The 55,439-nt window shown below is 52.4% G+C and carries 62 protein-coding genes, 2 tRNA genes, 1 rRNA gene, 1 pseudogene and 1 riboswitch (1 of these 67 running past the window's edge); of the genes and pseudogenes, 24 read left to right on the top strand and 42 right to left on the bottom strand.

From position 1 onward, the window contains the following. From ACFO9Q_RS19360 to ACFO9Q_RS19350, 3 genes and pseudogenes are all read left to right on the top strand, one after another. Positions 1-358, top strand: the end of a protein-coding gene (locus tag ACFO9Q_RS19360; protein WP_379185172.1) for an esterase-like activity of phytase family protein. It extends 1,130 nt beyond the left edge of the window; the window shows 358 of its 1,488 coding nt (coding positions 1,131-1,488); its start codon lies beyond the left edge, outside the window; it ends in the stop codon at positions 356-358. 363 nt (positions 359-721) lie between these two features. Beyond that, positions 722-883, top strand: a pseudogene (locus ACFO9Q_RS19355) (transposase); the annotation flags it as partial. A gap of 36 nt (positions 884-919) precedes the next feature. Next, positions 920-1,633 (top strand): DDE transposase, encoded by a 714-nt coding sequence (locus ACFO9Q_RS19350; RefSeq protein ID WP_379185247.1) that lies wholly within the window; start codon positions 920-922, stop codon positions 1,631-1,633. Positions 1,634-1,957: 324 nt separating this feature from the next. On the opposite strand, the gene ACFO9Q_RS19345 is transcribed toward ACFO9Q_RS19350, so the two are convergent. The 4 genes from ACFO9Q_RS19345 to ACFO9Q_RS19330 are packed head-to-tail and all read right to left on the bottom strand — an operon-like array spanning position 1,958 to position 5,162. Beyond that, positions 1,958-2,593, bottom strand: a complete 636-nt coding sequence (locus tag ACFO9Q_RS19345) for a hypothetical protein (RefSeq protein WP_379185170.1) — start codon at positions 2,591-2,593, stop codon at positions 1,958-1,960. After that, a complete protein-coding gene (locus ACFO9Q_RS19340; protein WP_379185168.1) occupies positions 2,590-3,786 on the bottom strand; it encodes a hypothetical protein in 1,197 nt (398 codons plus the stop codon). Before ACFO9Q_RS19340 ends, ACFO9Q_RS19345 begins: the two co-directional genes overlap by 4 nt. Before the next feature lie 33 nt (positions 3,787-3,819). Next, a complete protein-coding gene (locus tag ACFO9Q_RS19335; protein WP_379185166.1) occupies positions 3,820-4,572 on the bottom strand; it encodes a zf-HC2 domain-containing protein in 753 nt (250 codons plus the stop codon). Continuing rightward, the gene (locus ACFO9Q_RS19330; protein ID WP_379185164.1) at positions 4,569-5,162 is read right to left on the bottom strand and encodes an RNA polymerase sigma factor; all 594 of its coding nucleotides are present in this window, start codon (positions 5,160-5,162) and stop codon (positions 4,569-4,571) included. The genes ACFO9Q_RS19335 and ACFO9Q_RS19330 overlap by 4 nt, the downstream gene beginning before the upstream one ends. A gap of 169 nt (positions 5,163-5,331) precedes the next feature. Here ACFO9Q_RS19330 and ACFO9Q_RS19325 point away from each other — a divergent pair, with 169 nt between their 5' ends. Further along, positions 5,332-6,006, top strand: a complete 675-nt coding sequence (locus tag ACFO9Q_RS19325) for an HAD family hydrolase (protein WP_379185162.1) — start codon at positions 5,332-5,334, stop codon at positions 6,004-6,006. After that, the gene (locus ACFO9Q_RS19320; RefSeq protein WP_379185160.1) at positions 5,999-6,253 is read left to right on the top strand and encodes a DUF3986 family protein; all 255 of its coding nucleotides are present in this window, start codon (positions 5,999-6,001) and stop codon (positions 6,251-6,253) included. The genes ACFO9Q_RS19325 and ACFO9Q_RS19320 overlap by 8 nt, the downstream gene beginning before the upstream one ends. On the opposite strand, the gene ACFO9Q_RS19315 is transcribed toward ACFO9Q_RS19320, so the two are convergent. Continuing rightward, entirely contained in the window at positions 6,240-6,455 is a 216-nt protein-coding gene (locus ACFO9Q_RS19315) for a hypothetical protein (protein WP_379185158.1), read from the bottom strand. The two genes, ACFO9Q_RS19320 and ACFO9Q_RS19315, sit on opposite strands and share 14 nt — an antisense overlap. Positions 6,456-6,944: 489 nt before the next feature. On the opposite strand from ACFO9Q_RS19315, the gene ACFO9Q_RS19310 reads away from it, so the two are divergent. Beyond that, the gene (locus tag ACFO9Q_RS19310; protein ID WP_379185156.1) at positions 6,945-8,108 is read left to right on the top strand and encodes an epoxide hydrolase family protein; all 1,164 of its coding nucleotides are present in this window, start codon (positions 6,945-6,947) and stop codon (positions 8,106-8,108) included. Between the two features lie 56 nt (positions 8,109-8,164). After that, positions 8,165-9,094, top strand: a complete 930-nt coding sequence (locus ACFO9Q_RS19305; RefSeq protein ID WP_379185154.1) for a helix-turn-helix transcriptional regulator — start codon at positions 8,165-8,167, stop codon at positions 9,092-9,094. Between the two features lie 37 nt (positions 9,095-9,131). Here the strand turns inward: ACFO9Q_RS19305 and ACFO9Q_RS19300 are convergent, their stop codons facing one another. The 6 genes from ACFO9Q_RS19300 to ACFO9Q_RS19275 are packed head-to-tail and all read right to left on the bottom strand — an operon-like array spanning position 9,132 to position 13,082. Further along, positions 9,132-9,623, bottom strand: coding sequence for a hypothetical protein (locus ACFO9Q_RS19300; RefSeq protein ID WP_379185152.1), 492 nt, complete (start codon positions 9,621-9,623; stop codon positions 9,132-9,134). Between the two features lie 25 nt (positions 9,624-9,648). Continuing rightward, positions 9,649-10,632 (bottom strand): phosphotransferase enzyme family protein, encoded by a 984-nt coding sequence (locus tag ACFO9Q_RS19295; RefSeq protein ID WP_379185150.1) that lies wholly within the window; start codon positions 10,630-10,632, stop codon positions 9,649-9,651. Next, positions 10,629-11,135 (bottom strand): GNAT family N-acetyltransferase, encoded by a 507-nt coding sequence (locus tag ACFO9Q_RS19290; RefSeq protein WP_379185148.1) that lies wholly within the window; start codon positions 11,133-11,135, stop codon positions 10,629-10,631. The genes ACFO9Q_RS19295 and ACFO9Q_RS19290 overlap by 4 nt, the downstream gene beginning before the upstream one ends. Before the next feature lie 3 nt (positions 11,136-11,138). Next, positions 11,139-11,414 (bottom strand): hypothetical protein, encoded by a 276-nt coding sequence (locus ACFO9Q_RS19285; RefSeq protein WP_379185146.1) that lies wholly within the window; start codon positions 11,412-11,414, stop codon positions 11,139-11,141. A gap of 31 nt (positions 11,415-11,445) precedes the next feature. After that, positions 11,446-12,447, bottom strand: a complete 1,002-nt coding sequence (locus ACFO9Q_RS19280; RefSeq protein ID WP_379185144.1) for a phosphotransferase enzyme family protein — start codon at positions 12,445-12,447, stop codon at positions 11,446-11,448. A 20-nt stretch (positions 12,448-12,467) separates the two neighbouring features. Beyond that, entirely contained in the window at positions 12,468-13,082 is a 615-nt protein-coding gene (locus ACFO9Q_RS19275) for a hypothetical protein (RefSeq protein ID WP_379185142.1), read from the bottom strand. Positions 13,083-13,353: 271 nt separating this feature from the next. Between ACFO9Q_RS19275 and ACFO9Q_RS19270 the strand changes: the two genes are divergently transcribed. Together ACFO9Q_RS19270 and ACFO9Q_RS19265 are read left to right on the top strand one after the other, a co-directional pair. After that, positions 13,354-13,599, top strand: coding sequence for a hypothetical protein (locus ACFO9Q_RS19270; protein WP_379185140.1), 246 nt, complete (start codon positions 13,354-13,356; stop codon positions 13,597-13,599). Between the two features lie 144 nt (positions 13,600-13,743). Further along, positions 13,744-14,205: a GNAT family N-acetyltransferase gene (locus ACFO9Q_RS19265; protein ID WP_379185137.1), complete on the top strand. Its 462-nt coding sequence runs from the start codon at positions 13,744-13,746 to the stop codon at positions 14,203-14,205. Positions 14,206-14,341: 136 nt separating this feature from the next. On the opposite strand, the gene ACFO9Q_RS19260 is transcribed toward ACFO9Q_RS19265, so the two are convergent. From ACFO9Q_RS19260 to ACFO9Q_RS19240, 5 genes are all read right to left on the bottom strand, one after another. Beyond that, positions 14,342-14,725 carry a DoxX family protein gene (locus ACFO9Q_RS19260; protein ID WP_379185135.1) on the bottom strand — a complete coding sequence of 128 codons (384 nt, stop codon included), beginning with the start codon at positions 14,723-14,725 and terminating at the stop codon, positions 14,342-14,344. 54 nt (positions 14,726-14,779) lie between these two features. Beyond that, positions 14,780-15,121: a DUF1801 domain-containing protein gene (locus ACFO9Q_RS19255; RefSeq protein WP_379185133.1), complete on the bottom strand. Its 342-nt coding sequence runs from the start codon at positions 15,119-15,121 to the stop codon at positions 14,780-14,782. 106 nt (positions 15,122-15,227) lie between these two features. Beyond that, positions 15,228-15,674 (bottom strand): YciI family protein, encoded by a 447-nt coding sequence (locus ACFO9Q_RS19250; RefSeq protein ID WP_379185131.1) that lies wholly within the window; start codon positions 15,672-15,674, stop codon positions 15,228-15,230. Positions 15,675-15,895: 221 nt separating this feature from the next. Continuing rightward, the gene (locus tag ACFO9Q_RS19245; protein ID WP_379185129.1) at positions 15,896-17,152 is read right to left on the bottom strand and encodes an RNA polymerase sigma factor; all 1,257 of its coding nucleotides are present in this window, start codon (positions 17,150-17,152) and stop codon (positions 15,896-15,898) included. After that, positions 17,149-17,583 (bottom strand): YciI family protein, encoded by a 435-nt coding sequence (locus tag ACFO9Q_RS19240; protein WP_379185127.1) that lies wholly within the window; start codon positions 17,581-17,583, stop codon positions 17,149-17,151. Before ACFO9Q_RS19240 ends, ACFO9Q_RS19245 begins: the two co-directional genes overlap by 4 nt. Before the next feature lie 237 nt (positions 17,584-17,820). Here ACFO9Q_RS19240 and ACFO9Q_RS19235 point away from each other — a divergent pair, with 237 nt between their 5' ends. After that, positions 17,821-18,621 (top strand): alpha/beta fold hydrolase, encoded by an 801-nt coding sequence (locus ACFO9Q_RS19235; RefSeq protein ID WP_379185125.1) that lies wholly within the window; start codon positions 17,821-17,823, stop codon positions 18,619-18,621. 156 nt (positions 18,622-18,777) lie between these two features. Here ACFO9Q_RS19235 and ACFO9Q_RS19230 read toward each other — a convergent pair whose 3' ends face one another. Next, positions 18,778-19,617: a sugar phosphate isomerase/epimerase family protein gene (locus ACFO9Q_RS19230; protein WP_379185123.1), complete on the bottom strand. Its 840-nt coding sequence runs from the start codon at positions 19,615-19,617 to the stop codon at positions 18,778-18,780. A 13-nt stretch (positions 19,618-19,630) separates the two neighbouring features. Then, positions 19,631-20,683, bottom strand: a complete 1,053-nt coding sequence (locus tag ACFO9Q_RS19225; RefSeq protein WP_379185121.1) for an oxidoreductase — start codon at positions 20,681-20,683, stop codon at positions 19,631-19,633. Between the two features lie 348 nt (positions 20,684-21,031). Between ACFO9Q_RS19225 and ACFO9Q_RS19220 the strand changes: the two genes are divergently transcribed. The 3 genes from ACFO9Q_RS19220 to ACFO9Q_RS19210 all read left to right on the top strand — a co-directional run bounded on the left by ACFO9Q_RS19220 (position 21,032) and on the right by ACFO9Q_RS19210 (position 23,782). Further along, the gene (locus ACFO9Q_RS19220) at positions 21,032-22,078 is read left to right on the top strand and encodes a Gfo/Idh/MocA family protein (protein ID WP_379185119.1); all 1,047 of its coding nucleotides are present in this window, start codon (positions 21,032-21,034) and stop codon (positions 22,076-22,078) included. Further along, on the top strand, positions 22,075-22,836 hold the full coding sequence (locus tag ACFO9Q_RS19215) for a sugar phosphate isomerase/epimerase family protein (protein ID WP_379185117.1): 762 nt from the start codon (positions 22,075-22,077) through the stop codon (positions 22,834-22,836). Before ACFO9Q_RS19220 ends, ACFO9Q_RS19215 begins: the two co-directional genes overlap by 4 nt. A gap of 124 nt (positions 22,837-22,960) precedes the next feature. Further along, positions 22,961-23,782: a glycoside hydrolase family 16 protein gene (locus ACFO9Q_RS19210; protein ID WP_379185115.1), complete on the top strand. Its 822-nt coding sequence runs from the start codon at positions 22,961-22,963 to the stop codon at positions 23,780-23,782. A 15-nt stretch (positions 23,783-23,797) separates the two neighbouring features. Here ACFO9Q_RS19210 and ACFO9Q_RS19205 read toward each other — a convergent pair whose 3' ends face one another. Beyond that, a complete protein-coding gene (locus ACFO9Q_RS19205; RefSeq protein WP_379185113.1) occupies positions 23,798-24,736 on the bottom strand; it encodes a helix-turn-helix domain-containing protein in 939 nt (312 codons plus the stop codon). 247 nt (positions 24,737-24,983) lie between these two features. Continuing rightward, positions 24,984-25,511: a YwhD family protein gene (locus ACFO9Q_RS19200; RefSeq protein ID WP_379185111.1), complete on the bottom strand. Its 528-nt coding sequence runs from the start codon at positions 25,509-25,511 to the stop codon at positions 24,984-24,986. 211 nt (positions 25,512-25,722) lie between these two features. Here ACFO9Q_RS19200 and ACFO9Q_RS19195 point away from each other — a divergent pair, with 211 nt between their 5' ends. The 4 genes from ACFO9Q_RS19195 to ACFO9Q_RS19180 all read left to right on the top strand — a co-directional run bounded on the left by ACFO9Q_RS19195 (position 25,723) and on the right by ACFO9Q_RS19180 (position 31,682). Further along, complete coding sequence (locus ACFO9Q_RS19195) at positions 25,723-27,732, top strand: M1 family metallopeptidase (protein WP_379185109.1); 2,010 nt, start codon at positions 25,723-25,725, stop codon at positions 27,730-27,732. Positions 27,733-27,766: 34 nt separating this feature from the next. Then, complete coding sequence (locus ACFO9Q_RS19190; protein WP_379185106.1) at positions 27,767-28,588, top strand: hypothetical protein; 822 nt, start codon at positions 27,767-27,769, stop codon at positions 28,586-28,588. Between the two features lie 919 nt (positions 28,589-29,507). Beyond that, a riboswitch (cyclic di-AMP (ydaO/yuaA leader) is annotated at positions 29,508-29,670 on the top strand. Between the two features lie 3 nt (positions 29,671-29,673). After that, complete coding sequence (locus tag ACFO9Q_RS19185) at positions 29,674-30,138, top strand: C40 family peptidase (RefSeq protein WP_379185104.1); 465 nt, start codon at positions 29,674-29,676, stop codon at positions 30,136-30,138. Between the two features lie 182 nt (positions 30,139-30,320). Beyond that, positions 30,321-31,682, top strand: coding sequence for an FAD-binding domain-containing protein (locus ACFO9Q_RS19180; protein ID WP_379185102.1), 1,362 nt, complete (start codon positions 30,321-30,323; stop codon positions 31,680-31,682). A 126-nt stretch (positions 31,683-31,808) separates the two neighbouring features. Here ACFO9Q_RS19180 and ACFO9Q_RS19175 read toward each other — a convergent pair whose 3' ends face one another. Together ACFO9Q_RS19175 and ACFO9Q_RS19170 are read right to left on the bottom strand one after the other, a co-directional pair. Then, positions 31,809-32,033: a hypothetical protein gene (locus ACFO9Q_RS19175; protein WP_379185100.1), complete on the bottom strand. Its 225-nt coding sequence runs from the start codon at positions 32,031-32,033 to the stop codon at positions 31,809-31,811. 186 nt (positions 32,034-32,219) lie between these two features. Beyond that, positions 32,220-33,419 (bottom strand): MFS transporter, encoded by a 1,200-nt coding sequence (locus tag ACFO9Q_RS19170; protein WP_379185098.1) that lies wholly within the window; start codon positions 33,417-33,419, stop codon positions 32,220-32,222. Positions 33,420-33,530: 111 nt separating this feature from the next. On the opposite strand from ACFO9Q_RS19170, the gene ACFO9Q_RS19165 reads away from it, so the two are divergent. Next, positions 33,531-34,067 (top strand): GNAT family N-acetyltransferase, encoded by a 537-nt coding sequence (locus tag ACFO9Q_RS19165; protein WP_379185096.1) that lies wholly within the window; start codon positions 33,531-33,533, stop codon positions 34,065-34,067. Positions 34,068-34,080: 13 nt separating this feature from the next. Here ACFO9Q_RS19165 and ACFO9Q_RS19160 read toward each other — a convergent pair whose 3' ends face one another. Beyond that, entirely contained in the window at positions 34,081-35,331 is a 1,251-nt protein-coding gene (locus tag ACFO9Q_RS19160) for an EAL domain-containing protein (protein WP_379185095.1), read from the bottom strand. A gap of 151 nt (positions 35,332-35,482) precedes the next feature. Next, positions 35,483-35,776, bottom strand: a complete 294-nt coding sequence (locus tag ACFO9Q_RS19155) for a hypothetical protein (protein ID WP_379185093.1) — start codon at positions 35,774-35,776, stop codon at positions 35,483-35,485. A 247-nt stretch (positions 35,777-36,023) separates the two neighbouring features. Between ACFO9Q_RS19155 and motA the strand changes: the two genes are divergently transcribed. Then, positions 36,024-36,818 carry a flagellar motor stator protein MotA gene (gene motA, locus ACFO9Q_RS19150; protein WP_379185091.1) on the top strand — a complete coding sequence of 265 codons (795 nt, stop codon included), beginning with the start codon at positions 36,024-36,026 and terminating at the stop codon, positions 36,816-36,818. Beyond that, the gene (locus ACFO9Q_RS19145; RefSeq protein WP_379185089.1) at positions 36,808-37,647 is read left to right on the top strand and encodes a flagellar motor protein MotB; all 840 of its coding nucleotides are present in this window, start codon (positions 36,808-36,810) and stop codon (positions 37,645-37,647) included. Before motA ends, ACFO9Q_RS19145 begins: the two co-directional genes overlap by 11 nt. 86 nt (positions 37,648-37,733) lie before the next feature. Here ACFO9Q_RS19145 and rluF read toward each other — a convergent pair whose 3' ends face one another. From rluF to ACFO9Q_RS19130, 3 genes are read right to left on the bottom strand one after another with little or no spacing between them, the layout of a single operon-like run. Then, a complete protein-coding gene (rluF, locus tag ACFO9Q_RS19140) occupies positions 37,734-38,441 on the bottom strand; it encodes a 23S rRNA pseudouridine(2604) synthase RluF (RefSeq protein WP_379185087.1) in 708 nt (235 codons plus the stop codon). A gap of 6 nt (positions 38,442-38,447) precedes the next feature. Beyond that, positions 38,448-39,134, bottom strand: coding sequence for an NAD-dependent epimerase/dehydratase family protein (locus ACFO9Q_RS19135; protein ID WP_379185085.1), 687 nt, complete (start codon positions 39,132-39,134; stop codon positions 38,448-38,450). Positions 39,135-39,190: 56 nt separating this feature from the next. Further along, positions 39,191-41,038: an ATP-binding protein gene (locus ACFO9Q_RS19130; protein ID WP_379185083.1), complete on the bottom strand. Its 1,848-nt coding sequence runs from the start codon at positions 41,036-41,038 to the stop codon at positions 39,191-39,193. 311 nt (positions 41,039-41,349) lie between these two features. Here ACFO9Q_RS19130 and tadA point away from each other — a divergent pair, with 311 nt between their 5' ends. Continuing rightward, positions 41,350-41,826, top strand: a complete 477-nt coding sequence (tadA, locus tag ACFO9Q_RS19125) for a tRNA adenosine(34) deaminase TadA (RefSeq protein ID WP_379185080.1) — start codon at positions 41,350-41,352, stop codon at positions 41,824-41,826. Here the strand turns inward: tadA and ACFO9Q_RS19120 are convergent. Next, complete coding sequence (locus ACFO9Q_RS19120) at positions 41,823-42,017, bottom strand: Spo0E family sporulation regulatory protein-aspartic acid phosphatase (protein ID WP_379185078.1); 195 nt, start codon at positions 42,015-42,017, stop codon at positions 41,823-41,825. The two genes, tadA and ACFO9Q_RS19120, sit on opposite strands and share 4 nt — an antisense overlap. Before the next feature lie 418 nt (positions 42,018-42,435). Here ACFO9Q_RS19120 and ACFO9Q_RS19115 point away from each other — a divergent pair, with 418 nt between their 5' ends. Together ACFO9Q_RS19115 and ACFO9Q_RS19110 are read left to right on the top strand one after the other, a co-directional pair. Continuing rightward, the gene (locus ACFO9Q_RS19115; RefSeq protein WP_379185076.1) at positions 42,436-43,011 is read left to right on the top strand and encodes an RNA polymerase sigma factor; all 576 of its coding nucleotides are present in this window, start codon (positions 42,436-42,438) and stop codon (positions 43,009-43,011) included. Further along, a complete protein-coding gene (locus ACFO9Q_RS19110; protein WP_379185074.1) occupies positions 43,008-43,826 on the top strand; it encodes a DUF4367 domain-containing protein in 819 nt (272 codons plus the stop codon). Before ACFO9Q_RS19115 ends, ACFO9Q_RS19110 begins: the two co-directional genes overlap by 4 nt. Before the next feature lie 22 nt (positions 43,827-43,848). On the opposite strand, the gene ACFO9Q_RS19105 is transcribed toward ACFO9Q_RS19110, so the two are convergent. Together ACFO9Q_RS19105 and ACFO9Q_RS19100 are read right to left on the bottom strand one after the other, a co-directional pair. Then, a complete protein-coding gene (locus ACFO9Q_RS19105; protein WP_379185072.1) occupies positions 43,849-44,325 on the bottom strand; it encodes a DUF6147 family protein in 477 nt (158 codons plus the stop codon). A 128-nt stretch (positions 44,326-44,453) separates the two neighbouring features. Continuing rightward, positions 44,454-45,362, bottom strand: a complete 909-nt coding sequence (locus ACFO9Q_RS19100; RefSeq protein ID WP_379185070.1) for a LacI family DNA-binding transcriptional regulator — start codon at positions 45,360-45,362, stop codon at positions 44,454-44,456. Positions 45,363-45,493: 131 nt separating this feature from the next. Here ACFO9Q_RS19100 and ACFO9Q_RS19095 point away from each other — a divergent pair. Next, positions 45,494-45,568 (top strand) — tRNA-Arg (locus ACFO9Q_RS19095). Between the two features lie 114 nt (positions 45,569-45,682). On the opposite strand, the gene ACFO9Q_RS19090 is transcribed toward ACFO9Q_RS19095, so the two are convergent. The 12 genes from ACFO9Q_RS19090 to rrf form a co-directional block, all read right to left on the bottom strand. Continuing rightward, positions 45,683-46,771 carry a hypothetical protein gene (locus ACFO9Q_RS19090; protein ID WP_379185068.1) on the bottom strand — a complete coding sequence of 363 codons (1,089 nt, stop codon included), beginning with the start codon at positions 46,769-46,771 and terminating at the stop codon, positions 45,683-45,685. A gap of 134 nt (positions 46,772-46,905) precedes the next feature. Then, positions 46,906-47,067: a small acid-soluble spore protein P gene (locus tag ACFO9Q_RS19085; RefSeq protein WP_379185066.1), complete on the bottom strand. Its 162-nt coding sequence runs from the start codon at positions 47,065-47,067 to the stop codon at positions 46,906-46,908. Positions 47,068-47,079: 12 nt separating this feature from the next. Further along, positions 47,080-47,271 carry a hypothetical protein gene (locus tag ACFO9Q_RS19080; RefSeq protein ID WP_379185064.1) on the bottom strand — a complete coding sequence of 64 codons (192 nt, stop codon included), beginning with the start codon at positions 47,269-47,271 and terminating at the stop codon, positions 47,080-47,082. A 50-nt stretch (positions 47,272-47,321) separates the two neighbouring features. Continuing rightward, entirely contained in the window at positions 47,322-47,669 is a 348-nt protein-coding gene (locus ACFO9Q_RS19075) for a hypothetical protein (RefSeq protein ID WP_379185062.1), read from the bottom strand. 99 nt (positions 47,670-47,768) lie between these two features. Then, a tRNA-Ser gene (locus tag ACFO9Q_RS19070) sits at positions 47,769-47,857 on the bottom strand. An 82-nt stretch (positions 47,858-47,939) separates the two neighbouring features. Then, the gene (gene serS / locus ACFO9Q_RS19065; RefSeq protein WP_379185060.1) at positions 47,940-49,220 is read right to left on the bottom strand and encodes a serine--tRNA ligase; all 1,281 of its coding nucleotides are present in this window, start codon (positions 49,218-49,220) and stop codon (positions 47,940-47,942) included. Between the two features lie 6 nt (positions 49,221-49,226). Then, positions 49,227-49,799 carry a pyridoxal 5'-phosphate synthase glutaminase subunit PdxT gene (gene pdxT, locus ACFO9Q_RS19060; RefSeq protein ID WP_379185058.1) on the bottom strand — a complete coding sequence of 191 codons (573 nt, stop codon included), beginning with the start codon at positions 49,797-49,799 and terminating at the stop codon, positions 49,227-49,229. Between the two features lie 54 nt (positions 49,800-49,853). After that, positions 49,854-50,735, bottom strand: coding sequence for a pyridoxal 5'-phosphate synthase lyase subunit PdxS (gene pdxS / locus ACFO9Q_RS19055; protein ID WP_379185056.1), 882 nt, complete (start codon positions 50,733-50,735; stop codon positions 49,854-49,856). 136 nt (positions 50,736-50,871) lie between these two features. Then, the gene (locus ACFO9Q_RS19050; RefSeq protein WP_379185243.1) at positions 50,872-52,149 is read right to left on the bottom strand and encodes a D-alanyl-D-alanine carboxypeptidase family protein; all 1,278 of its coding nucleotides are present in this window, start codon (positions 52,147-52,149) and stop codon (positions 50,872-50,874) included. A 150-nt stretch (positions 52,150-52,299) separates the two neighbouring features. After that, on the bottom strand, positions 52,300-53,757 hold the full coding sequence (guaB, locus tag ACFO9Q_RS19045; RefSeq protein WP_379185054.1) for an IMP dehydrogenase: 1,458 nt from the start codon (positions 53,755-53,757) through the stop codon (positions 52,300-52,302). A gap of 180 nt (positions 53,758-53,937) precedes the next feature. Then, the gene (locus tag ACFO9Q_RS19040) at positions 53,938-55,125 is read right to left on the bottom strand and encodes a GNAT family N-acetyltransferase (protein ID WP_379185051.1); all 1,188 of its coding nucleotides are present in this window, start codon (positions 55,123-55,125) and stop codon (positions 53,938-53,940) included. Between the two features lie 98 nt (positions 55,126-55,223). Further along, a 5S ribosomal RNA gene (gene rrf / locus ACFO9Q_RS19035) occupies positions 55,224-55,340 on the bottom strand. Between the last annotated feature and the right edge of the window lie 99 nt (positions 55,341-55,439).

Genomic DNA, 55,439 nt, shown 5'->3' with positions numbered 1-55,439 from the left:
TGAGCGTGACAAGCTGGAAGGCTCAGCCGCGCAGATTAAGAGAGTCTACAAGATCGACTTATCTAAGGCAACGAACATTCTTGGCACGAAGACCAGCGAAGCACTGGAGGGCTTGAATACTGCTGCCCTTGCTGAGTCGAAGATCGTTGCTGCTTCGAAGTCGCTTATCCTTGACCTCGTGAAGCTGGATTACCCGTATGAGAAGTTCGAAGGCTTAACGGTCGTAGATAAGCGTACCATCGCCATTACGAACGACAATGACTTCGGCATTGCAGATTATGATGACAAGGGCAACTTGAAGTTTACGGGCAAGCAGTCCCAAGTATGGACGATTGTCGTTGGGGAAGATCTATACTAAGGTCAAGTCATAGAGGCTGTATCCTTCTCTTGCCATTGTGGGTAAGGAGGATACAGCTTTTTTTTGTTATAAAATTGGTAGCTATCCCTGCCAGCTATATGCAGAAGCACTTAGTTCCCTATGGTAACTCTCAGCTCTTTTCAGGAGCGGTACAGCTTTCTCGCTCCTTTTCAACACTATCCCCTTCGCTCAGGAGTTGCTGCCCTGCTCATCCCCCCCCTCTTTTCAACACTATCCCCCTCACTCAGAAACTGTTTTATTACATTTTTTTCTTGTAACACGAACGTATGTTTGATATAATTTAACTAGAACAAGTGTTCCCAATTGGGAGGTTGAGAGGCATTGGACATTCATTTTGAGAAGATGAGCTTTGATTCATTTTGTGAGTTTTTTCATAATGAAGAGGTCTGCAGGACTTGGGTATTTCAACAGAAATGGCCTAATGGCTTCAAGTGCTCTAAGTGCTGCCACTCTCATGCCTACACCATTCTCACTCGACGTCTGCCCTTATTCGAATGCGCCTCTTGCGGCTATCAGAATTCTCTGACCGCAGGAACAGTCATGCATAATTCCCGCACACCGCTTATGAAGTGGATCCTTACGATGTATCTCGTGTCTCAGCAGGACAGCATTAACGCAGTACGTCTCGCTGATGTTATTCAGGTTACTTACAAGACGGCTTGGCTCATGCTGCATAAGCTTCGTGACGCTATGTCCCAGGTAGAGGAGGAGGAGCTTCTCTCGGGTGAGGTGCAGATTCATACTCACGTCTACGGCCTGCAGAGGTGCAAGCCTACCTTCAACCGTCTCGCTCATGAGCACCCCATTCTAATTGGCTCAAGTCATCATGTAGGTGAAGAGAACAGTCTCACGCATCTTAAGCTTCATCAGCTGACTACCCCCGATCTAGATGGCAATCTTCTCACCAAGTATGGTGCAGCTCAGTTCAGTGAACGACATGTAGAGCAATCCGCAACCATAACTTCTATTGTTCAGCACTACGGAAGGACCAGACGAATCCCCATCTTACACCACTATGTTACGGACACAATTTCATGGATGAATTGGAAATTCAACGGCATTGGAGGCAAGCACCTTCAAGCTTATCTTCATGAATATTGCTACAGGTTCAACAGAGTGGTTAGACATCAATCTGCCTTCAATACCTTAGTTCTTACTTCTATGCTTCGCAGATACCCCACTTACAAGGACCTTGTTGCTAGAGACTATAGGAGACGGTATGAGTTTAATAGTCATGGCCTTCAGGCCGCCTGATTACATTTGTTCGCTAATTATAGCTATATTTGATTTGGAGATTTTAATTGATGTGATATCGAGAGTACTTGCACGAAGGGGATAGTACGCCGCTGTAGAGAATCTCAATTGAATTATTCGTTCCAGGACACCGTTCCTGAGCGAAGGGGATAGTGAGCAAAAGGAGAAAACAGAGCTGTCGAGCGTACAAAAGACCTTAAGGTTGTAAAGAAAAAATCACCATGAAAATTGAATTAAGCTTGCTAAAACATAAAAAGACTGCATTCTTCCCTCACCTGTTGGCATGAGGAAGAGTGCAGCCCACTTCATATATCTCAGAAGCAGCTAGAATCCTCGCTGCTCCACCTTCACGCCGGCAGGAACGACCAGCGTCAGCTGTGGATTCACGTACTCGGAACCGAACACCCCTTCACTAACGTCGTAGCCGTCAACGATGACGTATAGAGTGGTGCCAACGGTGTTCGTATGAAGCACTTGCTTCTCTTGCTTAATTGGCTCTACGGATCGGTAACGCACTTGCCCTAGCAGCTGCACATCCCTTGCTTCCGAGGTATCGATGACGAGCGAATGCTGCGCTTGGACCACAATCTTCTTAATTGCAGCCGGTACGGCTGCCGCTTCCGTCTGAATGACGGTGGAACGATCCTTCAGATCCATCGCCTGCTGGAATTCCTCCAGCAATCCACTCGAAGCCAGCAGAGCTAGCAGCAAGCTCGCTGCCCCCACGACGCCTACGAAGAATAGGCTCATCCAGTCATAGCGGACGATCGTCCGCTCGCTGCCGGATGCCACCTTCAGGTACACGAGCAGCTCTGCGCCCAGCAGGATGAATACGAATGGTGCGGCCCACAGCAGCGCATTGTAGGCATCCTTGCCCTGCCATAGAGAGAGGGCTAGTGTCACACCAATTAATAATAGGGTAACCCCCATTGATAATGTACCTACACGCCATGACTTCATGAGCGCTCCTCCTCTCTCTGGGGTATGATTGCCGGTGCTGGTGTTGGTGCTGGTGTTGATGCTGGTGGTTGCACGGAAGCACCAGCAGCCTTGCGGCCGAACACGAGCCGAAAGCCTAGCGCAATCATAATGAAGGAGACGACTGCTGTCGGAAGCTTGTAGCGGATATTTATATACTCTTGGTAGATTCCCGGCCAGCTCTCACTAATATAGTCTGCAACGACTCGGTCTCCTAAGTAATAGATACCAAGTACGAGCAGTCCCAGACCGATCCACCGTTGGTAGGGAGCGAACTGAGCCACGATAGGCGCATCGCTCATTGCCGTCTCCCGCTCGTAACGAGACATCTGCTGCAAGGCGTCGAAGAAGGCGTAGAACCAGAACAGAGGCAGCAGGAACAGGAACAGCGACAGCCGGAGTGAATCCATCAGGTAGATCGCCAGGAGGAAGCCTCCCATCAGTTGAAGGCCGCGCATCTGTAAGCCCAGGTACAAGTGTCCCGCCCCAGGGAAAATTGACAAGGCAATCGCAAGCACCTTGTTCTTGCGTCCAGAGGCGACATGCTCCTCGAGATCCTCGAACATTGCACGGTCATTCATCTCCTCTCCGCGCTGCTTGCGATGCACCTGCTGAATCGCATCGAACATGCTGTAGATCCAGACCACAGGCAGAATGAACAGGAAGATTAAAAACACTTCCGTATGCGTAATGCTGGCCACGAACACGATAATGGCAAATAATCCGATGAAGGTGATGAGGAACGTCAGCCCTCGCTGCATGAGACCAAGTGCCATGTGGCCAAGCCCTGGAATGATGGAGAGCAGAATGGTCTGGCTCTTCTCCCGCTGATGTTCATACTGAACGTGGTGAAGATGCTGTGCGCCAGGCAACGGCTCTCCCGTTGTCGGGTCAATGACTGGGACAGTCATTATTGGATAAGGTGACTGTCTCTTGTGCACGCCGTTCGCTAAGGAAATAATCATGTCCAGGCCGTTGACAGCCCAGATTGAGAAGGCAAGGAAAATGGCGACCTCATCACCCTCACCGCCGTTCTCAGCCATAAAGAATGAGATGAAGATTAAGAATAGAAAGCCTCCTCCATAGATAATCGTGCGTATTGGTCTTCCTAGATACCCGTGCCCTACGCCGGGTATAACCGATAATAACAGGGCAGCAATCGCGTTCTTATGCACCTGATGAACCCTTCCTCTCAATTAATATATTCTCTACTTGAATCGAACCGATTCAATCTCATCGAACCAAGTAATCGTACGGTCTACCATCTTGTCTGACCACGTCTCAGTCTTCTCGTCATCCTTAGTGTTACTTGGCATTACCACTGTCGGAGTAGGCGCCTTCGCGTTCTCCATTGCCGACACCTGATCTGAGAAGCTGTTGAATGTTCCGCTGGTGAGCAGGAACAGTGTAATAACCGCGGCCGCGCCATAATGAATGGCGGGATGCTGGAACCACGCTCGACGTACCGGCATCGGAACGACTAATGGCTCAGTTGAAGTGGTAGGCTTGGCATCGTCTGCTCCCGTAATCCTACTGGCTTCAGCCGCAGGCGTCGGGTCAACCACTGCCGATATCTTGTGAGCTCCGGCTGTTCGCACAGCATCAGCATTCGCCGCTCCTCTGCTGACCGCTGCGGCGGCATCCAACTCGGCATCCGCTGCTCCGGCACCATGTAGAACCATTGCGGCATTAGCCAATTGTCCAGACTTAGTGTAATGCTGATCTTCCGCATGAATGTGAGCTGCTAACTTAGTTCCCATCTGTCCCATATCCGGCACATGCAGGTCGAGGCCGATGTCTGGCTCATGCTCCTCCACCGCTGCCATGAAGCTCTCCAGACAGACTTCGCAATGAAGCATATGCTGTTCCATCTGTTCCCGGTCTAGCTCGTCCAGCTCATCCCTGACATAACTCAGCCAGACCTGTGCAGCTGGGTGTCCACCTGCGTTATCTATCCTCATTCGAAGTCCTCCTTCCGCCAGTGGCGCTTCATCCAGCTTCGTGCCCTATACAATCTTGACTCTACACTCTTGCGCTCCAGCCCATATTGTGTGGCTATCTCTTCATATGACTTGTGCTCCATATAATAAGCCGTTACGACTTCACGATAATTGTCAGGCAGCTGGGCCACTTGCTCACGCACCAGCCGCTGTTCTTCCCGCTCCAGCACTTGCTCATCTACAGCCGGAGCCCCCGCGGAGGACTTGGCTATATCGACCTGCTGAACAGGTTCATCCATCAGCTCTTCCGGCCTGCGTGCCCGGCTTCGCTTGAAGTCAATCGCTCGATTAACTGCAATCCGGGTCATCCACGTCTTGAAGCCGTCGAGCCGGCAATCGGGAAGAGAGCGATAGATCTTGAGCAGCACTTCCTGCGTTATATCTTCGGCATCATGTGGCGATCGAAGCACCGCGTAGACGGTTCGATAGATATAAGCTCCGTAGGTCTGCACTAATAATTCGAATTGTTCAGGCCCGCCCTCGCGAATGGCTTGGACCCATGCTTCACTCTGAATCTCGCTCTCCTCCCTTCCTGCTCTAATAGACGACACTCGTTGATGCTTACCCTGCACTTTTTTAGTGCACAATCAAAAAATATTCAGAGCCTCATTATAGCCCACCACCTAAAATTCTGATACCGAGAAGCAAAATGTGGAACCTTAGCAAGATGCGTTATGTTACGATTAGAGAAATGATGACAGTGAGGGGGCTAGTCAGCAAATGATCTGGAGAGATGCCGATTGGATGTTCTTCGACGTGGGTGAGACGCTTGTCGATGAATCGCCTCCACTGGAGGATATCTTCCACCAGCTTGTGCAGCAAGCTGAGCTGCGCCGGGTAAGGCTGGCGGTGGATGACATTCGCCAGCTGTTCATACAGGCTCATACCTCCTTCGACCCCTCGCCTATGAGTTATGTAATGAAGGCATTGATTCCATCAGAGGAGCTGCGAGGGCTCATTCGAGCAGGGATGAAGTATAACAAGCGGCTGGAGCAGCCGTTCCCTGACGCGAAGCGGTTGCTTGATGCGGCAGCTCCTTACGTGAGGATCGGCATCATTGCCAACCAGAGTGAAGGTACCGCAGCGCGGCTGAAGGAGTATGGCTTGGACGAGCATATTGAAGCCGTTATCTCCTCTGCGGAGGAAGGGCTGTCGAAGCCAGACCTTGGGCTGTACCAGCTTGCACTGGATCGCACAGGCTGCCGGGCAGCTCGCGCCATTATGGTCGGCGACCGCATCGACAATGACATCATCCCTGCCAAGAAGATTGGGATGAAGGCCATCTGGGTGCGACAAGGCTTCGCATGCAATCAGCGTGCGCGCTGCAAGGAAGAAGAACCAGATCTTGTTGTGAATATGATTAGGGAGCTGTATGAGCTTGTACGATATGGATAGACATTGGCATGTTGGGTATTATGAAGATGACCATGATGTGGAAGCTGTGGCCTTCAGAAGACTGGAGGACGGCCTATGGGATATTTACTTCGCAGACTGGCTATCTAACCAGGAGCGTGATGAGCTAGGGAGAGTCGGCGACGCTGACCCGATTTTTGGCGACATTATTCTGCATACGAGGGAAGAAGATGTGGAGCAGCAGTTCACGGACTGGGTCAAGAAGGTGCTGCTCCCTAGTCGGCGTTGATTGAATTAACAAGCTTCATCTCACCGGCTTGATACACTAGGATCTGAACTAGACGGCTATTGCTGTCTTGAGCTTGGAACCGATTATTCTCATCCAACAGAACAGAGTCTGCTCCAAGCGCTTCGTTCACAGACGAGACGGAGAACGCTTCGCCCTCCCAGCGATATAGGTAGGAGACACCTGGCGTGCCGTGCGTAGACACAATCTCAGCGATACCGTCATCATCAAGGTCAACTTCAGTCGCATGACCCGTATCTACCCGTAAGAACGGAAGGATACCTCCATCCTCTATTGAGTAATAATTCTGTACAGGTGCATTCGCTTCGTAACAACCTTATGCTCCCCTAGCCCGCTAACCTTCTCTATATTCTGTACGTCCGGGATGGGTTGAAAAGCTAGCGCGAACCCTTCCGCTATGTCCGCTCCCACAGCAGCAGGCGCAGGGGAACTATCTAGGTTAATTCCCTCCGGCTCCTCGTTGGGTGATTTTCATCAGATTACCTATGCACTCGTGTTGGTCACATTCGAGATGTGGGCGGATTATGAGGCGGTTCGCTTAACTATATCTATGCCAAAAAAAAATGATCAAGCTCACGAACCCTGACAATAAGCTGTCAGGGTTCGTGCTCTACTATAAGCATATAAAGAAGAACGCAAACACAAGTAACCCTAAATTCGAGGAGGCTATACCATGACAAACTATTCAGTGAGTACCAATGAAGCAAGCACGGAAATGGTTCCATATCACATCGCCATTCCACAATCTGACTTGGATGATCTGAAGTACCGGTTGGCTCATACTCGCTGGCCTGATGCCGTGCGAGGTGCTGGCTGGAAGTATGGGGTGTCACTGCCTTATGTACAGGAGCTGGCCGCCTATTGGCAGAATGAATATGACTGGCGCAAGCATGAAGCTCGACTGAACGAATACCCGCAGTTCCTCACCACGATAGATGGAGCTGAGGTGCACTTCCTGCATGTCCGCTCTCCTGAGCCTGATGCCATGCCGCTAATCCTGACGCATGCTTGGCCGAGCTCCATAGTGGAGTTCCTCGAGCTCATCGAACCGCTGACGAATCCTAGGGCGCATGGCGGAGATCCTGCGAATGCCTTCCATCTCGTCATTCCTTCCGTGCCCGGCTTCGGCTTCTCGGGCCCGAGCCTCGAGGAGGGCTGGGATATTGCTCGCATCGCCAGAGCTTGGGCCGTGCTGATGAACCGTCTAGGCTACGACACCTACGGCGCTCACGGCAGTGACTGCGGAGCGCTCGTCTCCCGAGAGATGGCCCTGCAGAAGCCTGACGGTCTGCTTGCTATCCATGTGCTGCAGCTGTTCTCCTTCCCTTCCGGCGATCCAGAGGAGATGGTGGATCTGTCTGAGGATGATCAAGCACGCTTGCAGTTCCTGGCGAACTTCCACGAGCGGGCAGGCTACAATGCCATTCAGCAGACCCGGCCACAGACACTTACTTATGGACTGACGGATTCTCCTACAGGCCAGCTTGCCTGGATTGCAGAGCTGTTCAATGGATTCGGCGACCATGTCGACTTCATTAATCGCGATGCGCTGCTAACGAACGTCATGCTGTATTGGCTGACCAAGACGGCCGAATCATCCACTCGCTTGTATTATGAGAATGCGCACAATGGCCAGCAGCATGAGCAACCGAATACGACTCCGACAGGTATCGCTGTGTTCGGGAATGACTTCAAGTCGATGAAGCGGTTCGCCGAGCGGGATAATACGAACATCGTGCATTGGTCGGAATTCGAACGTGGTACCCACTTCGCCGCCTTGGATGAACCGAAGCTGCTGACAACTGACTTACAGACGTTCTTCCGCCAGTTCAGATAAGAGAGTAGAATGGATGTTGCAGGGATAAGACATATGCCCGAGAGGAGGAGCCTCTAGTGAAGCTGGATCGTCTGCTTGCTATAACTATGACCTTATTGAATAAGACTCGAGTCAACGCGACCGAGCTGGCTGAACGATTCGAGGTCTCTCCCCGCACCATCTACCGGTATATGGAATCCATCAATCAAGCAGGCATTCCTATCGTATCCTTCCCCGGTTCGGATGGCGGGTTCGAGATTATGTCCGGCTATCGGCTGGATAAGCAGATCCTGTCTCTTGATGATTTCTCCTCCATCTGTTCCGCCCTGCGCGGCGCACGATCGGCCACAGATAATTCGAGCCTTGATCGATTGCTGGAGAGGATTGGCGCGCTGATGCCAGGTCAACACGGTATGGGTGACACCTATTCCTTAGATATGGACTTCACTCCGACACCCAATGATAGAGACAAGATTGCCCCCCTCCAGCAAGCCATTAAGGAGCTGCAGCTTGTTCAGTTCGCCTATCTGGATCAGAAGGGTGCGGAGACGAGCCGAACGATTGAGCCTATGGGGCTCTTCCTGAAGGGATACGTCTGGTATCTCTATGGGTACTGCCTCACTAGAGAGGATATTCGGGTATTCCGGCTCACCCGTATGAATCAGCTTCAGACGCTGAATAAGTCGTTCGTGAGGCGTGGCTATACCTTGCAGGATGTGGAGCAGCAGTTCATGGGCAAGGCCGACTTTGCGAAGATTAGAGCGTTGCTTCGCTTCAGTCCTGAGGTGGTGACGAGGGTGAGAGATGAGTTCGGCTATGACAAGATTATCGCGAATTCCGATGGTTCACTATCGGTGAACGCAAGCTACTCCTCCATGGAACGGGCTGTTAAGAGCATTCTCAGCTACAGTTATTATGTGACGGTGGCTGAGCCTACTGAATTATTGGAGGAGCTGCAGCGACAGGTTGCGGATATGGCTCGGCATTATGGGGTGGGGCAGGAGTAGGTGCTGCAACAAGTAGGCCAACCGGCAAGCCAGCCCATTAAGGTCCATACTTCTCCTTCCAATGATCCGTCCACTCTTCGTAGCTCAGTCCTGTTACCTCCTCTTGTGTCTTACCATTCAAGGAATATACAGCTCCGTTAAGCCGTTCAATATCGGGGAAGGAGTAGCCTCCAATTACTTGGCCTTGGGAGATCATGATGTACACCTTGGTCCGTGCCTTGTATGGCTTCTCCAGAGGATGACCGGAGACGGTGAACCCATAGATGCTTATTTCTTTGTCCAAATATGCGTCGGGTGCTGTCTTTTGCACGCCCCAGATTTGTTGAAGTGGCGTGGAATCCGGCTTCTTGGCTAGTTTGCTTTTCTCAAAAGTATAGCTAGTCACTTCATGCATGGAAGATTCTATAGCATACCCTTGTGCTCTCACGTGCTTCTCAGCTAGCTCTTCATTAGCAGGTACTTCTTCACTGCATCCTACGAGCAACATCACCAGCATGCTTATAAGTAGAAGTGGGTATAGCGGTCTCATCTATCTTCTCACCACCCTTCATCCTTCATAGCTCATCCAGCTCCAATAGGGTTGACCAATGGTCTTGAATCCAATGTATCTCTTCTACGAATCGGCCAAGCAGACTGCGCAGCTCGCTCTCCTCGCGAATCTCCGTCCGCAGCCACCAGATTGACTCGAAGAAGTACAGCATCCGAATTGCCCGAGACAGGGTGCCGTGCGGCAACTCCTGCTGGGTACGGTATCCATCCACGAAGGACTTAGCTGTCTCAAGCTGCAGGTGACCATCTCTCAGAGAGCCGGACAAGATTGCTCGCGCCACATCCATCTCTGGATACCCCACCGTCATGCGGTCGAAGTCCACAATGCCCGCTACTCTCTGCTCATTCAGCAGCAGATTGTCCACCCATAGATCCCAGTGAAGCCATCCAATCGGACTTCTGTCGTGAATGTGGAAATCAGCAGACACCGCAATGTCATGTGACCGCCTAAGCCACTCCATAACCGTGTCATCACCCGCCGCAGCAGCCTTGTCCCAATTCGTCTGCCAATCTCTCAAGTAAGCTGCCTTATCTGGCTTCCATACTGGCTTATCCAGCAGGGGTACCGCTTGAAGCCACTTATGCATTCGACCAGTCACTCTGCCTAAGTCGTACATCTGATCAGAGGTCATGAATCCTGCCATGGCATTGTAGCCGTCTACCCAATCCATCATAGCGTAATGCCTTCCCGAAGGAGTAGCCTGCAGGTACTGTCCATAGTCAGCAAGCACGTAAGGAGCCGGAACACCGGCTTCACTCATCCCGTCCTGAAGCTGCAGCGTCTTCTCGATGGCGATTCGACGGTCGGGATGAAGATGAAGCTTGTACCGCTCTGGATGATACAACTTGAGGAAGCATGGTCCTTCATTCGTCATGACCTTCCACTTGACATTAAGCCAGCCCTTGTCGATAGGTGACGCTTCTATTATGTGGACTCGGAATCGCCTCTTCACATCGTCCGCAATCTCATCTAGTCCTAACTCCATCATAAGAGCCTCAGCACCATGAAGTCCTCGTCATTATATTGACCGTCATACTTCAGAGCGTGACGCTCCACCCCATATACCTCGAACCCTAGAGATCCATACAGTCGCTTCGCTGGTTCATTGTCCGATACAACCGTTAAGTTAAGCTGTTCCACGCCACTGTATTCTTGGGCTAACTCAATGAGCTTCATCATAAGCAGCCTGCCTATTCCCTTGCCCTGGGCTTCTTCTGCCACATACATGCCGTAGATGTTCGCCTTGTGAGCGGTCTTCATGCCGGTCTCACGAACGAAGGAGACTATGCCCAGTAACGTCATTTTGTCATCGAATGCGCCAAGAACGAACTTGGCTGGAGTTGGCTTCACACGCTCAGCAACCGTCTCCATACAGAATGCCGCTTCCCTCTCATAAGTCGATCCGAACGCTTCCGGACTGTTCTGCAAGGCACTGAGCCGCAGCTGCTGATAGCTCGCCGCATCCGACTCTTGTAATATTCTTATGTTCATTGGCTAGTTCCCCTTCTTCTTCCTTTTCAACCGGTCCCACGTGTAGGTGAGAACCATACCCACTACCATTAAGCCACTAATCTCCATCGCTGTTCGCATCGGGCTGGTCGGGCTTACTCCGAAGGATACCTTATGCTGCACATAGTCGTGAGAGTCATAGGCCTCCAATAGGTCAGGGGTATAGGTCATCGTTAGAATCATTCCTTGTACGATGTGGAATCCATAATAGCCAACAACCAAGACTATTCCTAGTAAAAGTGCTCGAATGAACTTTTTCATCGTTACGTTACCTCCAATTATCTTCATCAACTTAGGATAAATAAGCGTATAATAGCTGACTTAGTCTCGTTTGGTGCTCATCCAACCAGTCATTAGTAGATATGAGTTGATTCAATATGTACAGAAAGTTCTGTTCGATCTCTTGCCCTGCTTGATGTTGGCCTATGTAAATATGGAGCACAGCAAGATGGTAGACCTGAGTTAGTAATTGCAGCTGCCTCAGTTCGTCGAGAGAATGGTTGCGCCAATGCGAATATCCTCTAACGAAATTCTCGATCATTTCCCAAGAACCGCTTGTACGCTGTTGAATATGAATGAGTGAGATGGCGAACTCCATGAAGCCCACATCCATGGAAGTGAAGTCATAATCTAAAACGCCTTGAATTTCCCCATCTCTAGACAAAAGGTTATAAATGAGCACATCATGATGCACCCATTGACTTGGTAAGCTTGCCAGTACATGTATATTTTTTCCAACTTCTTCAGCAGCCTTATTGTAGTTAGTAATCATAATTGGTGAGATGGGGAATGGCGGCTGCTTAAGAAAATCCCTAACAGTCAAACGATTAGCCAGAGGATGTAAATCGTATAGATTAGTGAAAGGGATCCCAACGTAGGTGTGATCCTCAGGTTGATACTTACTTAGAGCAGAACTTAGCTCACCTAGGACAGAACCAAAGTTCTCTGCGTGCTGCATAGTGGACAACTCCGGGACTGTACCTTCTATAAAAGATACCATTGCCCCCAATGTTCCGTCCGACAGCTCCACAAAGGGTCTTCCTCTTTCTCGGCTCTGTATAAACAAAGGAACTTTAAAGGAGAGTACCTGTTCACTTAAGAATGCGGTTAGCCCTGCTTCAAATGATACACTTTCAGCATTCTTCGTATGCGGGTTATAAATACGAAGCACATACTTCTCACCTTCAAGCTCTATTATTCTAGTTAGATTCGTAAGGCCGAACGGAACCGTTTTTATCTCATAGTTTTCATCCTGAAAATAAAGACGTATTACCTCACTAATTCGGTCTGCCATCCTGTCCCCCCCCATATCATCTATCTCTTGGTCCATACATTTTTGTATAGGTTAGAGAGAGTAACCTGAACGACACCTGTCTCATTTAATGTGACTCCACCTGACTCATAAGCTTCTGATGGGAAGATGTAAAAGGAAAAGTCATCCCCGTCCTTATAATTTAGTCCACTAGTTCCGTATGTCGAGCTATTATAGATTACCGATCGATATTGTGCCGTCATTTTCGCCGACATCTCAGAGGTAAATGAATGATGATCTAACGTTATATGCTTCACTCCGGACACTAGCGTAGCGCCATCTCGTGAGTATTTTCCAGAAGACCTGAATCCAATATTGTAACCACCTGTATTAATACTTTCTGAAGTGTTTACCCACGCCACATAGATTTTGTAATTACCGTCATTGTATATCTCTTTCCCAATATTACTCTCTAGGTCTGCTAAGTTAATGGCGATGGAGTAGTCACCTTGAACGTCGTGGCCATTGTCATTACTATACTCTGTCGTTCGGTCGGCAATATAACCGATTCCTTCTGTCCATATTCCGAGCATCCCTATTCGCCACAATAAGCCAAGCACGATGATTAGACTTAACAGCAGTGATAGGGCTATGCGCTTTTGCCTGATTGTTTGCACCCTTAATCCCCCCCCTCATAACGGTTAGGTACTACAGAACTTAGAACTGCATGATCCATTCATTGAAGGCTATACTGCAGGTACCGATGTATGTCAGGAGGTATCTATGTATACTCGAATATGGCTAATCATTCTCTCGATCTATGTCTCGTCAACCATTAGTGCTTGGGTTATATCCATTCTCTATTTAGAAGGAACGTTTTTAGGCTTTTGCTACGCAGCCATTATATGCTCCATTGGGACAGCCATTTTTGGAGTTCCTATATCTTTAGTGATTCAGAGGCTAATTTCTCAGGGGACTGCAATAGGCTTCTTAGCGAAGCTGCTTCTGCACCCTGCCGCTGGAGCATCCGTAGTCATTGTCTATTATGTAAGCCTAGGACTGAGCTTAAGAGATATTTTCAATGAGGACGAGAGGCTCCTGTTCATTCAATCCGCTTCTATTCAAGCTCTGCTCTACTTCCTTGTCTATGTTGTATGGTGCCGAATATTCAATAGATGGTCGGAGACTGGCTAACTATATTTCCTATTACTTACAAGACGCACTTCGGACAGATTAGTTGCACGCTGCACTCCGATGTGTATCACTTCATATAGTTGAGCCTTGCATGTAGGAGCCTTATACTACTATGTATACATTCATGCGCTTGGAGTGATTGCATTGGAGATAAGACGAGATGATCTAACCGGACCTGAGATTATTGCATTAATTGGGGAGCATCTGCAAGGGATGGCCTCTCTATCCCCGCCCGAGAGTACACATGCACTTAATCTAGATGGGCTCAAAAAGCCGGAAGTATCCTTCTGGAGTGTGTGGGAGCAAGGTGAGCTTCTCGGATGCGGGGCAGTTAAGGAGCTGGACCCTACCCATGCCGAAGTCAAATCTATGCGAACCGCTTCGCAGCATCTTCGAAAAGGGGTCGCAAGGCGAGTGTTGGAGCATATTATCGAAGAAGCTAAGCGGAGGGGTTATAAGCGGTTGAGCTTAGAGACAGGCTCTATGGAGGCTTTTGAACCTGCTCGTAAGCTCTATGAGAGCTATGGCTTCCAGTATGGCGAGCCATTCGCTGATTACATCCTTGATCCCTATAGTGTGTTCATGACGAAGGAGTTGACCGATTAGAGGTCTTTGGGGACCTCTAATTCACTCCGGTCAAGCTACTTTGACTAAATAGAGGTAGTTTTTACCTCTATTTTGCTCCGTAATCTTTACCTCTACTTCGCCCTGCTCCGCTCCACCAGCTAGTCTGCCAGCTAGATTACCCCAGCTGCAACCTCCGGCTAGCTGGGCGCAGCAGATAGGAGGCAATGGTCAGTGCCAGGAACACGAGTGGCTGCGCAATAGCAGTGAAGCCATCGCCGGCAAGTGCATGAGCGGCGGCCGCACCTGACAGGTGGAAGAAGAACCCCGCGTAGGCCCATTCCTTCAGCAGCGGAGTGCGAGGGAGCAGCACGGCGATGGCGCCGAGCAGCTTCCACACCCCTAGAATGTTAAGCAAGTACAGCGGAAGCCCCAGATGCTTCATCTGCTCCACCGGCTGCTCCGCTCCCATGAGGAACAGCGTCCCCCCAATGACGAAGCTGGCTGGCCCCAAGATGGTTGTTACCCAATATGCGATTGTTCTCCAGCGTGATTGATTCATATGCTCAACATCCCTCTCCATCGTTAGTTGTCGCACTTCTTCCGTAACTGGTGGCTACAGCGTCTCCGCCGCTTGCCTAAGCAAGGACGTAAGCAGCTCGGCATCTGCCGCCTGCCCCTTCTTCAGCTTAATTGTCTTCCGCTCCGGCGGACCGTCGAACAGGCCATTCGGCAGCTCCAGCCCGCTCGCGCCGAAGATGGTGAAGCTTACCGCATCCTTCGATGTACTAATAACCGCCGCGTACTTCCCGTTCTTCAGATAATGAGGCTTCTTATATTGCATACGCTCCTGAGCATCTGGAATAGCCGCATACGCAACCTCGCGCAGCTTCACGCATAATTCGGCCTGCCATTGCTGCTGCACCGCAGCTATGAATTCTGTCACTTCTTGGTTCATCTCGTATCTCTCCTCAGCTTCTTATATAGTTGTCATTGCCCGCTCTCTATGAAGACAACGAATGACCATTCCCTTAATCGACAGCCTCGTATATGAAAAAAAATAATTACTCCAGCCTCTGCAGCATCGCCCTCTGCTCAAGCAGATACGTCTCAACCCCATGAATCCTGGGGTCAACATGAGGTTCCTCTTGCTCTTGCTCTTGCTTACGCTCATCCAACCGCCGGAGCTCAACTCCTCCGCCATACGGATCGGGCATCCTAAGCGCCCACTGAATGGCCTCTGCCTCCGAGCTCACTTCAATCAACGTGAATCCGGCAAGGAGTGAGCCGTCACTCTCGAATGGACCAACCTTAACGCACGGCTCGCCTCCCCCACCCGGATAGGAGATGCGAATTCCGCTGGAGCTCGGCAGCAATCTATCTGCAGCAAGCAATACACCTGCCCTCTCTAGCGATGCATGGAACACATTCATTGCCTCACTCACCTCAAGGCTAAGCTTCACTCCTGCTTCGGACTGCTTGCTTCCACTAACCAACAACATATACCTCATCCTCTGTCCCTCCCGCTGTTCGTATCGTAGAACCAGTTAACATGCTCTGCTATCCTGGCCTCTATCTGAACAACGAATGGGGCGGGCCATTATCGACATTCTTGGCTGTATGATCACAAAAAAAACCTTCTCATCCTCGCATACGCTCACTCACAAACAGCTTGCTTGCATTACGCTCACTCGCAATGAGCCCACTCACAATCTGCTTGCTCGCCATATCCTCACTCGCACTCCGCCGCCCGCTTCAGCAGCAGCTCCTGCTCCCGCTCGTTGTGAGTGAGCATTGCCGCTCGCTCGAACTCCTCGCGAGCTTCTCCGAGCCGCCCCAGCTTAACAAGCAGGTCACCGCGCACGCTTGGCAGCAGATGATACTCCTTCAGCGATGGCTCCTTCCTCAGCTCATCTACGAGCTGCAGACCGAATGCTGGACCGAACGCCATGGCTATAGCTACCGCCCGATTCAACTCAACAACCGGGGAAGGCATCACTCTTGATAATGCTTCATAGAGGGCAGCAATGCGTGCCCAATCGGTCTCCTCTGCGCTGCGGGCCTGAGCATGACAAGCAGCAATAGAGGCCTGAAGCGCATAGGGACCGAGTGGTCGGCCGAGCGACCGTGCACGTTCGAGCGCAGTTAGTCCGCGTCGAACGAGCAGCTGGTCCCATAGTGCGCGATTCTGGTCCATGAGCAGGATAGGCTCTCCCCGAGAGCCTATCCTGGATCGGAAGCGCGAGGCTTGAATCTCCATGAGCGCGACGAGGCCATGAACCTCCGGCTCCTCCACTGCCGCCGCAGCAAGTATTCTGCCGATACGCAGAGCCTCCTGGCTGAGCAGCGGACGGATCCAGCTTCCTCCCGACGTAGCCGCATATCCTTCATTGAACATGAGATAGATGACTTCCAGCACAGCGTCCAGACGTTCCCGGAACTCACGGCCAGATGGCGCATCGAACGATTCCCGATTCGCACTCAGCGTCTTCTTCGCCCTCACGATACGCTGTGCAATCGTAGATTCCGCGACTAGGAAGGCACGAGCAATCTCGCCCGTCGTAAGCCCGCCCAGCAATCGGAGTGTCAATGCCACCCGTGCATCTTGGGACAGGCATGGGTGACAGGTCGTGAAGATCAGCCGCAGCAGATCATCCCGTATCTCCCCATCCACCGCCTCTTCTACATCCTGCTCCGTATACAGCATGCTGCTGCGGCCTACCTCGGCATACTTCTCGTCGCGCAGCTTATGTCTGCGAAGATAGTCAATGGCCCGCCTCTTCGCTGTCGTCATGAGCCAGGCGCCAGGGTTGTCCGGAATGCCTGCCGCCGGCCACTTCTCCAGGGCAATGACCAGCGCATCCTGGGCCAAGTCCTCCGCGAGAGCAACATCGCGAACGATTCGCATTAATCCCCCGATGATCTTAGCTGATTCTATCCGCCAGATCGCTTCGATTCGCTGAGCAGCCCCAGCAGCGGCGGTGCTCATGACCCCTTCGCTCTGCCCATCTGCTCGCGCAGCTCTGCTTCCTTGGCCAGCGTCTGCGGATCTTGGCTCAGATCTGTCATATCGATGACCTGCCGCAGCTCAATCTGCCCTTCTCCATAGCCATGCGGGTCCGGCATGCGCAGCGCCCACTCTATCGCCTCTTCCCTGGACTTCACCTCTATGAGCGTATACCCTGCAATAATCTCCTTCGCCTCGCTGAAGGGTCCGTCTGTCACCTTGGCCTTGCCTCCCGGCTCTGGGTAGGAGATACGAATGCCGCCGGAGCTCGCATGCAAGCCGTCTGCTGCCAGCAGTACGCCTGCCCGGACGAGCTCCTCATTGTATCGCTGCATGGCCTCAACCAGCTCTTGGCTTGGCATGACGCCCGCTTCTGAATCCTTGGTCCCCTTCACAATCATCATGAATCTCATTGGTATTCCCTCCTGTGAGTCGTTATAGAGACAGCCTTCATGTCCGCCTCTTATCCTGACAACGAATGTAACCCTTCCCAATCGACATGGTATAAAATATATTAAAAATCGTAACATACAAATTATGCCTAAGGATATCTTGTCTTTGTGCCCAATTATTTTTTATACCGGCCGGTCGATTATGCCCCCTGCCATTCGTCGTACTACTATCCGAATATAAAAGGAGACTAACCAACCATGAACATGGTCCATTCCGCAGACGGCACCAAGATCGCGTATGACAAGGCAGGTCAAGGCCCATCTCTTATCCTCGTAACGGGGGCATTCAGCTACCGGAAGTTCCCGGGGCTAGTGAAGCTGGCGGAGCTATTGTCCGAGCACTTCACCGTCTACAGCTATGATCGCCGCGGACGCGGCGACAGCGGGAATACGCTACCCTATTCCGTAGACAAGGAGATTCAGGATCTTAACGCCCTCATCCAGACAGCCGGCGGCTCCGCCTATGTATGGGGCTTGTCCTCCGGTGCCGTGCTGGCTCTCCAAGCGGCAGTCAGCGGAGCGAACATTACGAAGCTCGCTCTGCATGAGCCTCCATTCGTCGTGGATGCAGGAGATCCGAAGCCGCCTGCAGACTTCCTGCAGCACTTGAACGAGCTCATCCATACGAATCAACGGGCGCAGGCCATTAAGTACTTCATGACGAAGGGAATGGGGGCACCCTCCTTCATCGTCACCCTCATGCGAATCCTGCCAGGGGTATGGTCTAACCTGATGGCAGTGGCCCATACGCTCCCTTACGATGCGGCGCTGCTGGCGGGTTATACGGAAGGCAAGGCGCTGCCTGCCGAGCAATGGACGAGCGTCACCATACCGACGCTGGTGCTCGAGGGAACCGAGAGTCCCGCTTCCCTGCGGCATGCATCGCAGGCGCTGGCCCAGGCACTTCCGAGCGCTAGGCTGGTCAGCCGCAAGGGTCTCGGCCATACGAAGAAGCTGCCGGCGGCACAGACTGCTGAGGAGCTTGCCGCTTTTTTCTGACAACAAGCAATCGGCTTGGCGGAACAGCTTGGTCATACAGAGACATACTGCAGGTTGTCTATCGCTCGTGAGTTATAGCAAGGCAAAAAAAGGAACGAACTTCTTCGTCATCCAAGATGACTATGAAGTCGTTCCTTCGCTATTACCCACTCCACACTATGTGCTTAAGGAAGAGATGCTGTAGGTCGTATGCAAGGAGGCCAGTCCTCTCTTCGCCACATCCAAGGCGGTTAGCGGGCCGTAGTTCGGAATGAACAGCTCCAGGGAGAGGTACCCTCTGTAACCGATGGCATACAGTGTCTGTGCCAGGAGCTGACTACGCGCGATTCCTTCGCCGGGGAAGACTCGGTCGCTGTCCTGTATAGCTTCGCGGGCAGGTGAAGTGGGATAATCATTCGCATGGACGATTCCGATGGCGGTCCCGCTCAGCATCCCCAGCCCTTCCAGCGTGCTGCCGCCCGTGTACATATGGTACGGATCAACCAGCAGCTTCGCTCCCTCCATCCTGCTCTCTTGCGCTACATACACCGCCTCGCTCAGCCGTGACAGACGCTTAGACCTGCCCCAGAATTCCAAGTACGGCTCCACGCCTAGCTTGCGGCCTTCCTGAATCAGCCGGGCATATTCGCCAGCCATGTCGTCCAGCGATACAGCCTCCACCTGTCCGTAAGGGGGCGCGGCGGCCGCGAGGCAGTCGATCTCGGCCAGCATGGCCATCTCCCGCTTCGCCTGCTCCAGCCCCTCCGCCCGTCTGCCCGCATCCTCATCTGCCCATGTCCAGAATGCGATTGCATTCGCAACGGTAATGCCTGTATCCCGAACGAAAGCTCGAAGCTCGCTCAGCGTCCCTCCGCTCTCTAGGTATGCGTCAATATCCTTAACCCACAGCTCTATTCCTTCATAGCCTGCTGCCGCGGCAACCTCAATCTGCTCCTTCACCCCAAGCTGGAATGGAGCCAGCGTGGAAGCGTTAAGCGCTGTCTGGAATGGGAACATGTTGTCTTCCTCCTTAGTAATCAATCTCAATCATACGGCGTTCAGCTGCACTCTGAAGCGCCAGCTCGACGAGCCGGATCGTCATCCTCGCTTGCTGGGGCTTAACCGCCAGCTCCGCACCATTCCTAATATGCTCGTAGATATTCTGATAATAAGCAGCATAAGAGCCTGGCAGAGTCGCGACACGTCCTTCTACTCGCAGCTCCCCGATGTGAGTATGCAGCTTGCCCCATGCCTCTTCCCGTTCGATGCCATAGCCCGGCGTACTCGGAGTGTGCCCGCTCTTCAGCGCGTCCTCCTGAGGGTCCAGGCCGTACTTAACGAATGAGCCTCTCGTTCCGTGGAGGACGTATCTCGGATACGGCTCTCGCACTTGCTTGGAAGACTTCATCACTACCTTAAGCTGTCCCTTGTAGCGAAGGGTCAGATCGAAGTAATCATGAGCCTGTCCGCCCTCTCGCTGTATACGCACATCCGCTTCAATAGCCTCCGGCTTCCCGAACAGCCCCATAGCCTGGTCAAGGAAGTGTACCCCTAGGTCATAGAGAATACCGGCTCCGGGAAGCGCCTGCTCCCGCCAATTGCCCTGCCGAGCGTGCGGGCTGAAGTAGTCCCAGTGGAATTCGGCCTCCACCACCTCGCCAAGCAGTCCTTCCTTCAGCAGCTCCTGAATCGTCAGATAATCGCCATCCCACCGCCGGTTATGATAGACACTAAGCATCAGTCCCAGGCTGGAAGCCAGCTCAATTAATTCATCCGCTTCCGCAGACGTGACGGTGAACGGCTTCTCCACGACGACATGCTTGCCAGAGAGCAGCGCATCCCGTATGAAGGTGTAGTGGTCGGTGCTTGGTGTTGTTACGATAATGAGGCCAAGCGAATCGTCCCGATACAGGCTCTGAACATCACTCACTACTTCAATATGGGGATACCTCTCCTTAGAGCGAGACGTGCTGCGCTCCACTACCTTCACCAGCTCAATACCGGGTACCGCAGTCAGGACTGGTGCATGGAAGGTACTGCCTGCAAATCCATATCCAATCATTCCAGCACGAAGGTTGTCCATCCTTCTCATCCTCCTCTACTAGCTGTTAATTTTCAGCAAAATATTACTCAACTCACTGCCTCTGCAGATTCTCCTCCTTATTATTCGGGATATCCACTCCTGCCACAATGGAGGGCAGAGCATGAGAACTGGACAGACTTGATCAATTGTACAGCTAGGCTAATTAATCAGGCTTCCCTCTTCCGGAACACGGTGATCAAGTTCCTCCAGTAAATATACCCTCCCCTCTATTGGCGAGAGGGAAGCGAGCCGCGATAATAGGTACTAGTTCCACCTATTCATCTATTCATCTATTCATCTATTCAACTAACCGCCTTCCCACATCCCGTACTCAAGGAGTGTTGTACAATGAGCAACCGTTACCGAGTAGCCTTCATAGGCTGCGGCCAACGAGCGCATGAGCATGCTATCGGCATTCAGGCAGACCCGCGCTGCCAAGTTGTAGCCCTATCTGATATTCAAGCCGCATCAGCCGTCCGTCTGGCAGACACCTTCGGATTCAGCGATGCGGCCGTCTATACGGATCACAAGGAGATGCTGGCACAGGAGAAGCCGGATGTTGTGGTCACCTGTCTGTGGACCCACCTCCACCTGCCGGTATTCCGGGATTGTGCGCTGGCCGGCGTGAAGGCTGTCTTATGCGAGAAGCCTATGGCTCCGACCTGGGGAGACTGCCTGGAGATGGGCCGCCTGGCAGAGGAGACGGGCTGTCAGCTGACCTTCTCCCATCAACGGCGTATGGCTGCAGGCAACAAGCAGGTTCGGAAGTGGCTGGATGCCGGAGTATTCGGCGAGCTGCAGCGGCTGGAACTGTACGCTCCTCCCAATCTGCTGGACTGCGGAACGCATACGTTCGATCAAGCACTAAGCTATATGCAGGAATGCTCACCGAAGTGGGTGCTGGGAGCTGTAGATACGAGTGAGACTCTCGCTTGGTTCGGTCTTCCTTCGGAATCTGTCGTTACCGGACATGTCGTCTTCGACAATGGTGTTCGAGCTACCCTCCAGTTCGGCGGACCGGATATGGATATGTGGGGAGGCGTTCGTGTGACAGGCAGCAAGGGGTTCATCGAGGTGTTCTGGGACGGGGATATTCGCGAGACGGTCCTGTATGCCGATCCTGCCTGGACCGCTCCTTCCTTACCGACTTCATCCGCCGAGCAGATGACGAGCATGGTTCGGCACGTACTAGATTGTCTAGAGTCTGGGGATGAGCCGGAAGTATCGGTGCACAAGGCGCTTCGAGCATCTGAGATCATATTCGCTCTATATGAATCGGTTCGCCGCCATGCCCGTGTAGAGTTCCCGCTTCAGGGGGTTGAGGATAACCCATTCGTGACGATGTTAGCGAGTGGAGACTTCCCGCTTCAGCCTGCAGGAGGTGGACAGGGATGAACAGACCTCAGCTTGCCCTGATCGGCATTGTGAATGAAGAAGCGAAGGCGGATTATTGGGGGACGATGAAGCAAGTCGCCGAGATTGGATACAAGGGGATTGAGGGAGCGGGACAGCTGCTCGAGGGAGATGTAGCGGCTAATGTCCGCCGCTTCCACGAGCTGGGACTTCGCGTAGCGACACACAGCGCAAGCATTCAGGATCTGCGGGAGGAGCTGGACCGGATCATCTCCGAGGCTCATCTCCTCCAGACGAATCATGTGACCGTCTGGTGGTCCGCCTGCGACTCCCGCGAAGCGATACTTCGCGATGCGGAGCTCTATAATGCGGCTGGCCGCAGACTTGCCCAGGAAGGGCTGAAGCTCTGCTACCACAATCATGACCATGAGTTCAAGCTGACCTATAACGGGCTGCATGCCATAGATCTGCTTGCTGAATATACCGATCCGGTTGCCTTGTACTTCCGCTTGGATGCAGCCTGGATCGCTCTCGGCGGCGCGGACCCCGCTCACGTCATTTGCAAGATGGCAGGGCGCGTCCCCGCCATCCATCTCAAGGACGTCTATACGCTGGAGGAGCCGCGCCGATGGACAGCACTAGGCACAGGCGTCGTTCCCATAGCCGCGGCGATTGAGGCCGCTTGCGAGATAGGCGGGGTAGAGTGGATGACCGTGGAGCAGGATGAGCTGCGCCGCTTAACTCCTTATGAGACCGCTCTGGTCAGCTATCTCAACTTGAAGGAAGCCGGCCTTCTGTAGCACCTATATGTATACAAGCTCCGAGAACCCCAGGTTTTCGGAGCTTTTTTTGTCTGTTCGCTTGTTCCCTACAGCCATGATGAGGGACAATGGACAAGAATCGAATGAGGGAGTGAGCACTACGATGAGCATGAGCATGCTAGATTATCCAAGGAACCCGTTAGTCAAGCCTGGCTACACCCTTGTCTTCCAGGATGACTTCGAGACAAGCGAGCTGGATCGCACGAAGTGGCTGCCTTATTACCTGCCACAATGGAGCTCCAGGCGGAATGGGGCTGCTAATTATCAATTCGACGATAGTCAGCTCCTCTTGCGCATTACCGAGGACCAACAGCCGTGGAGTCCGGAATTCAATGGCAGTGTGAAGGTAAGCAACCTGCAGACGGGAGTGTTCTCAGGGCCGCTCTCCAGTCCGCTTGGGCAGCACCGGTTCTCTCCCCAGTGTCTCGTTCGCGAGGAACAAGCTGAGGAGCGATTATTTGTCCCGCAGTACGGCTTCTTCGAGATACGGGCTAGAGGTCTAGGCACGCCGAGGAATGTGTGCGGGTTCTGGATGATTGGCTTCGAGGATTCACCTGAGCGTTCAGCGGAGATCTGCCCGTTCGAGCTGAAGGGATGGAACGTGAGGGATGGATCGTGCACACTTGGATTCGGCATCCATGCCTTCGGTGACCCAACGATTGATGAGGAATTCATCGAACGTGAATTTGCTATGGATCCGACGAGATACCATATCTACGCGGTAGATTGGACTCCTGAAGGCGTTAGCTTCTATGTGGACAACGAGCTGATCCATCACTCTCAGCAATCACCTAGCTATCCCATGCAGCTGATGCTGAACATCTATGAAGTGCCATCGCATGAGAGCGGGAATACGGAACAGCCGGTGTATCCAAGTGATTTTGCCATTGATTACGTGCGGTGCTTCCAACGAACAGGGCTCTGATACACCCTAGACCGCTTATTCCTCGTAACATTCCCAGATGTTGTACAAGATGCGATTAGGGGGATAGAGGGTATCCTCCCCACTGTCCGGGAACACCTCTCGATAGCTGGGATGATAGTACTTGTGCCTGTACTGGGTCGGTGTCATCCCCTTCAACGTGCGGAACATACGGTAGAAGTAATTCTCGTCGGCAAAACCTACTTCACTCGCAATCCGCTTCACATTCCAATCCTCGTACAGCAGCAGCTGACACGCCCGCTCGATCCGCCGATGAATAATCATATCTCTAGGACCGCGTCCCATCTGCCTGGCGAACGAGCGGGTGAAGTGCTCATGGGTCCAACCGGCTACTTGGGCCAGCTGTCCTGCTGTCAGCGGATCGGCCAAGTGCTTCTCCATGTAATCCAGAGCCTTCGCAATAGGAGGAGACGGCGCTCTGACAGGCTCAGACTCCGAGTGGCCCGCTGCCTCTGCATTAATCTCCTCCAGCAGGGCGAGCAGCAGCGGTCCGCCTCGTTGTTGGAGCTGGCTTGGAGAGGTGTATGCAATCCGCATGATCTGCTTCAGCATGCCGACAAGCAGCTCTTGATCAAGCGGGATGTAGGCCGGACCGCCGACCTTAAGGATGGGCAGCTTCAGCTCCTCGGACGGCTCCTCATCCAAGCGGAAGTGGACGAATAGATGGCGGGACGGGAGCTCCGGGTTATAGCGATAGCTGTGCAGCTCCTGGGGCCTCGTAATAATGAAGCCCGGCTTATCGAGGCAATACTCCTCTCCCTCTACCTCATAGAGGGTCCCGGTTCCGTTCGGGAAGTACAGGAGCTCATAGTCAATCAACCGGCGCGGCCCGAGCGCCCCCGCTCGCTTCACCAAATCCCCGAGCGTATGAATGATGGGTACGGGCGTGCTCCTTGATAGCGCTTGCTTCGAATCATTATATAAGGTAGTCGACATGTGTCTGCCTCCCCTCTTCGCTGAATTCGGCCTTCCCCTCCATTATAGTAGCGCTTCTGTAATTCTCAATACTTAATTGCCGGACCAGCTGAATCTCTATCGTTGTATGACATATAAAAAAAAGCAGCCTCCTTCATCCTAAGATGAGTGAGACCGCCCCTTCGCCTTGCCTCTATCCTAACCCTGCTGCTATGAGCCCTCTTACGCCCTGCAAGCTTGCAGTTCTTCGCGCTTACGCCAGCGTAACTTACACCAGCGCCTGCTTCAGCTCATCCGGCGAATTCGCCCACCATTCCGCATTGTGGCCAATGAGGAACTCGCGCAGCCCCGCCTTGTCTTCCGGTCCCAGCTCCTCGAGCTTGTAACGGCGCTTGATCGCCGCATCGAGCTTGTTCACGTGATCCGCTAGTATCTTCCAGCCGCGGCGCGCCTCTGTGTCAATTAGCATCTCGCAAGCGGTCGCTCCGGCATAGTAGGAGCCTTCTTCCTTGCGGTCCACCGCGACCCATACAATCCAGCACTGGCGTCCATTCGGCGTATCTTCCTTGTTCGGGGTGAACTTGATCCCCTTCTCAATCTTGCTCTTCGCATGCATCGCGCCGACGTCGATATACACCTCGCCCTTGTCAATCATGACGCAGGCTACCTGGCTAAGATCTACCGTCCCCGCTCCGAATCCGCGATGCTCCTTGCCGCTCACTACGTTCAGAGACAGCGTTCGCTTCTCCTTCTTCTCCGGCCCTCCGGCCTGCCCTTGCCCCTGCTGTTCACTCATCTATATCACGCCTTCCCCATCATTCTCACGCTGAAGCTTTCGCACCCCAAGGCTTCTCAGCTGTCGCCTTCCTCCCAGCAATGGCGCGCACTTTCCTCTATTTCAAGCGGGCATTCGCCCCGTGCACAACTTAATTCCATTTTAGCTAATATTCTGTGAAAAGCAAACATATACATCCACTAGATGCTTGTCAACGGGAGGGAAAAGTTGAATGACTCCACGCCATGTCACACGATTAGCGCTCTTCTTGCTTACTGCGATCCTGCTCGTATTCTCCCTGCAGGGCTTCGGGGATGCTTGGCTGTCCCAATATACGTATGCCTACGCGCCAGCCACGAAGGCCAAGCCCTCTCCTCCTTCCAATACGGCCAAGCCTCCAGCCGCGGCGCAGGAGCCGGACTCCGTCATGCAGCCGAAGCCGGTCGCGCTGAGCAAGCGCGTGACGGAGTATCACATTCAGGCTAGCCTGAACGAAGAGGCGAAGACGATTACCGCCGAGCAGTCCGTGACGTGGACGAACCCTGGGCGCAAGACGGTCTCTGAGCTATATTTCCACCTATATCCCAACGCCTTCCTCTCTGACAAGTCGACGTTCATGCGCGAATCCGGCGGGCAATTGCGGCAGGACAAGGCCACCTCGGATTCACTGGGCTATATGAAGCTGCTGACGCTGAAGACGACGGAGGGCGAGACACTGCTCCCGCGGCTTCATTACGAGCAGCCCGATGACGGCAATCACGACGATTATACGCTGGCCAAGCTCCACCTGCCCGTCCCGGTTGAACCGAACAAGTCGGTCACGCTGCGGATGTCCTACGAGGTGAAGCTGCCGGAGGTGTTCGCTCGCATGGGCTATTCAGGGGACTTCATCATGGCGGGGCAATGGTTCCCGAAGCTGGCGGTCTATGAGACCGCAGGGACGCGCGGGCGCAGCTCGGAGGGCTGGAATGCGCATCAATATCACGGCAACTCGGAATTCTACAGCGACTTCGGCATCTACAGCGTGCGCATCAAGGTGCCGGCGAAGTATAAGGTCGCAGCGACCGGCTTCCAGACGAAGCCGATCGAGACGAAGGACGGGCTGAAGATCTACCAGTTCTACGCTGACGATGTGCATGACTTCGCTTGGGCAGCATCTCCTGACTTCGTCTATGACGAAGCGGCTTATTCGACGAAGGGTGTGCCGGGCGTCCGCATTAAGCTCTATCTCGACCCTGCCCATGCTCATCTGAAGGACCGGTATATGCATGCTGCCAAGACCTCCTTAGCCAAGTATGCGCAGTGGTATGGCGAGTACCCCTACTCGACTCTCTCCGTCGTCGTTCCTCCGAAGGGCGGGAACGGAGCGGGCGGCATGGAGTATCCGACGCTCGTCACCGCCTTCGCTGCGGAGCATGATAATCCGGGCTATGACCTCGAGCGGACGGTCGTCCATGAGATTGGCCATCAGTATTGGTACGGCATGGTCGCATCGAATGAGTTCGAGGAAGCTTGGCTGGACGAGGGCTTCACCTCCTATGCCGAGGACAAGGTGATGGAGAGCGAGTACGGGGTGGAACCGAATCTGCGGGTGGAGTCCAGCTACATGACCGATCCTGCCCCGCTTAAGCAGTTGTCCTGGTCATATGACGACAACAATCACTATGCCGAGAATGTGTATATTCGGGCGAAGCTGGTGCTGGTCGGCATGGAGAAGCAAGTCGGCACGAAGACGATGCAGAAGATTATGCGAACCTACTTCAGCAAGTACAAGTTCCGGCATCCTTCGACCTCGGATTTTCAGAAGGTGGTGGAGGGTGTGACGAAGACGAAGTGGACGAATTACTTCAACCAGTATGTGTATGGGAATGAGATGGCGGACTTCGCAGTGGACACGATTCAGGTGAAGCCTGCAGAGAAGGACGGCAAGCGAGTGTATGAGTCAACGGTCGTGGTGTCGAAGCGCGGCGGCTCATATGGTCCGATTCCAATCGAGTTCCGCTTCGCGGACGGTAATGCGTTAACACAGCAGTGGGATGGCTCCCAGGCCCATATGCAGTTCAAGCTTATTCAGAACACCCCGCTCCTGTGGGCGGCGCTCGATCCTCAGCATACGAATGTGCTGGACAACAAGCAGATCAACAACTTCATGAAGGCCGAGATTGAGGGCAAGCAGCGGACGAGATGGAGTGTTGGCGCGGCCAAAATGCTCGAGATCATCGTAGGCGCAATTGGGTGGTAAGTATAGCGCAGGTTAGTGGAAGGAGGACGTAATAATGCTGATGACTCATATGCGCAGAGGGTGGCAGCTGGCTGTACGGCACTTTGCCATTATTATCTTCTTATTCTTGTACCAATTAATGTGGGGATTCTTCCTCTACCGCTTCGTGGATGATGTCGTAGCACCGCTGCTCAGGCGATTCCCCGACAGCTACCCTTCGAATACGGCGGTCTCTCAGTTCTTAATGGAATCGCAGTTCCAGCTCATGCGAACCGAGCTGCTGCAGCCATACGCTTGGACTCTCGGCTGCATTCTACTCGCCCGTATGCTGCTCACTCCAATCTTCAACGCAGGACTGTTCTATTCGCTGCACCATGCCGAGGAGGGCAAGGGCACGCAGTTCATGCTCGGCATTCGGCGCTGCTGGAAGCCGGTAGGCCTGCTGTATTGGACAGGAGCGCTGCTGACGCTCGCCCCTGCTTGGTGGCTGCTGCCCGCTGCACTGCGGGCGCTGCTTCAGAGCGGCTCGTCTGCGGAGCTGCTGCAGACGACGCTTCCCTACGCAGCCGGCTGGCTGGCATGGGCCGTGCTCATACACATGCTCTTCCTCGCCATGCAGCTGGGCGCAGCGTCCGGCGAGGGAGGCATACTCGGCTCGCTGTGGACCGCGCTTCGCCACTTCCTGCCCTATGCGGGCATCTCACTGCTCATGTGGGCAATCGGCGCCGGCCTCTCCGCCTTCGTCACCAGCTTATCGCTAGTGTGGGCGGGCTTGCTCGCGCTGGTGCTGCACCAGGGATTCCACCTGGTGCGCACGCTCGTCAAGGTGTGGACGGTCGCCGCGCAGCTCGACTGCTTGCAGTCCCGACGGGGGTAGCAGCGAAGTGTTACGGTGCTGCGTCTGAGATACAGTTCTACGACAATACAGAATGTGAAGGAATCGGTTACTACCTAGGTCTCTCCTTATTGGAGAGATCTTTTTTTCTATAGATTAAGATTGTGCTGCATTATCGAATAAGGGTAGGTGTATCAGAATGGGGCAAATTCACTCCTATCCGCTAACCAGCATGGGCAGAGGCACAAAAATGGGAGCAATTACATCCCTATCAGCTAACCAGCAAGGGAAGCCACATAAGATTAGGAGAACATCCCCTGGTACATCGATGCAATAGATGGCATTGGCTAATTTTCACATGATCAAGGCAAGGTTATTACACGCTTATGTTTCTTTTGCTCCTTTTCTACACTATCCCCTTCGTTCAGGGTTCGTTCTCTCTCCTTTTCTACACTATCCCCTTCGTTCAGGAATAACTAATTGCACATATTTTTGGATTTCAAGACACTCAGAATCTATGCAAACCTTAAAAAACAGCCTTCACTGCACCGATTTACCACTCTCCTGACGGAAGGGGATAGTGTAGCAAAGAACGCAGAACTTACCCCTCTCCTGACGGAAGGGGATAGTGCAGCAAAGGACGCGGAACCCATCTCTTCAATGGCTTCCTTTCATCTGGCCCCATCTAAATATCAATAAAAAGACCCAGAAGCCCACCGGCCTCTAGGTCTTTTCTCTCTTTCATTTCTCTCATTTTTCTCCCGATTGTCGAATCTTGGAATGATAGATTAACTCCCATACGATTCCCCAACATGCCTTATCCAGCCTGCCTTCTCAGCGTTTTCCCCTACATATTAACAATGCAAGCGCTTCCTACACCCCTCATTCCTAACATGAGAATTATTAGAATTTCCCAACATTTGCAGGAGAACTGTGAAAAAGATCGAATATTTAGCCCAGCAAAAAAATACTGCCGAATTCCGATTGATGGAAACGGGGGAACCACACTGGGTGAATTGATTTTGGGCAGCACCATCCTCCTTAGGGACTAGATGCCGGATAAATCATAGGGATCCTTCAACCGAACCCCACAGCTAACCTCGTAGGCATTGGAAGGAGCTTCACCATTGAAGAAAGTTACAGCACTGCTTATCGGACTCGCGATGCTGCTCGCCTTCCAAGCTGGGAGCGCATTTGCAGATTCCAAGATGGACGGCATTATCAAGGATGTTCTTGGTACGCCGTACAAGTACGGAGGCACGACCACGAAGGGCTTTGATTGCTCGGGCTTCACTTCTTATGTTTTCGACAAGATGGGAATTGACCTTCCTCGCTCGTCGAAGTCACAAGCTGGAGTTGGCAAGAAAATCGCTAAGAGCGATCTGATTGCAGGCGACCTCGTATTCTTCGAAACAGGCGGCAACGGAATCTCACATGTAGGCATTTATGTTGGGGACGGAAAATTTGCACATTCATCATCCAGCAAGGGTGTGACGATCAGCAAATTAAGCGAATCCTACTACACAAATAACTATGTTACTGCTCGCCGAGTCATGAATACCGCTACATTCGAGAAGTACGCTGACGAGTAGGCCATCTAACGAAGTAATGGTAGTCCTCATATTTTTTACAATAAAGCCGCTGCGGTTTGTCTGCCAGGACAAGCTGTATGCGGCTTTGTTGCGCTTGGATACGTTATGGTAGAGTATACGAGAGAGTAGTAGAGTTGTTTCAACAATGTTGCTAGCAAAAAAATAGAGGGGTGTCGAGGTGTATGTACTTATTTACCCACCGCAAGGATCTGCGAATCACAGATCTTAGAGCGTTCGACTATATTATTCGCAACCATAAGGACCCTGGCCTACATCTGCTTATCCTCGATCCGGCACTTACTACTAAGGAACGGCTCACCGCTCACAGCGGCCGATCCTTCCTAACCCATGCAGCTCAGCTCATCGCCCAGTATGCCGATGCCGGCCAGACGCTTCATCTCTTATATGGGCAACCTGCCGACATTACAGCAGCACTCCTTGGTGCATATCCAGCCATCGACGAGGTAATCGTCCATGCAGACTACACGCCATACGCCAGACAGCGCGATGAGCAGCTCCAGCAAGCCACCCGCCACGCCGGGCGCAAGTGGCTGCCCCTCGCCGATGCTCCGCTGGCGGATCTCGAAGAGTTCCACACCTTCGCTCGGCGCTCCGAGCCTTACAAGGTGTTCACGCCCTTCCACCGCATGTGGAGCACCTACATGCAGCAGCACTACGCGCCAGCGGGCCGCACCACGGTCCGAGACCTGCACACGGTCGGCAGCCTCGACAGCGGCGTAGCCGCGCGCTTCGCGCTGCCGCCGGCCATTGCGGCAGCGCTCGCCGAAGGCGCCGAGCGCGCGGCAGCGGGCGCGGCGCCCGAGGCGCAGGGCGAGCTCAGCCGCTTCGTGCGCGAGCGGCTGTCCGCCTATGGGGAGCGGCGGGATGATTACGCCGCCGCAGGCACGAGCGGGCTCGCCCGCTTCTTGAACGCCGGCGCGATCTCCGCTCGCGAGGCGTATGAGTCCGCGCAGGGAAGCTATGGCGCGGACACCTGGATCCGCCAGCTCGCATGGCGGGACTTCTATCTGTACCAGGCGATGTTCCACGAGAACTTCTTCCGGTACGAGCATCTTGTCGACCAGTCTCCGCTGTCGGATCGGCACTTCGAAGCGTGGGCGACCGCCCAGACCGGCGTTCCTATCATTGATGCCGCTATGACCCAGCTGCTGCAGACGGGCGAGCTGCCCAATCGGCTGCGCATGGTGACCGCCATGTTCCTGACGAAGAATCTGCTCTGTCCCTTCACGCTAGGCGAGCAGCACTTCCGCCTTCACTTAAGCGACTACGACAACACGCTCAATCGCGGAGGCTGGCTGTGGAGCTCGTCCCTAGGCTACGACGCTGCGCCTTACTTCCGTATTATGAATCCAGTGACGCAGTCGCAGACGCATAACCCGAGCGGGGACTATATCAGACGTTGGCTGCCGGAGCTCGCCCATCAGTCTGACCGGGATATTCATCTGCCAGAGCCCCATGCCATAGTCGATGTGAAGGCATCGCGGGCAAGGGCCATCGAAGTGTACAAGACTATACTTGCCTAGACACTGTCATGCCCGGCCTCCTGGCCTTCTGGGCTCCTGAGCTCCTGGGTTGCTGGGCTGCTGCTGCGTCTTCCGTATCTTTTTTTTGAACCAAGGGTGCCTATCACCTTCGCCTCCCGAATCTGCTTACTTCAGTATCATCTTATACGGCACGAAGGCTAGCACCAGCGCCACGACTGCGAACGCGAGCATCTGCTCCCAGGATAGAACTGCCAGATACGTATTATAGCCCGTATGTTGCACGGAATAGACCGACCACCACTCCTCTCCGGTGGAGTAGAATAACGAAGAGCAGAACCATAGCAGGAACAAGAGCAAGGCTGATGATAGGTAGATCGATTTATTACGCATAACTGGCAAGCCTCCCATACGTGAATGACGTTGTCATGATCTGTTGTCTTCATCTACACTATAAGACGGCTCATCCGCTGTGAAAGTTACTGCCAATATAAGGATGTTGCACCCACTAATACTTGCATCATTTTAAAAAAAAAAGCATGCCGGCACTCCTGCCCGCATGCTTCTTCTATTTGCCAGCTAGCTATGGCCGGCCAATTGCCGGCCCTGCTTCCTGCCTAATGCCAGCAGGACGAGCAGAATAACGAGCATGCCTGTGACCGTGAAGGCCATCATCCACAACGTCGTACCTGCCTGATAACGGTCCATCGCCCACCCTGTGGCGCGCGGGAGAAGCGCCCCTCCCAGACCTCCGAAGGCGACAAGCAAGCTTGTCGTTCGCTCCGTCATTCCCGGAATGAGAGCATTCGCATATACTAGACCAATCCCGAAGATGCCAGAGAAGCAGAGGCCGCTCAGCCCGACGAAGACGAGCATCCAGCTCACATCCTTCATGGAAGCCATGAGCAGGAATACAACCGCAGCGCTGGCCGTTGCTCCCAGCAGATAGGTGCCGTATCCGACCTTATCCGCCAGCCGCCCCGCGAAGATACGTCCTGCCACAACCATGCCCCAGAATAAGCTGAGTACCGTTGCCGCACTCGCATCATCCATGCCTGTCCGCTCAATCAGCATCGACGGCAGATAGTTGGAGAAGCTCATCTCTAGGCCGACATAGATGAGGAAGAAGACAGCCCCGACGATTAGGAGAGGCCATACTCTTCGATCGTAGCCTGCGGGCTTCCTATCCCAAGCTCCTTGCGCAGCGGCGGGTCTGCCCTTGAAGCTGATCTTGTCGTTCAGCTTGCCGAAGGACGCCGTTGCCCACAGCACGAGCGTCAGGATAGATAAGCCAGTGAGGATCGGGAAGGACAGCTGCCATAGGTCTTCCCTAATGAGATACGCCGCCGTAACTGGCATAATGAGTGCCCCAATGCCGAAGAACGTCTCGATCAAGCTCATCGCGGACGCCTTGCCCTCCGACAATTCGATAATCATCGCACCGACTACAGCCTCGGTTAGCCCGAAGCCAAGGCCAGCGATGGGAGCGAACGCCAGCATCCAGCCCCAAGGCAGCATGAAGCTGTAGGCCGCTTCACCGACGGTCAGGCATATCAGCGCCAGCAGCACGCCGCCTCGCTTGCCTATTCTAGCCGTAATGGATGGTGCTAGGAGCACTCCGACTAGGAACCCTAAGAATTGATTCATAATCCACTGTCCGCCGTCTTGGTACGACAGGTCATACTTGTCCATCATGGATTCTAGGACGGCCCCGCCGATGACATGAGCAAGTCCGATGACCAGATAAGATAGACATCCAAGCCAGATTAATTGACGCATACCTTCTCCTTGTTCTAAGCAGATTCACGTTGTCAGTATGACCCCATGATAACATGGAACATAGGAACTTGGTATAATAGCCATAACCGACCGCAGAGGAGAATAGACCCCATGAACAAGGCAGCGGCTAATGAACGAACGCATGAGCTCCGGATTGCCCCGCTCACCTCTAAGTTAGCTTGTGAATTATGTGACTGGCATTATGAACCGCCATATGACTTGTACGAGTGGAGCTCTTGGGAGGATATGGTCGAGAGCGGCATTGAGTTCGGTGATCCAGTGCTGCGGAAGCAGCAATATGCGGCCGTTCTTAACGAATTAGAGGAGCTGGTCGGCTTCGCGCAATTCTTCCCGATGCTAGGGGTCACTCGGCTCGGGCTTGGCATCCGCCCTGACCTATGTGGTCAAGGGATGGGCTCCGCCCTGGTTAGACTGCTAGCGGAAGAGGCCATCAGGCGCGCGCCTGGGGATGAGATTGATCTCGAGGTCCTATCCTGGAATGTGCGGGCCATTCGGGCATATGAGAAGGCCGGCTTCCTCATTACCGATACGTACAGCAGGAGGACGCCGCAAGGCCCCTCCGAATTCCACTGCATGATCTACCAGCCTTCTATGATGCAGCCTACCCATTACCTGGCCTCCGAGTAGCGCTGCACGTCTGTCAGCCAGCCACAGATTCAGAGCCGGCCGCAGCATCTCTCATGTCCGCGAACAGAACCAATCCTTGACCAGCTGGCACGGAGATTGTCCGTATCCACGCCCCTGTGTCCAGATCATTATAGGCACGAGATACAATCGCTCGTCTGCCATCTGTCAGCTGCACCATATTCGGTACAAAATACGGCCGCCAGCTCCAGTTCGAGCCGCGGCAAGACTCTTCAAGACGCCATGACTCGTCCGCCGTGCCTCGACTCCAATTCGCCGAGGTCTGAATGCCATCCTCTCGGCACAGATAGACACGAACGCAGCCCTCGCTCAGCAGGGGGAGCAGCTGCAGCAGCCGCTCATCTCCTCCCGCTTCCGCCGAAGGCTCGGAGCTTAGCTCCTCTACGCTGAGCGCCAGCCCCTCCGCCTGCCCCTGCCAATAGTGCTCCCTGCTCAGCTGCCGTTCCAGCTGCAGCTCCAGCTCGCTCTGAATCATCGCTTCGAAGTCATCCGCCTCGCGGAAGTGGGGCTCGGCCTTCGCGAACAGGAAGCCCTGCACATAGCGAGCACCAATCTCGATGGAGCGCACCAGATCCTCTCGCGACTCTACCCCTTCGACTAGGAGGGAGGCGCCGATCTGCTCGGCTAATGCGGACAAGGAGCGCAGCACGCCGAGGTAGCCGTCGTGGTTTGCACTCTTTTTGACCATATGAATATCAATCTTCAGCAGATTCGGCTGAATCTGAGCGATGCGATCCGTATTGCTGAATCCGCTGCCATAGTCGTCAATCGCAATGAGACAGCCTTGCTGCCGATATAAGTCTACGACCTCTCGAAGCTCTTCCATCTGGCCGCGGAACGACTCCTCTGTAATCTCAATCACGACACGCCTAGGATCCACTCCATACTTATGAAGCAAGGACAGCGTGTAGAGCTGGCCGGATTGCTGATATTGCTGATGAATCCAGCTAGGCTTGAGATTAATGAACAATAATGGCGGAGAGTCCATCCCTCCCACCTTGCTCAGTGCCTGCTCTCGCAGAAGCCGATCTACATAGATATGGTCGAGATCCGGCACGGATTCATCGCTGAAGAAGGGGCCAAGGCTCCTTGCTTCCTCCCCCTTGCACGCTCTTCCCAGCACTTCGTAACCGATGATTCTTCTTGTATCCATAGCAAGTATAGGCTGATAGTAGGCAGAGAGCCTCTCTCCTTGCAGCTTCAGTGAATCCGGCAAGCTTCGAGCTGAGCTCTGATCATTCGTCATGATTCTCTCCTCTGCACACTCATGATGTGAGCTTAACTGACATAATTCTATGCCCATATTGTACGAGAGGGAGCAGGGAATGTAAAGTCATCCGCCAAGCCGACAAGCTGCTTGCCGCTTAACCGTAACGATCAGGCGAGGCGTCTTCAGTTCAGGTTAGTCGAATCATCTTAATGACCTGAGTCCCGAGCGACACTTCCAGCACATGGAACTTGGCATTGTAAGTAATGACTCCATCGCCGACAGGAATGACCGCTTGCTCCCCCAGCCCGAAGAACACATCATCCGCGAGCGCTTCCAGCACCTCGCCCTGCTCGGCTTCCCCAAGCGCCTTCCACTCCTCCTCCTCCATCTCGAAGAATGTATAGTTCCGGTCGATTAAGCCGATCGCCTCGGTCAGCTCCTTCAGGATATCCGCGTACTCCCTTGCATGTCTTACGCCCATTTTTATTCCACCTTTCTTCATCTTAAGCGAATTATACGATTAGCAACGCTAGCTGCATCTTGCTGGCTGTAGCTTTATTTTAACCCTTAATTCTTGCAATTACATGACAATTCGTGAGCAATCCCGCAGCGGCTCTAACTTCGAGCTGCCCCTATGACGATAATAGAAGAATACGTTGCTCGCGAGAATTGATCGTTAGGTCTGTTGCCGCTGCTGGAATTCTATTCAATCTTAGACGGGGTGTAACATGGAGAAATCAACTATTATCGGTATTGTTCTTGGATTTACAGCTGTACTAGTGGGAATGGTGCTGAAGGGCGCCGGGCTGGAGAACTTGATTAACCCCGCGGCCTACATGATTATTCTAGTGGGAACCGCAGCTACCTTGTTCATCGGCTTCCCTATGGTGGAGATTAAGAAGATCCCTACTCTGCTGAAGATGGTCTTCAAGGAGCAGAAGCTTCTGCCACGGGAAAACTTAATCGCCCTGTTCATGGAATGGGCATCGATTACCCGTCGTGAAGGACTGCTTGCCCTTGAAGCGAAGGTAGATGATATTGAAGATGCATTCCTCCGCAATGGCATGCGGATGATTATTGACGGCAATGACCAGGACTTCGTCCGTGATGTGCTGCTTGAAGATATTGCCGCAACGGAAGACCGCCATCGGGCGGGCGCCCTTATCTTCTCCCAAGCTGGTACGTACGCTCCAACTCTAGGTGTACTAGGCGCGGTTATCGGACTCATTGCTGCACTTGCCGATATGAGCAATATGGAGCACTTGGCGCATGCGATTGCTGCCGCCTTCGTCGCTACTCTGCTAGGTATATTCACAGGTTATGTACTGTGGCATCCTATTGCCAATAAGCTGAAGAGATTGTCGAAGCGGGAAGTGGAGCTCCGCTTAATGATGGTGGAGGGACTGCTCTCCATCCAGTCCGGTGTCTCTACCATAGCGATTAATCAGAAGCTGTCCGTATTCTTGACTCCAACCGAGCGTGCGAAGATGCGGGAGAAGGAGGAGGCCGCCGTTGTCCAATAAGCGCAGACATGAAGTTCATGAGGAGCATATGGATGAATCGTGGCTCATTCCCTACGCAGACATACTCACTCTGCTGCTCGCCTTATTCATTGTCCTCTACTCCATGAGCTCGGTTGATGCCAAGAAGTTCGAAGAGCTTAGCCAAGCCTTCAGCCTTGCTCTTAACAGCGGTTCCGGTGTATTGGATAGTCCCGCTGCCGTGCGGACTGGGGATAGCGAGGAGCTTCCGAAGGATCACTCGACCATGGAGGAAGACGGCAAGGACAAGGATAAGGACAAGGAGAAGGATACACAGACTCTCCGCGCTGAACTCATGAAGAAGGAACAGGCTGATCTGGAGAAGCTGAAGAAGCAGCTGGATCAATACATTAAGAAGAATGGGCTGACGACCGAGCTCGCCACGAAGCTGAACCAGTCCCAGCTTATGATTACCATCAGTGATAATGCGCTGTTCGCCTCAGGCAGCTCATCAGTGAAGCCTGAATCCCGTGAGCTTGCCGCCTTCATCGGAACGATGCTGCAGCAATATCCGGATTATGAGATTATTGTATCCGGTCATACCGATAATCAAGCCATCTCTACGAGCGAGTTCAAGTCCAACTGGGATCTCAGCTCCTCCCGTGCCATCCGATTCATGGATATTCTGCTGGAGAACAAGTCCATCAAGCCGGCTAGATTCAGTGCCATCGGCTATGGGGAATACCGTCCGGTCGATTCCAACAGCAGCGACGTTGGCCGTTCGAAGAATCGCCGTGTCGAGGTCTCCATCATTCGGAAGTATGTAGACCAAGAGAATATGCAGCAGATTCCCGCTACTCCGAAGGGATAGCAGGACAATCAGGGGCTAACCTAACCACTCATTGCTAGACAATGATGATTAGGTTAGCCCCTTCTCCATTATAAGCTGCATGCTGATTAGGTCACAGCAGGCTCATACCCGAGCATGGTGAACAGCTCTGTACGCTCTGCCTCTGTCAGGTCCCGCCACTGACCAGCGGCTAGATTGCCGAGCTCAATGTTCATGACCCGCACACGCCGAAGCTTCCTCACTTGATAGCCGAACGCCTCGCACATTCGCCTGATCTGACGATTGCGCCCCTCGGTCAGAATAATGCGGAACACTCGGTCACCCACACGCGTGACCTCACACGGCAGTGTCAGGCTGCCTAGAATATGTACGCCTTCCCCCATTCCCTTCAGGAAGGAGGCGGTTACGGGACGATCTACCGTCACGATATATTCCTTCTCGTGCTTGCCCTCTGAACGCAAGATTGGGTTGACGACATCTCCGTCATTCGTGAGGAGAATCAAGCCCTCTGAATCCTTGTCCAAGCGGCCAATCGGGAAGATTCGCTCTGCGTGTCCGATGAAGTCGACGATATTGCCCTTCACATGCTGCTCCGTTGTACTGGTAATGCCAACGGGCTTGTTAAGCGCGAGATAGACATGCTGTCGCTGCTTGCCTATCCGCTGACCGTCCACCCGCACATCATCGCCGGGGCTGGCTTGGCTGCCAAGCAGCGCCTTCTCCCCGTTAATGGTTACTCGTCCACTATCTACGAGCTTATCCGCTTCGCGCCGCGAACAATAGCCTGTCTCACTGATATACTTGTTAATGCGCATCTCTTATCACACTTTCCCATTGTTCTTCATGCTGTTATTGTAGATCTGATCTGAAGGATAGATTCGAATCCCGATGGACTCCTTACGAGCAGCCCTAATCATACCTGCTGCCACGTCTCGGGCCTCGATGGGTCGATAGACGCTTAGCTTCCCTGCCAGCAATGGGGTGATGACTCTGGCCACGATTGCCCCGAATCGCTCACCAAGCCGGAACTCATGCCGATCTCCAAGCAGCAGGGATGGCCTGAATATATGCAGCGATCTCAGACCTAAGCTTCGGAGCGCATCCTCGGTCTCACCCTTAACCCTGCTGTAGAACACCCTGGAGTGCTTATCTGCCCCCATAGAGGAGACGATGAGGAATTGGGCCGCACGGTACTGCTTCGCGAGCTTGCCGAGCAGGACAGGATATTCATAATCCACCTTACGGAACTGCTCTCTCGTCTTCGCCTTCTTGATTGTAGTCCCTAGCGCGCAGTAGATGTGAGCATCCTCCATGATCGGCCGGAGAGCTTCCTCAAGGGCATGACGCTCCCAAGTGGTCACGATCTGCTTCAGCTTCTCGTCCTGTATAGGCAGAGGGGTCCTTACGAGCGTAATGACTTCCTCATACTTATCTTCCTGAAGCAGACGCTCCGTCAGCTCTCGTCCGATTAGTCCGGTTGCTCCTGCTACTATTGCTGTTGCTGACAAGCCGCCACTCTCCTTCACGGTCAATCTAGGCTCAGCCTTAGTATACTGCTTGCCTGTTACTCTCGCAAAGCAGGCAGTGTAATTGTCACTGTCGTCCCTACATCAACCTGGCTCTTAATGTCCATCATTCCCCTATGGCTCTGTATGATTCTCTGACTGACCATAATTCCTAGGCCAGTACCCGACTCCTTTCCTGTGAAGAAGGGATCCCCAATCCTTGTAATCATCTCTTCAGATATCCCTATTCCTTCGTCCACAATCGAGATGAGAATATCATGCTCTTGTCTAGCTATCTTCACGTAGATTCGGCCCCCTCCTGGCATCGCTTCAATCGCATTCTTAATGAGATTGATGAACACTTGCTTCAGCTGGTTCTCTACGCAAGAGATTCGGCAAGGATCATTCGGGAATTGCGTATGGAACACGACGTTGTGGAGATGGGCTTCACTGTCGAGCAGAGAGATGACATCTCCGAAGACGAACCGCACATCCTTCACCTCGAACTTGGTCGCTTGAGGCTTAGCCAGGATGAGGAACTCGCTGACGATGAGATTAATACGGTCAAGCTCCGACAGCATAATCGTATTGTGGCTAGGATTATGCTTCTGGTTCTCCTGCTGCAGCTGGAGGAAGCCGCGCAGTGTAGTCAAGGGATTGCGAATCTCATGCGCTACTCCCGCTGCTAATTGGCCGACCGTAGTCAGCTTCTCGGACCTCCTGAGCAGCTCTTCCATCTTGTTACGGCTAGTCATGTCTCTCGTGATGCATGCGAAGGCGCAGATTGTGCCGAATTGGTCGCGAATAGGCGAAGTGGTTACACTGACAGAGATCCAGTCACCAGACTTCGTCATGCGTATCGTCTCTTGTGCGGGAAGGATCCGCCCTGCAAGCACATATTGAATCGTCTGCGCGGCTTCTTCCTTATAAGGTTCAGGAGACAACTCAAGAATATGTCCGACTGCCTCTTCTTCCTGATAGCCATACAGATGTTCGAAGGCACGGTTCACCTGAGTAATCCGAAGATCCAGATCGAACACATGGATGGCATCACTCGTATGGTTAATGAAGGACTCCAGATACTCCTTCATCGTCCGATTCTCGTCGAAGGCTCTGCGAAGCTTATCCATATAGATGCTTAGATTCTGCGACATCCCATTCACTCTCAAGGCAAGCAGCCCGAACTCATCTCTGCGATTCACCTTAATGGCAGTCTGGAAGCGTCCGAAGGATACTTCATTCACCTTCCACAGAATATCCTGAATCGGCCTGATCATGCGCCTTGCCGTCCAGTAGCTGAAGAGCACAACGAGCAGCAGGACAACTAGGCCAATGAGAATCTGGTTATTTCTCTGAATGTGAATCAATTCGTACATATTCTTATGGTTGAAGACCATGACTAGAACATAGGGCTCGTCCTTGCCCACTCGATAATAACTCTTCGTGTAAGCAAGGTTATCCTTGCGATAATTATGTACAACCAGCTCTCCTGCATAGGCGTCTCTAATCATCTGCTCATCGTAAGCCTCGTCCTTATACTGACCATATCCGATAGCGACTGTTATTTCCGCAGGCCCTCCGATTGCTTGGCCGTTATCGCTCACGCGATAAGCGGTTACCTCAAGAATACTGGGATGAATAGCCTTCATCATATCAAGGATGTATGCCTTGCCATCTTTTATACCAATAGCTTCAGCTTTTGATAGATCTCCATGAAGGTAACTCTCATCCCATGCCTCATAATCTCGGAACAGCGTCTCCATTTGTAGGGCGGTATTGCGCGCCATTTGCTTAATGAAGTTTTGCATATTGCGAGTCATTAAGTATTCGTTCAGAATGATATGTAGGATGAGCATGGAGAACACAATGATGGAGATGACAAGGGGGAGTTTTGTTTTGAACGACAACGCTCTGACACACCCTTCTGCGGTTGTTTTTTCGCTATTTTTCTCTAAAATGATATCATAATTGACAAATAATGAAAATACATGTTCCAATGCGCAGGACCTTAGTCCTAACTGCGACTTAAGTACGATTCCTACCCGAAACAACTATAGTTATCCACATTCTATGCACAATATGCACATATTAGTAAAGAAGCTCTGTATAGGATGTGAACAATTCTGTGGATATTGATATAGTTATACACAATATTATACACATGCTGTTAACAACGGAATATTTGTTCGCAGCATAATTCGACAGGAGGTATAGGGAATTGATCAGAGAAGAGATCGATAAGAGGTGGATGCTGGAAGCTATGGCAGAGGCAGATAAGGCGGAAGCCATTGGGGAGGTTCCCATCGGGGCTGTCTTAGTGAAGGATGGTGTAATTATTGGAAGAGGGTATAATCTGAGAGAAACCCTCCATGATCCAACTGCACATGCGGAGATTGTCGCAATTAGACAAGCGTGTGAGCAGCTGGGAGCATGGAGGCTGTTGAATTGTACGCTATATGTGACATTAGAGCCTTGCCCCATGTGTGCTGGAGCAATTGTACAGTCTAGAATTCAGAGGGTCGTGTACGGAACGACAGATCCCAAGGCAGGCTGCGCAGGTACACTGATGAATCTGCTGCAGGAACCGAGATTCAATCATGAGACGGAGTTAACTACAGGTATTCTTCAGACAGAGACCTCTCTGCAGCTGAAGCAATTCTTCCGCCGACTGCGTAAGAAGAGTCCTCTAGTCTAAGCTTCTTCACCGCGTAGAGATGCACCAAGCATCTCATCCTTCTGAATTTGCTGCAAGGCTACAATAAGTTGGTCAGCTTCTACACTTATCGCTAACACATCAGGATCCGTTAGACTGCCGCGCGCTTCGGCTATCTCATGAAGCTTGAGCCGGAGCGAGTGCAATTTTTTTAGCAGTAGGTTTTTGTCCATGGCTCGCTTCTGGGCACGCTCCAATCCAACATCGTGTAGTAGGGATATAATGAATCCATTATACGCTGTTGGGTGTAAGGAGTTTGTAAAACCTTGTCGACGAGATTGGACAATTTTCGGGCAATATTCGACATAAAAAACTAAAATTTGACAGTGAATAGTCCGTTTAAACTAAGAGTGCGGGGTTTTGTAGGAGTATAGGCTCATATTTGATAAATGGGCATAATGACGCTTGCAATGTTAAATATTCAAGTAAATTAGTGGAAAATATGGAATTGGGTACAGATTACCTTGTTCTTCTACAGATTTATATTTATGATCACTATTAGATATAACAATCCTCAAGCAAGATAGTTGCTGTTGGATCAAAAAACTTTTTGTGAAATGAAATATAGATCAGAAATCCAGGTGATTAAACGTGTCAAGCAACTTGCTTCTGCTGTTAGGTACGAACTTCTATACCTTGAATCCTATCCTGCAGGAAGCGGTATATCGCGACTGCTACCACTTCTTGTACCGGCCTATTCTGTACATTGTACAAGACCATCGAGCAGTTGAGGATATTATTCAAGAGACGTTCCTCAAGACGATCAACAACGCTCCAGACTTCGCGAACGAAGCCCATCTGCGATCTTGGATGAGAGTGGCCGCTCGCAATGAATCCATTAATTATTTAAGAAAAATTAAAAAAAACCGTAACGATGTCCAACTGGAAAACGTCTCTATACATAGTAACGCTTATACGGCTGCTGCAGAAGAATCCATCGAGGCTATCCACGAAGCGAAGGAACTCGAGGTCCTGATCCAGAATCACCTGCATGAGATGCCTCCAGAAGCTCGAATGCTCATTGAGCTCAAGTGGAGGAAGCAGCTCTCCTATCGGGAGATCGCTGAGCAGCTGGATACGACTGAGGATACGGTTCGTTACAAGCTGCACCGTGCTAGAGCAGTACTTAAGAAGAAGCTGAGGATGTATTGGAGGGATGGGAGATGAAGCAAGAGGCTGAATGGGACAAGCTCTTCGACGAAGCGTTCGAAGCTGCAGCTAGACAGACATCCGACCTCCACAATCTGGATCACAAGCCTTCATGGGATCAGCTCCAATCTCGACTTGCCAGACACCATCGATACAAGCGCAGAGCTCGCCGGTTCTTACTGATTAGCGGTGCAGCTGCATCCTTCATCATTGGCGCCATACTCTTCGGCAATCCCAGCACATCACAGGCACTTAATCCGTTCTTAATCAAGATTGTAGAGCTGCCCGGCAATCTCGTCACAGCCGTTCTGCCTCATAACAATGGCGACGAGAGCGGCGCGAAGACCGCACCTCCTCCAGAATACGGAGGACCGATGGCGACACCTGAACCTCTGAATGGCCAAGAGATTAAGTCGACCGAGAGCTATGAGATACCTCTAGAGGAAGCGAGGAAGAGGGTTAACTTCCGACTGCCTGAGTTCAAGGATCTGCCGGAGACCATCTCCTTCACAGTAGCTTCAATTAATTACCATCCTAATGAACCATATGCTAGACATGTAGCATTAATCTTCTACAACAGCTCGACGAAGAGGAACAACACGATAGGCATCACGCAGCTAGGCAGCGATACAGCTACCTCCATGGGAACGAACTCTAAGCATGGAACGGTTGAGAAGGTTAAGCTGGGCTCGAAGCATCAGGGATATCTGACAACCATGTCCGGTCGCTCTAAGCTGCTCGAATTCATGAAGGGCGACCTATACATTCACATCACAGGTCAGATGTCCAAGGAAGAGGCTTACTATTATGCAGAGGCTATGATTAAGGGGTGACCAGCGGTCACCCCTTCTTCAATCAGCTAGCTAATACAGAACTGCTGAAGGTCTCCCCGGTCTCTGTCACTCCACCTTCTGTTATCGTGTGCACTGCACGTGTCCGATAATAATACCCAGCGTCGGTTGCACGAATGACGCTTCCTGTATGGGAAGTCGCATTAGCCTTAGATAAGGGCGTACCCGACCCAACGTCTACCCAGATTGAGCCTGTCCATCTCTGGAGATATAAGGTCATTCCAATCGTATCCACGACTCGATTCGCATAAGTACTTCCAGCTATTGTGGCTTGGCCAGCCCCCTTGCTGATCGAGCTTGAACCACTATCCAAGTAGACATGGTTAGAGTTGAATATGCTGTCTGTACTGCTGGATGGCGGAGGAGGTGCCGTTAATGCGCTTCCTGAAGCTTGGACAGCTGTAGGAAGCAAGATGAATAGAAGGACGATGACCACGAGGCTTGCTGTGAACGGCTGTTGCTTGAACATGAACTGGAACAATTGCATATACCACCCTTGTTGTCTAATGTATTCTCCAAGAGATAATACACGCCAATAGCAGGTGGAGTTGCATTATTTTCACCATAAATATTACAATTAGTTAGCATTAATTAACAATAATACGTTGCTTATCGGTAGATATACTCCTCTTCGCAACGGTACTCCGAAGATTGCATATAGCCGAGCAGCAGCTCCGTCACCTTCGAATAGATGGATTCCGGGAATACAGCCTTCCGCACAGAGCCTGGCAGCAGGTCAGGACAACCGCAAGTACAGATCACTCCAACGTTCGCATGCTGCTGCAGCACCCTGGAAGCTAAGAACTCATTAACCACCAGCCCGTACTTGCCGCGGTAATCCCCCAGGAACTGCTCGAGCCCCTCATCGGAATGATAGATATGGGTATGTTCAGCCGTTAGACCAGCATCCCTCCTAATCTGTGCACACATCCCTGCATTATGATACGCATCCATGACGAGGAAGCTGGCCTGCTGCTGACCAGAGTCCGGCTGAAGCTGCTGCATCGCTGCCTTGAAGTCCGGAACAACCTTGTGGAACAAGGGATCAGCGACATAGCTCTCCATCAGGACAACGGGTATGCCCATGCCGTAGTGACTAGAGATGCGTGTGAAAATATCCTCCGTAACATCGAACACGATTACCCCGTCCAGCTTACGCTCCAGCACCAGATCGAACGCAGGGTGATCCAGATCATAGTAGGATAGGATCACATGATACCCTTGCTGCATGAGCTGCTTCTCCAGCAACGCTACAGCCTTGGCATACTTGTACGCGGACCAGTACCAAGCTGGCTCAACCTTAGGCAGCAGAATGCCAACGAGCCCCGACTTGCCGCTCTTAAGCGACTGAGCAGCGAGATTCATGCTGTACTGCAGCCGCTCAGAGGCCTCCAGCACCTTCTGCCGCGTATCCGCAGAGATAGTCTGGCCTGGCGCATTGTTCAAGATATAAGAGACGGTAGCAATCGATACTCCCGCTTCAGCAGCGATATCTTTCATCGTAATCTTCCTAGACATGAACGGGCTGCTCCCATCTATTGCATGACTTAAACGTTTCAGCCAGAGTAGCATGGTAAGGAAACGCCTGTCAATCTGCTCCTGCTAACCTTTCCCTGGAACCTGCAGTGTGCTATAATATGTGATACTGCGTCCACGTAGTTCAACGGATAGAACGGATCTCTCCTAAAGATCAAATGTCAGTTCGATTCTGGCCGTGGACGCCATAACCATCTACTATTCTCATAGTAAAAGGCTGTCGCCCGAGAGTAAGGCTACTCTCGCGGTGACAGCCTTTTTTTTGGTTGCTTATTCGTAGAAGCACAGAATCCAAGAGCTCGCTATTGCGGGTTCGTGCCAGGTGCCGCCGCTGCTCCTGCTCCAGCTTCAGCCATAAGCTTCGTAAGCTGCTCGAGGGTCAGCACATCAGATGGAGCTGGAATCTCCTCTGCGAACTGAACCTTCTTGTTCAAGTCCTTGTATATGGCATCATAGTGAAGAGCCAGCTTCAGCTTATCTGCGGCCTTGTCACCACCCTGTTCCATAGCTGCCGATCCTGCCTGATGAATCAGATACCCATCCTTGATCGCGCTCGTCATGGACCACTCCCGAATGAGCAGCTCCTTGCCGAGACGGTCAATAATGGCAGCACTATCCTTATCAAGCTGACTCTTCTCTTCCTCTAGCTGCCCCTTATTCAACTTCAGAGCCTTCAGATAGTCATCGTCAGACAGCAGAATGTCAAGGATGGCAGGAAGAGTCTTCTTCACGATGATGTCCACCGTAGCAGGATAGTTGCTCTCCTCGAGCTTGAATCTCACGATACGATCCGCCTCAAGCCCCTTCGGAAGCTCGGCCTCTGACGGCTTCGGCTCGCTGAAGTACGTATCATTGTCGAATCCGCTCAGCAGCTCCGCCCCAACCTCTTGTGTCAGCTTCTGCAGCGTCTCTGCATCCAGAGCTGCTCCTGCCTCCTCTTGCTCAGCCAGCTGCTTCAAGTCAATCAGGATTGACTTGCCAACAGCTGCTTCGGGAATCGGCAGCAGCGGGGTCTGAGGCAGCTTCACGTACAACTTGTCATCAGCGAGAATGATGGGAAGCGTCAGCTTGAACGCCATGCTCCCGGCAGTCGTCAGCTCAAGGTTCATATCCATTCGCATAGGGTCCTTCTGATAGAGAGCGCTTATATGAACCTCTGCCCCACCGAGCAGCGGTGCCAGCAGGGCCATAGCCGGAGCCTCACCTGCTGCCTGCGCCGGCAGCGCCAATTCGTCTATGCCAAGAGTCATCTGCAGCGCGTACGACTCTAGCTTAGCCGTCTTAGCCATGGCCAGCGCTAGAGCTTCCTTAGGCGGGACGGAGGAACTGCAGGCCGTTAATGATACTATGATTATGAGAATAATAGATAGCGATCGTGTCATTCTATTCATTCGTAATTCCCTCCTCTAGCTGTGCAGCCTCTCCTATTGTATAGGATTGCGGCAGCATTTAGAAGAGTTGCCCTGCGATTAATTAAGGAAGAAGCCTGCCCGTTAGAGTGTCGGGGCAGGCTTCTTCCTCATCTCTAGCCCTCAGCGTTATTGTGCCGAGTGTGATTCTGCTGCTTCACACGGTGAGACCCCGCCATAGGCTCTGGGTTAGCATCCTGGCTATTGCGATTGCGGCGCTTATTCTTGGCCTGCTCAGCATCGCTCTCAGGTACCGGATACGTATCGGGCTTGCTCATGAGCGCACCTCCTTAGTGATTGCCCGCATCCGTCTTCGGATGAGACAGGTCTTCTGTATGGTCATGGTTCAGCGCATCTTGATGTCGCCGATCATTCGTATCCTGCTGCAGCTGCTGGGCATGATGGCTCCCCGCATCCACCTGGTTCAAGTCATCCACGACATTGGATAGATTTTTATCGACATTTCCCTTGGCTTTGCTCATCGGTGTACCGCCTTTCCTATGCCTCTTCTTCCTGCACGACATGCAGCCAGTTAGGCATGAGTGAGATCATGAAGAGCTTGGGCACATTCATGGAGATGGCGCTGGTAATCGGCAATTAATTGCTGAATAATGTCGGTACGTTCATCTACAGATACGTTGTCCTTCTCTACATCAATCAACTCTACTCGTACTTCCCTGCTGTCCACATAGGTCACCTTGAAGTCGAAGTCGTACATCTGATGCCCTGCAGTATGAATCGTTATGCGCAGCGTATGCTGGTTGGCCTCATCGGCCTTCACCTCGCACCGATCTCCCGGGGCAATACGCTCCGGAAGTACGCGTTGCCAGGCTGCAGCCAGCTCAGCTTGGTCCACCTGAAGCTTATCGGAATGGCTCATCTTGTTCTACACCTCCACAAGGATTAGAGTGTGGCAGGGATCAATTTTTTATACAAAAAAACGCCAAGCCCGCAGGCTCAGCGTCTAAGTTCGTAAGTATGGCGGAGAGGGTGGGATTCGAACCCACGTGGAGTTGCCCCCTAACGGTTTTCAAGACCGCCCCGTTATGACCGCTTCGGTACCTCTCCGTAATGAAATCAGTGACAAAAAATATAATACCATAGACCAGACATAAAAAGCAACTATAAGTCTGGTCTATGGGTAAAATAATTATCTAGGAGCGATAACGGATACTCCGCCCATATAAGGACGCAGCACTTCGGGAATGACTACCGTTCCATCCGCTTGCTGATAGTTCTCAAGAATAGCTGCAACGGTACGTCCAACCGCAAGTCCTGAACCGTTCAGCGTATGAACGAACTCCGGCTTACTCTTCGCTTCGCGGCGGAAGCGAATGTTCGCCCGGCGAGCTTGGAAGTCCTCCACATTCGAGCAGGATGAGATCTCACGGTATACGCCGGCGCTTGGCATCCATACTTCGAGGTCATAGGTCTTCGCCGCTGTGAAGCCCATGTCACCCGTGCAGAGCGAGAGGACGCGGTAAGGGAGTCCTAGCAGCTGCAGCACCTTCTCCGCATTGCTCGTCATCTTCTCCAGCTCGTCATAGGAATCCTCAGGCTTCGTCAGCTTAATGAGCTCCACCTTGTTGAACTGATGCTGACGAATGAGACCGCGGGTATCACGCCCAGCTGATCCCGCCTCAGAGCGGAAGCATGCGCTGTAAGCGACGAAGTACTTCGGCAGCTCATCCGGGGCGAGAATCTCTTCCCGGTGAAGATTCGTTACAGGAACCTCTGCTGTCGGAATCAGATAGTAGTCCGACTCTGCCAGCTTGAACAGGTCCTCTTCGAACTTAGGAAGCTGCCCTGTACCGAACAGCGAATCACGATTAACAATATAAGGAGGCAGCACTTCTTCGTAGCCATGCTCATCGCTATGCAGGTTCATCATGAAGTTGATTAAGGCCCGCTCTAAGCGTGCGCCAAGTCCGCGGTAGAACGTGAAGCGTGAGCCTGTCACCTTAGCCGCGCGCTCGAAGTCAAGAATGTTCAGCTCCTGCGCCACTTCCCAGTGCGGCTTCGGCTCGAAGTCGAACGCCGTCTGCTCGCCGTTCCTGCGCAGCTCTACATTATCTTCTTCCGACGCGCCGACAGGCACACTGGTACTTGGTATGTTAGGAATAGAGAGCAGCAGTTCATCCAACTGCACCTCCAGCTCACGAATCACATCGTCAAGCTCCTTGATTCTATCACCTACCTCGCGCATCTCAAGAATCAAGGCGTCTGCGTTCTCCCCAGCCTTCTTCAGCTTCGCGACGTCCTGGGATACCGTATTCCTGCGGTTCTTCAGCACCTCAGTCTCCTGCAGCAGGTCTCTGCGCTTCGTATCGAGCTCGGAGAAGCCGGCAAGCAGCTCTAGTGAAGCATTCCGATTGCGAAGTGCCTGCTCCACGACCGCTATATCACTTCTAAGGATCTTAATATCCAACATATCAGGCTAACCCCTCTCTCTCGCCATGTCTACGAAGTAGGCATGCAGGCGGTAGTCATCGGTCAGCTCCGGATGGAACGACGAAGCGAGCAGATGCCCTTGCCGTGCAGCCACAATCTCACCCTTGTACGTGGACAGCACATCGACCTCAGGCCCTACTTCCTTAATAAGCGGTGCACGTATGAACACTGCCCGAACTCCTTCATCAATACCCTTGATGGTCAGGTCGGTCTCGAAGCTCTCCTGCTGGCGTCCGAACGCATTGCGCGCCACCGTCATGTTCATCAGGCCAAGATGAGATTCTTCCTGGCCTTCAATTCTTGCTGCTAATACAATGAGACCCGCACAAGTACCGAATACCGGCTTCCCTTGACCCGCGAAGTCTCTCACGGCGCTGATGAAGTCATATTTGCGCATCAGCTTGCCGATCGTTGTGCTCTCGCCGCCTGGAATGACAAGGCCCTGGAGATCGTCCAGCTCCTCTATTCGCTTAACGGCGACCGCTTCCGCGCCCGCCGCCTCCAAACTGCGTATATGCTCTGCTACGGCGCCTTGCAGCGCCAGTACGCCTATCTTCATCCTATACACGCCTTCCTTATCCGTACCTCATGCTGAGGGATCGTACAGATCCTCTTACAGTCCGCGATCCTGCATACGCTGCGAAGCCTCGAGCTTGGAGATCTCGATGCCCTTCATCGGCGTACCTAGGTTCTTCGATACTTCAGCAATTAGCTTGTAATCTTGGTAATGCGTAGTCGCTTCAACGATGGCACGAGCGAACTTCTCCGGGCTGTCCGACTTGAAGATACCGGAGCCTACGAACACGCCGTCCGCACCGAGGTGCATCATCAGAGCAGCATCAGCAGGAGTTGCTACACCGCCTGCAGCGAAGTTAACGACCGGAAGCTTGCCTGTCTCGTGAACCTGAAGCAGCAGCTCATAAGCAACGCCTAGCGTCTTCGCTTCATGGAACAGCTCGTCCTTCGACAAGTTCTGTACTTTACGCATCTGGCCATTGATCAGACGAAGGTGGCGTACCGCTTCCACGATGTTGCCAGTACCCGGCTCACCCTTCGTACGAAGCATCGATGCTCCCTCTTGAATACGGCGAAGAGCTTCGCCCAGATCCTTAGCACCGCACACGAATGGAATGGTGAAGTCGGATTTGCTAATGTGGAACACTTCATCCGCTGGAGTCAGCACTTCGCTCTCATCGATGTAATCTACGCCTAGAGATTCCAGTACCTTCGCTTCTACATAGTGACCGATACGAGCCTTAGCCATGACCGGGATGGAGACAACCTTCATGACTTCTTCCACGACAGTCGGGTCACACATACGAGCTACTCCGCCAGCTGCACGGATATCAGAAGGTACGCGCTCAAGTGCCATTACTGCTGTAGCACCTGCTGCTTCCGCTACTTTTGCTTGCTCGGCGTTCATAACATCCATGATGACGCCGCCCTTTTGCATTTCAGCCATACCTCTTTTTACGCGCGATGTTCCTGTTTCCATCTGAATTAAGCCTCCTATTATCGTAACAATTCCGTTACTTGCTCTAACCATAGATTTTACATGATGCCCCATCAATCGACAACCATTCTTTTGAGCAAGCGGCTGTTCCTATAGAAGCAATTATGGTGCCAACTCTCTAGAACAGATCAACGATCCCTTGGAACAGCCCTGCGAAGAAGTCCCCAATGGAGCGGAACATGAGCCGGAACCAGCCAGCCTTCTGCACGTCCTTAGCCGCAATTAGGTTAACCGTACGCTCAAGAGATTGCTTCGTATCCGCATCCGTATACTTGTAAGTAACGGTACCAACCTTGTCTCCAGCCTTGATTGGCGCAACCAGCTCAGACTCGGGGAGCAGCTTCGTTCCTACCAGATCAATCTTAGGGGCAACGCCCTTCTTCACGAGCAAGCTCAGATCGGACTCCGTCACGATCGGTACCGTCTTCTTCTTGCCCTTCTTCACCTTAGCCGTCTTCGCTGTCTCCACGACGCTCTTCGGTGCAAGCACCGTCTTACGCTCGAATGTGTTGTAGCCGAAGTTGTACAGCTTAGCTGTCTCGTAGAATCGTGCGCCCTTAGAGTTCGCGTTCATAACGACACTAATGAGTCGGATATCGCCTTGCTTGGCTGTCCCTGTGAACGTATAGCCAGCAGCAGAGATATAGCCCGTCTTCATTCCGTCCACTCCGGGATACGCATATTGCTTCAAGGCTGGAATCGACTTATTGGACTCTAACATCCAATTGTAGTTAATCATCGGCTTCTCATCCCGCTCACGGAACTTATATTGCGGAATCTTGGAATAATCCAGGAAGTCCGGGTGCTTCTTAATAATATTCTGCGCTAACTTCGCCATATCAGCCGCAGAGATTAAGGTCGTATCCAATAACCCCGTCGCACTGGTGAAGTTGGCCGATGTTAGACCTAGTCCCTTGGCCGTCTCATTCATCTTCCCCACGAAGCCTTGCTCCGATCCGGAGATATGTGAGGCTAATGCAATTGTCGCATCATTGGCGGAGCCTACTGCCATTGCAATATATAAGTCCTTCACGGAATGCTGATCCCCTTCGGCAAGGTAGATCTGAGAGCCATCCGGAGGTGTTGAAGCCGCTTCCTTGCTTGTTGTTACAACTGTATCCCAATTCAACCGCTTAGCAGAGATTTCTTCAAGCACAATATATTCAGTCATTAATTTCGTCATACTTGCCGGTGGATAGGGCTTCGACGAATTAACTTCATATAGAACTTGTCCAGAGTCAGCATCGATGAGAATCGCTGACGCGATATCCATTCCCAGTGAGTTCGGGGTCTTCTCCCCCTTGGCGTAGGCAGCAGAGCCCAGCCCCATCACGACCATACTTACCGCCACTAGCGCAATCATTACCTTACGCAGGCGCATCGGTATTACCTTCACATTCAACGTCTTCTCCCCTTTTCTCCCGTAGGCTTATCCGTTAACCATTGTAACATAAGCCTCCCTATGAAAAAAAGCCAGCCGGGGCCTAAGGGCGCATTAAAACGCTCTTATCTCCCGATCTGGCTAACATCCCGTATGACGGGTCTGTTACAGCGAGTAGTTCGGTGCTTCCTTCGTAATCTGAACGTCATGCGGATGGCTCTCGCGCAGACCGGAGCCGGTAATCCGGATGAACTGTGTATCATTCTTCAGCTCTTCAATCGAGCTCGTCCCGCAATAGCCCATACCGGAGCGAAGTCCGCCAATTAGCTGGTGAATGGTGTCTGCAAGCGGCCCCTTGAACGGTACGCGGCCTTCAATGCCCTCCGGAACGAGCTTGTTCTCGTTCTCCTGGAAGTAACGGTCCTTGCTGCCTTCCTTCATCGCGCCGAGGGAGCCCATACCGCGGTATACCTTGAAGCTTCTCCCTTGGAAAATCTCCGTCTCACCAGGGCTCTCAGCTGTTCCTGCGAACAAGCTGCCGATCATAATGGCGCTTGCCCCAGCAGCGATTGCCTTCGTAATGTCTCCGGAGTACTTGATGCCTCCGTCAGCAATGACTGGTACGCCGAACTCACGTGCGGCCGATGCACAATCATAGATTGCGGTAATCTGAGGGACGCCGATACCTGCAATGACACGAGTCGTACAGATCGAGCCTGGACCGATACCGACCTTAACGACGGATGCTCCAGCCTTGATCAGGTCGCGAGTTGCTTCAGCGGTTGCTACATTGCCTGCAATGATCGTCAGCTCTGGATAGCTGTCACGCAGCTTGCGAACCGCTTCAAGAATATTAATATGATGGCCATGCGCGGAATCTACGACTAATACATCAATACCGGCTTGTACAAGCGCTTCTGCACGGTCAATCGTATCCTTCGAGATACCTACCGCTGCGCCGCACAGCAGGCGGCCTTGCTTGTCCTTCGCTGCATGAGGGAATTGAATCGCCTTCTCAATATCCTTAATCGTGATTAGGCCCTTAAGGATATTCGCATCATCTACTAGAGGAAGCTTCTCGATCTTATGCTTCTGCAGAATGCCTTCCGCCTCTTGCAGTGTCGTTCCTACAGGAGCCGTCACAAGATCCTCACTAGTCATGACCTCGCTAATCTTAATGGAGTAGTCATGCACGAAGCGAAGGTCACGGTTCGTCAGGATGCCGACCAGCTTCTTGTCCTTATCTACGATCGGAACGCCGGAGATCCGGTACTTGCCCATGAGCTCCTCTGCATCGTAGACATGGTGATCAGGAGTCAGGGAGAACGGGTTCGTGATGACGCCGCTCTCGGAGCGCTTCACACGGTCTACTTCCTCAGCCTGCTGAGCGATGGACATATTCTTATGGATGATTCCGATGCCGCCTTCACGTGCAATGGCAATCGCAAGCGCCGCTTCCGTAACAGTATCCATTCCCGCACTGATTAATGGTATGTTGAGCTTAATACCCTCGCCCAATTGCGTTGCGATGCTAACCTCACGAGGCAGCACTTCTGATTTACGAGGAATAAGCAATACATCGTCAAATGTAAGGCCTTCTTTGGCGAATTTTGTTTCCCACACGAGTATGTTCCTCCCTTAATGTCCAAGCTTCATTGATAACGGCTCACGTATATTATTGCAATATTAGCAGAGGGGTCTAGGGCTGTCAAGGCAACGTGGAATGCCCCGTAGAGCGCTTGGATATAGGCATTCTCCACATTCTCATGTTAGATTGAGGTCAGTATCCATGGATGTAATAAATCAGAAGAAATCTGGAAGATACGTTACGCCAGCCGGAATTCTTCTCTCTAACACCTCGACTACCTCGGAGCTGCTATGAAGTAGAAGGCCATACCGATGAAGGTCTGAGAATCTCCGAGATCCGAGCAGCAGAGCAGTTAGATGTCCAATTCCAATCTGGACACATCCACATTCCTGACTAGCAAGGGGGACCACCTTAGCCTCACCTGAAGGCAATATTGTAATCTCATACTCCTTATGATTCCACGCAGCTTGATGATCTATGATGCTAATGGTTATTTGATCGGTCTGATTAGAAGGCTTGAAGCGGTATTGTTCGATAAAAGCTTCGACATCCACAATCCGCGCCATGAAGTAGGACTTCATCTCTTGCTTCACTCGCGGATTCGGCAAAGTATACGTTAGGATATCATCCTCCGGCGCTTCAAGAACAACCTCCTTCAGCATGGAATCATGCTGACCGATGAAGGTCCATAGAGCAGTCCGAGCTTCTTCATTCAACCAGACCATCTCCCGGGTCGTCCATTGCCGATCTCTAATCTCATAGATGATATAACCTGCCGGCTCCTCTCCAGCCGAGTAGTATACAGCTGTTAGGAGATTCTTATTGGAAGGAACAACACGATTGCGCCACCACTCCTCGGTACGCTCCAGCGCACCGTTATACCGCTCTATATATGACTTGTACAGGTTACCCAGCACCACATAGTCAGGGGCGCTATGGCGCCGGATGGAGCCCTGCACCTCTGCTCTTGGCGGCAGCTGCCCGATCTCAAGTGTATACTTCCTCATCTCACTGAAGGACTCCCAACCGAACTTCCGGTAGAAGTAGAATTCAAACGGGTGCAAGTAGGAGATGGTCTGCCCCTTCCTTCTCATCTGCTCCAGAGCATGGTGCATCAGCTCCCTCACCAGACCCATCCGCCTCAGCTCCGGCCATGTTGCCACGCCGGCGATGCCGCCCATAGCGATGGATTGGCCGTTAATTCGAACGTGCAGGTCCAGGATGGTCAGCTGTGCTCCAATACGCCCGTCCACCTCTATGGCCCACCGCTCCGCAGCCTCCTCTTGCATCAGCTTCAGCCGCTCTTGCTGCTGCTCCTCCGACAGTTGTACTTGGAAGGCGTACATGGACAAGGCCAGACTATCCTTATACTTGTCCGGTTCCAGCTTCACGATCTGATTCATGTTGCAGCACTCTCCTTAGCGGCACATGCCAGTGGATGAGATCATTATACGTAAAATACACAAAAAAACCTACTGCATATATGCAGTAGGTTCCTCGTGCTTGGCGACGTTCTACTCTCCCAGGACCCTGCGGTCCAAGTACCATCGACGCTGGAGGGCTTAACGGTCGTGTTCGAGATGGGAACGCGTGGTTCCCCTCCGCCATCGCCACCAAACGGTGCGTATACCGGATTAACCGGCTGCGCTTAGGGTATTGTACCCTGAAAACTGGATGCGAAAGCGATGAGTGCTGAAGTCATCTTAAAGTCTTACAT

Origin of the sequence: Paenibacillus sp. GCM10023252, assembly GCF_042653305.1 — a bacterium.
Lineage (GTDB): Bacteria > Bacillota > Bacilli > Paenibacillales > Paenibacillaceae > Pristimantibacillus.
Note: the sequence above shows the minus strand (reverse complement) of the source record. Positions and strands in the feature narration are given on the sequence as shown.

Excerpts from the sequence above, each read along its gene's own strand:
- ACFO9Q_RS19350 (WP_379185247.1), top strand. The coding sequence starts at position 920 with ATGCATAATTCCCGCACACCGCTTATGAAGTGGATCCTTACGATGTAT.
- ACFO9Q_RS19260 (WP_379185135.1), bottom strand. The coding sequence starts at position 14,725 with ATGAATCAATCACGCTGGAGAACAATCGCATATTGGGTAACAACCATC.
- ACFO9Q_RS19285 (WP_379185146.1), bottom strand. The coding sequence starts at position 11,414 with ATGAAAAAGTTCATTCGAGCACTTTTACTAGGAATAGTCTTGGTTGTT.
- ACFO9Q_RS19175 (WP_379185100.1), bottom strand. The coding sequence starts at position 32,033 with ATGCGTAATAAATCGATCTACCTATCATCAGCCTTGCTCTTGTTCCTG.
- ACFO9Q_RS19240 (WP_379185127.1), bottom strand. The coding sequence starts at position 17,583 with ATGAGATTCATGATGATTGTGAAGGGGACCAAGGATTCAGAAGCGGGC.
- ACFO9Q_RS19280 (WP_379185144.1), bottom strand. The coding sequence starts at position 12,447 with ATGGCAGACCGAATTAGTGAGGTAATACGTCTTTATTTTCAGGATGAA.
- ACFO9Q_RS19335 (WP_379185166.1), bottom strand. The coding sequence starts at position 4,572 with ATGAGGATAGATAACGCAGGTGGACACCCAGCTGCACAGGTCTGGCTG.
- ACFO9Q_RS19120 (WP_379185078.1), bottom strand. The coding sequence starts at position 42,017 with ATGGACAAAAACCTACTGCTAAAAAAATTGCACTCGCTCCGGCTCAAG.
- ACFO9Q_RS19255 (WP_379185133.1), bottom strand. The coding sequence starts at position 15,121 with ATGAACCAAGAAGTGACAGAATTCATAGCTGCGGTGCAGCAGCAATGG.
- ACFO9Q_RS19040 (WP_379185051.1), bottom strand. The coding sequence starts at position 55,125 with ATGAATCAGATCGTGAAGCTGGAACCGGACAAGTATAAGGATAGTCTG.
- ACFO9Q_RS19210 (WP_379185115.1), top strand. The coding sequence starts at position 22,961 with ATGAGCATGAGCATGCTAGATTATCCAAGGAACCCGTTAGTCAAGCCT.
- rluF (WP_379185087.1), bottom strand. The coding sequence starts at position 38,441 with ATGCGCATTAACAAGTATATCAGTGAGACAGGCTATTGTTCGCGGCGC.
- pdxS (WP_379185056.1), bottom strand. The coding sequence starts at position 50,735 with ATGGAAACAGGAACATCGCGCGTAAAAAGAGGTATGGCTGAAATGCAA.
- ACFO9Q_RS19235 (WP_379185125.1), top strand. The coding sequence starts at position 17,821 with ATGAACATGGTCCATTCCGCAGACGGCACCAAGATCGCGTATGACAAG.
- ACFO9Q_RS19230 (WP_379185123.1), bottom strand. The coding sequence starts at position 19,617 with ATGTTCCCATTCCAGACAGCGCTTAACGCTTCCACGCTGGCTCCATTC.
- ACFO9Q_RS19220 (WP_379185119.1), top strand. The coding sequence starts at position 21,032 with ATGAGCAACCGTTACCGAGTAGCCTTCATAGGCTGCGGCCAACGAGCG.
- serS (WP_379185060.1), bottom strand. The coding sequence starts at position 49,220 with ATGTTGGATATTAAGATCCTTAGAAGTGATATAGCGGTCGTGGAGCAG.
- ACFO9Q_RS19155 (WP_379185093.1), bottom strand. The coding sequence starts at position 35,776 with ATGGGCGTAAGACATGCAAGGGAGTACGCGGATATCCTGAAGGAGCTG.
- ACFO9Q_RS19165 (WP_379185096.1), top strand. The coding sequence starts at position 33,531 with ATGAACAAGGCAGCGGCTAATGAACGAACGCATGAGCTCCGGATTGCC.
- ACFO9Q_RS19090 (WP_379185068.1), bottom strand. The coding sequence starts at position 46,771 with ATGAATAGAATGACACGATCGCTATCTATTATTCTCATAATCATAGTA.
- ACFO9Q_RS19310 (WP_379185156.1), top strand. The coding sequence starts at position 6,945 with ATGACAAACTATTCAGTGAGTACCAATGAAGCAAGCACGGAAATGGTT.
- ACFO9Q_RS19110 (WP_379185074.1), top strand. The coding sequence starts at position 43,008 with ATGAAGCAAGAGGCTGAATGGGACAAGCTCTTCGACGAAGCGTTCGAA.
- ACFO9Q_RS19200 (WP_379185111.1), bottom strand. The coding sequence starts at position 25,511 with ATGAGTGAACAGCAGGGGCAAGGGCAGGCCGGAGGGCCGGAGAAGAAG.
- ACFO9Q_RS19320 (WP_379185160.1), top strand. The coding sequence starts at position 5,999 with ATGGATAGACATTGGCATGTTGGGTATTATGAAGATGACCATGATGTG.
- ACFO9Q_RS19300 (WP_379185152.1), bottom strand. The coding sequence starts at position 9,623 with ATGAGACCGCTATACCCACTTCTACTTATAAGCATGCTGGTGATGTTG.
- ACFO9Q_RS19080 (WP_379185064.1), bottom strand. The coding sequence starts at position 47,271 with ATGAGCAAAGCCAAGGGAAATGTCGATAAAAATCTATCCAATGTCGTG.
- ACFO9Q_RS19180 (WP_379185102.1), top strand. The coding sequence starts at position 30,321 with ATGTACTTATTTACCCACCGCAAGGATCTGCGAATCACAGATCTTAGA.
- ACFO9Q_RS19250 (WP_379185131.1), bottom strand. The coding sequence starts at position 15,674 with ATGAGGTATATGTTGTTGGTTAGTGGAAGCAAGCAGTCCGAAGCAGGA.
- ACFO9Q_RS19190 (WP_379185106.1), top strand. The coding sequence starts at position 27,767 with ATGCTGATGACTCATATGCGCAGAGGGTGGCAGCTGGCTGTACGGCAC.
- ACFO9Q_RS19345 (WP_379185170.1), bottom strand. The coding sequence starts at position 2,593 with ATGAAGTCATGGCGTGTAGGTACATTATCAATGGGGGTTACCCTATTA.
- motA (WP_379185091.1), top strand. The coding sequence starts at position 36,024 with ATGGAGAAATCAACTATTATCGGTATTGTTCTTGGATTTACAGCTGTA.
- ACFO9Q_RS19085 (WP_379185066.1), bottom strand. The coding sequence starts at position 47,067 with ATGAGCAAGCCCGATACGTATCCGGTACCTGAGAGCGATGCTGAGCAG.
- ACFO9Q_RS19215 (WP_379185117.1), top strand. The coding sequence starts at position 22,075 with ATGAACAGACCTCAGCTTGCCCTGATCGGCATTGTGAATGAAGAAGCG.
- pdxT (WP_379185058.1), bottom strand. The coding sequence starts at position 49,799 with ATGAAGATAGGCGTACTGGCGCTGCAAGGCGCCGTAGCAGAGCATATA.
- ACFO9Q_RS19205 (WP_379185113.1), bottom strand. The coding sequence starts at position 24,736 with ATGTCGACTACCTTATATAATGATTCGAAGCAAGCGCTATCAAGGAGC.
- ACFO9Q_RS19160 (WP_379185095.1), bottom strand. The coding sequence starts at position 35,331 with ATGACGAATGATCAGAGCTCAGCTCGAAGCTTGCCGGATTCACTGAAG.
- ACFO9Q_RS19195 (WP_379185109.1), top strand. The coding sequence starts at position 25,723 with ATGACTCCACGCCATGTCACACGATTAGCGCTCTTCTTGCTTACTGCG.
- ACFO9Q_RS19325 (WP_379185162.1), top strand. The coding sequence starts at position 5,332 with ATGATCTGGAGAGATGCCGATTGGATGTTCTTCGACGTGGGTGAGACG.
- ACFO9Q_RS19290 (WP_379185148.1), bottom strand. The coding sequence starts at position 11,135 with ATGAACATAAGAATATTACAAGAGTCGGATGCGGCGAGCTATCAGCAG.
- ACFO9Q_RS19225 (WP_379185121.1), bottom strand. The coding sequence starts at position 20,683 with ATGGACAACCTTCGTGCTGGAATGATTGGATATGGATTTGCAGGCAGT.
- ACFO9Q_RS19100 (WP_379185070.1), bottom strand. The coding sequence starts at position 45,362 with ATGTCTAGGAAGATTACGATGAAAGATATCGCTGCTGAAGCGGGAGTA.
- ACFO9Q_RS19295 (WP_379185150.1), bottom strand. The coding sequence starts at position 10,632 with ATGATGGAGTTAGGACTAGATGAGATTGCGGACGATGTGAAGAGGCGA.
- ACFO9Q_RS19170 (WP_379185098.1), bottom strand. The coding sequence starts at position 33,419 with ATGCGTCAATTAATCTGGCTTGGATGTCTATCTTATCTGGTCATCGGA.
- ACFO9Q_RS19075 (WP_379185062.1), bottom strand. The coding sequence starts at position 47,669 with ATGAGCCATTCCGATAAGCTTCAGGTGGACCAAGCTGAGCTGGCTGCA.
- ACFO9Q_RS19245 (WP_379185129.1), bottom strand. The coding sequence starts at position 17,152 with ATGAGCACCGCCGCTGCTGGGGCTGCTCAGCGAATCGAAGCGATCTGG.